This is a genomic window from Sulfurimonas sp. (genome assembly GCF_026991475.1).
Lineage (GTDB): Bacteria > Campylobacterota > Campylobacteria > Campylobacterales > Sulfurimonadaceae > Sulfurimonas.
In genome coordinates, this window is record NZ_JALXBK010000090.1 from 1 (window position 1) to 44,305 (window position 44,305).

General features: G+C 32.4%; 35 protein-coding genes. 29 read left to right on the forward strand and 6 right to left on the reverse strand.

What is annotated here, in order from left to right; all coding sequences use genetic code 11:
* The first annotated feature begins 582 nt into the window (after positions 1-582).
* From MV589_RS07400 to MV589_RS07505, 22 genes are all read left to right on the forward strand, one after another.
* The gene (locus tag MV589_RS07400) at positions 583-2,265 is read left to right on the forward strand and encodes a two-component system response regulator (RefSeq protein WP_297433448.1); all 1,683 of its coding nucleotides are present in this window, start codon (positions 583-585) and stop codon (positions 2,263-2,265) included.
* A 1-nt stretch (position 2,266) separates the two neighbouring features.
* A complete protein-coding gene (locus MV589_RS07405) occupies positions 2,267-4,570 on the forward strand; it encodes an FIST N-terminal domain-containing protein (protein ID WP_297433449.1) in 2,304 nt (767 codons plus the stop codon).
* Position 4,571: 1 nt separating this feature from the next.
* A complete protein-coding gene (locus tag MV589_RS07410; protein WP_297433450.1) occupies positions 4,572-5,735 on the forward strand; it encodes a response regulator in 1,164 nt (387 codons plus the stop codon).
* Position 5,736: 1 nt separating this feature from the next.
* Complete coding sequence (locus MV589_RS07415) at positions 5,737-6,633, forward strand: diguanylate cyclase (RefSeq protein WP_297433451.1); 897 nt, start codon at positions 5,737-5,739, stop codon at positions 6,631-6,633.
* Positions 6,621-8,525 (forward strand): TonB-dependent receptor, encoded by a 1,905-nt coding sequence (locus tag MV589_RS07420; protein ID WP_297433453.1) that lies wholly within the window; start codon positions 6,621-6,623, stop codon positions 8,523-8,525. Before MV589_RS07415 ends, MV589_RS07420 begins: the two co-directional genes overlap by 13 nt.
* The gene (locus tag MV589_RS07425) at positions 8,525-8,932 is read left to right on the forward strand and encodes a hypothetical protein (RefSeq protein ID WP_297433456.1); all 408 of its coding nucleotides are present in this window, start codon (positions 8,525-8,527) and stop codon (positions 8,930-8,932) included. The genes MV589_RS07420 and MV589_RS07425 overlap by 1 nt, the downstream gene beginning before the upstream one ends.
* A complete protein-coding gene (locus MV589_RS07430; protein ID WP_297433458.1) occupies positions 8,925-10,373 on the forward strand; it encodes a sensor histidine kinase in 1,449 nt (482 codons plus the stop codon). Before MV589_RS07425 ends, MV589_RS07430 begins: the two co-directional genes overlap by 8 nt.
* An 88-nt stretch (positions 10,374-10,461) precedes the next feature.
* Positions 10,462-10,749 (forward strand): DUF2018 family protein, encoded by a 288-nt coding sequence (locus tag MV589_RS07435; RefSeq protein WP_297433460.1) that lies wholly within the window; start codon positions 10,462-10,464, stop codon positions 10,747-10,749.
* 27 nt (positions 10,750-10,776) lie between these two features.
* Positions 10,777-11,169 carry a hypothetical protein gene (locus tag MV589_RS07440; protein ID WP_297433461.1) on the forward strand — a complete coding sequence of 131 codons (393 nt, stop codon included), beginning with the start codon at positions 10,777-10,779 and terminating at the stop codon, positions 11,167-11,169.
* 12 nt (positions 11,170-11,181) lie between these two features.
* On the forward strand, positions 11,182-12,069 hold the full coding sequence (locus MV589_RS07445) for a polyprenyl synthetase family protein (protein ID WP_297433463.1): 888 nt from the start codon (positions 11,182-11,184) through the stop codon (positions 12,067-12,069).
* The gene (hemA, locus tag MV589_RS07450; RefSeq protein WP_297433466.1) at positions 12,069-13,346 is read left to right on the forward strand and encodes a glutamyl-tRNA reductase; all 1,278 of its coding nucleotides are present in this window, start codon (positions 12,069-12,071) and stop codon (positions 13,344-13,346) included. The genes MV589_RS07445 and hemA overlap by 1 nt, the downstream gene beginning before the upstream one ends.
* Positions 13,347-13,349: 3 nt before the next feature.
* Positions 13,350-15,053, forward strand: a complete 1,704-nt coding sequence (locus MV589_RS07455; protein WP_297433468.1) for a proline--tRNA ligase — start codon at positions 13,350-13,352, stop codon at positions 15,051-15,053.
* Positions 15,054-15,488 (forward strand): FxsA family protein, encoded by a 435-nt coding sequence (locus tag MV589_RS07460; protein ID WP_297433470.1) that lies wholly within the window; start codon positions 15,054-15,056, stop codon positions 15,486-15,488. It begins immediately after the preceding gene.
* Positions 15,442-16,275, forward strand: coding sequence for a DsbA family protein (locus tag MV589_RS07465; RefSeq protein ID WP_297433472.1), 834 nt, complete (start codon positions 15,442-15,444; stop codon positions 16,273-16,275). Before MV589_RS07460 ends, MV589_RS07465 begins: the two co-directional genes overlap by 47 nt.
* Positions 16,275-17,234, forward strand: a complete 960-nt coding sequence (hemC, locus tag MV589_RS07470) for a hydroxymethylbilane synthase (protein WP_297433474.1) — start codon at positions 16,275-16,277, stop codon at positions 17,232-17,234. Before MV589_RS07465 ends, hemC begins: the two co-directional genes overlap by 1 nt.
* Positions 17,234-18,445, forward strand: a complete 1,212-nt coding sequence (locus tag MV589_RS07475; protein WP_297433476.1) for an EAL and HDOD domain-containing protein — start codon at positions 17,234-17,236, stop codon at positions 18,443-18,445. The genes hemC and MV589_RS07475 overlap by 1 nt, the downstream gene beginning before the upstream one ends.
* Before the next feature lie 44 nt (positions 18,446-18,489).
* Positions 18,490-20,304 carry a menaquinone biosynthesis decarboxylase gene (locus MV589_RS07480; protein WP_297433478.1) on the forward strand — a complete coding sequence of 605 codons (1,815 nt, stop codon included), beginning with the start codon at positions 18,490-18,492 and terminating at the stop codon, positions 20,302-20,304.
* 88 nt (positions 20,305-20,392) lie between these two features.
* Positions 20,393-20,728 (forward strand): cytochrome C, encoded by a 336-nt coding sequence (locus tag MV589_RS07485; protein ID WP_297433480.1) that lies wholly within the window; start codon positions 20,393-20,395, stop codon positions 20,726-20,728.
* Between the two features lie 110 nt (positions 20,729-20,838).
* Positions 20,839-22,224 (forward strand): argininosuccinate lyase, encoded by a 1,386-nt coding sequence (gene argH / locus MV589_RS07490; RefSeq protein ID WP_297433482.1) that lies wholly within the window; start codon positions 20,839-20,841, stop codon positions 22,222-22,224.
* Between the two features lies 1 nt (position 22,225).
* A complete protein-coding gene (locus MV589_RS07495; protein ID WP_297433484.1) occupies positions 22,226-22,690 on the forward strand; it encodes an OsmC family protein in 465 nt (154 codons plus the stop codon).
* A 3-nt stretch (positions 22,691-22,693) separates the two neighbouring features.
* Positions 22,694-26,557 carry an FIST N-terminal domain-containing protein gene (locus tag MV589_RS07500; RefSeq protein ID WP_297433486.1) on the forward strand — a complete coding sequence of 1,288 codons (3,864 nt, stop codon included), beginning with the start codon at positions 22,694-22,696 and terminating at the stop codon, positions 26,555-26,557.
* Complete coding sequence (locus MV589_RS07505) at positions 26,547-27,590, forward strand: HD domain-containing phosphohydrolase (RefSeq protein ID WP_297433487.1); 1,044 nt, start codon at positions 26,547-26,549, stop codon at positions 27,588-27,590. The genes MV589_RS07500 and MV589_RS07505 overlap by 11 nt, the downstream gene beginning before the upstream one ends.
* A 12-nt stretch (positions 27,591-27,602) precedes the next feature.
* Here MV589_RS07505 and MV589_RS07510 read toward each other — a convergent pair whose 3' ends face one another.
* Positions 27,603-28,715 carry a response regulator gene (locus MV589_RS07510; RefSeq protein ID WP_297433489.1) on the reverse strand — a complete coding sequence of 371 codons (1,113 nt, stop codon included), beginning with the start codon at positions 28,713-28,715 and terminating at the stop codon, positions 27,603-27,605.
* 9 nt (positions 28,716-28,724) lie between these two features.
* Positions 28,725-29,081, reverse strand: a complete 357-nt coding sequence (locus tag MV589_RS07515; protein ID WP_297433492.1) for a histidine triad nucleotide-binding protein — start codon at positions 29,079-29,081, stop codon at positions 28,725-28,727.
* Positions 29,082-29,192: 111 nt separating this feature from the next.
* Between MV589_RS07515 and pheS the strand changes: the two genes are divergently transcribed.
* The 7 genes from pheS to serA all read left to right on the forward strand — a co-directional run bounded on the left by pheS (position 29,193) and on the right by serA (position 38,628).
* Positions 29,193-30,185, forward strand: coding sequence for a phenylalanine--tRNA ligase subunit alpha (gene pheS, locus MV589_RS07520; RefSeq protein WP_297433494.1), 993 nt, complete (start codon positions 29,193-29,195; stop codon positions 30,183-30,185).
* Positions 30,182-32,518 carry a phenylalanine--tRNA ligase subunit beta gene (gene pheT, locus MV589_RS07525; protein ID WP_297433496.1) on the forward strand — a complete coding sequence of 779 codons (2,337 nt, stop codon included), beginning with the start codon at positions 30,182-30,184 and terminating at the stop codon, positions 32,516-32,518. Before pheS ends, pheT begins: the two co-directional genes overlap by 4 nt.
* The gene (gene aroA / locus MV589_RS07530) at positions 32,518-33,801 is read left to right on the forward strand and encodes a 3-phosphoshikimate 1-carboxyvinyltransferase (RefSeq protein ID WP_297433498.1); all 1,284 of its coding nucleotides are present in this window, start codon (positions 32,518-32,520) and stop codon (positions 33,799-33,801) included. Before pheT ends, aroA begins: the two co-directional genes overlap by 1 nt.
* 131 nt (positions 33,802-33,932) lie before the next feature.
* Entirely contained in the window at positions 33,933-34,763 is an 831-nt protein-coding gene (locus tag MV589_RS07535; RefSeq protein WP_297433500.1) for a 4-hydroxy-3-methylbut-2-enyl diphosphate reductase, read from the forward strand.
* Between the two features lie 123 nt (positions 34,764-34,886).
* Entirely contained in the window at positions 34,887-36,548 is a 1,662-nt protein-coding gene (locus tag MV589_RS07540; RefSeq protein ID WP_297433503.1) for a 30S ribosomal protein S1, read from the forward strand.
* Between the two features lie 13 nt (positions 36,549-36,561).
* Positions 36,562-37,041, forward strand: a complete 480-nt coding sequence (locus MV589_RS07545) for a hypothetical protein (RefSeq protein WP_297433505.1) — start codon at positions 36,562-36,564, stop codon at positions 37,039-37,041.
* Positions 37,042-38,628 carry a phosphoglycerate dehydrogenase gene (serA, locus tag MV589_RS07550; RefSeq protein ID WP_297433507.1) on the forward strand — a complete coding sequence of 529 codons (1,587 nt, stop codon included), beginning with the start codon at positions 37,042-37,044 and terminating at the stop codon, positions 38,626-38,628. It begins immediately after the preceding gene.
* A gap of 243 nt (positions 38,629-38,871) precedes the next feature.
* On the opposite strand, the gene MV589_RS07555 is transcribed toward serA, so the two are convergent.
* The 4 genes from MV589_RS07555 to MV589_RS07570 form a co-directional block, all read right to left on the reverse strand.
* The gene (locus MV589_RS07555) at positions 38,872-40,587 is read right to left on the reverse strand and encodes an efflux RND transporter permease subunit (RefSeq protein ID WP_297433509.1); all 1,716 of its coding nucleotides are present in this window, start codon (positions 40,585-40,587) and stop codon (positions 38,872-38,874) included.
* Complete coding sequence (locus tag MV589_RS07560) at positions 40,587-42,173, reverse strand: efflux RND transporter permease subunit (protein ID WP_297433512.1); 1,587 nt, start codon at positions 42,171-42,173, stop codon at positions 40,587-40,589. The genes MV589_RS07555 and MV589_RS07560 overlap by 1 nt, the downstream gene beginning before the upstream one ends.
* 11 nt (positions 42,174-42,184) lie before the next feature.
* Positions 42,185-42,973 carry an efflux RND transporter periplasmic adaptor subunit gene (locus MV589_RS07565; RefSeq protein ID WP_297433514.1) on the reverse strand — a complete coding sequence of 263 codons (789 nt, stop codon included), beginning with the start codon at positions 42,971-42,973 and terminating at the stop codon, positions 42,185-42,187.
* Position 42,974: 1 nt separating this feature from the next.
* On the reverse strand, positions 42,975-44,305 hold a 1,331-nt coding region (locus tag MV589_RS07570), incomplete at its 5' end, for a TolC family protein (protein WP_297433516.1).

Consider the following 44,305-nt stretch of genomic DNA (forward strand, 5'->3'; position numbering starts at 1 on the left):
TGCTTCAAAAATCAAACAATCTCAAGAGTTAAAAGCTCTTGAAAGTGTTCTTTGAGGTTTTACTGTTACTAGGCTATTGTCTTTTTTATTTTTTCGCTCCGTTTAAGTTATTCTTTATAGGATTGCTTTAAAATAATTTGGGAACATTGTAACATAATGATAGTCTCCAAAGTGTAACTTATGTAACATTTCTTTTTCATTGATTTGGCTTTTGTACTTAAATCTAGCCAGATGTTGCATTCTAGTCCGTAATATAGAGATTATAAGGAGTTAATTAATTATTATTAATATTATTATTTAAGGTTTTTAAATGTAAAATGATTTGAAAATTAGATGGTTTTGGTGATAAATTTATAAATATAGATAGAGTTGTACTAATTAATAAGAGATGCTTTGACTGATATATATTAGTTTAATGAGTTTCTTATTTTATTGGAAAAAAGATAGATGCTAAAGTGACTGTAAAATTAATTTTAGATAAAATGATATAAAGAGTAAAAATGAAAGATAGTTATGCTAATTTTATAACAAAAGAACAGGGTAATGGGACAGGATTGGACCAACCCGTGATGGGGATGCTAAATGATTATTAACATTAAAGAGTTAGCACAACAAACAAAAGATATAAGAGTTCTCTATGTAGAAGATGAAGAGAGTGTAAGAGAGCAGACTTTAATGATTTTGGAGATGCTATTTAGTTCTATTGACTCTGCGTTTGATGGTGAAGATGGATGGCAGAAATATCAAAAAAGTAGTTACGATATTGTTTTTACCGATATAAGTATGCCTCGTATGGATGGGCTTGAGCTTATTCGCCATATAAAAGAGCAAGACCCTATGCAAAAAGTTGCGATTATTTCAGCATATAATACTGCTGATTATCTCTTGCAAGCTATAGAACTAGGTGCAGATGCGTTTATTTTAAAGCCTATAAATATGGATAAAATGATGTTAAGCATTAAAAAATTATCAGATGGTATTGTGGCTGCAAAATTTATGGAAAATTACAATCAACAACTGCAAGATGAGGTAGAAGAAAAAACGAAAATTATTAGAAAACAAGCTATTATAGATAAGCTTACTGGTTTACAAAATCGTTTTGCACTTAATACTATGCTTGATAATTTAGAAAAAGAGATGAGTCTTATTTTAGTGAATATTGATAACTTTGATAGTATTAATACAATTTATGGTTATGATAATGGAAATAAAGTTATACAATCTTTAGCAAAACTCATTGCCAAAAATATGCCAAAAAATTCGGAACTCTACTATATAGGTAGTGATGAATTTTGTATTGTAGCGCAAGAGATAGATGGTAAAAAAATTAAACGTTATGCACAAGATTTACAAGCAGTTGTTGCAAATTCTTTTGTTGAACTTGATGGCAATAACTTAAAAGGTACTGTTACTATATCTATATCGCAAGGAAGAGAAAATCTTTTAAAATATGCACATATCGCACTAAAAGAAGCAAAAAATAAAGGAAAAAATCGTATTGAGTTTTATGTAAAAGAGTTAAATGTTGAAAAATTACAGCGTCAGATTCAGGAGTATAGTCCTATTATTCGCCAAGCGATTGAATCTGGAAATATTCTGCCTTACTTTCAACCCATTGTTGATAATTTTACTCATAAAATTACAAAGTATGAGTGCCTAGCAAGAATAGAAGATGGTGATCAGGTTTATTCTCCTTACTATTTTATAGATATTGCAAAGATGATAGGACTTGTTTCTGAGATTACAAAAATAATGATAGATAAATCTTTTAAAATGTTTAGTGGTAATGATTATGAGTTTTCTATTAACATAACAGAAGTTGATTTGAATGACGAATATCTTTATGACTATTTTAAAGAGAAATTACAAGAGTATAACATTGATGTTTCTCGTGTTATATTAGAGGTTTTAGAGGGAGTGAGTGCGCATGGTCTTAGCAATTCATTAGAACAGCTTAAAAGATTAAAGTCATTTGGATTTACTCTTGCCATAGATGATTTTGGAACGCAAAATTCAAATTTTGAAAGAGTTAACAATATGAATGTTGATTTTATTAAAATTGATGGTGGATTTGTAAAAAATATGGCAATAGATGAAAAAAGTTACTCTATAGTGAAGACGATAAGTGAGTTTTCAAAGAGTATAGGTGCCAAGGTGATTGCAGAGTATGTGCATGATGAAGAGACACAAAAAAAAGTAGAAGAACTTGGTATAGAGTATTCACAGGGTTACTACTTTTCTGAACCTAAAAGAGACTTAGATTAAGATGAAAAATTATATTTATGAAGTCGATATTGAAGGGCTGTTCTCTCTTTTTGAAGATAGAGCTACTGAAATAGAGTCTGCAAACTCTGTTTTGATTCAAATTTTTTCAGGTCAAGTGCAAGAGGAATTTGCAAAAGTTGTTACTTTTGTTCAGGAAAGATTTGTTAATGCTGTGGTAGTTTCAGCCTCAACAGATGGTGAGATTTATAATGAAAAGGTACTTACAAATAGTACGGTTATATCAGTCTCTTTATTTAATGAAACGGAGTTAAAAAGTAAATATATTGATACCAATTCAAGTTTTGAAAATGGTGCTGTGTTTGCAAAAGAGTTAGTGACATCAAGAACAAAACTACTACTTGCTTTTACAAATGGATTAAAATGTAATGGCGAAGAGTTCTTACGAGGAATTTACTCTGTAGCTCCTCATATTATTGTTGTAGGTGGGCTCTCTGGTGATAATAGTAAATTTGAAAACTGTTTAATTGGTAAAGGTTCTGAACTTTATAATAGTGGTGCAGTAGCTGTTGCATTCGATTCTGATATTTTACAGGTAGATACCTTTTATAATTTTGGATGGAAAGGAATTGGTATTTCTCAAGAGGTTACGAAGTCTGAAAAAAATAGAGTATATACTATTGGCAATTTAACAGCAGTTGCTTTTTATGAAAAATATTTGGGCGTAGAGATTGCAGAAAAACTACCAAAAATAGGCGTAGAATTTCCTCTAATTATAGAAAAAGATCATTTAAAGATAGCAAGAGCGGTCTTAGCAAAACATGAGGATGGAAGTTTGAGTTTTGCTGGTAATATTGAACAAGGAGAGAGAGTTCGTATAGGTATTGGGGATGCCCAAGAGATAATTAATAATCCAATTACAAGTGATAAGATTAATGTAGAGGTATTTTATATCTATTCATGTATGGCTCGTCGTCGTTTTATTCCAGATCTTATAGAAAAAGAGATAGCCCCTTTTGCTGAGCTTGCACCTACGAGTGGATTTTTTACTTATGGAGAGTTTTTTACAAATGATAAACCAGAACTTTTAAATCAAACACTTACTGCAGTGGCTCTCTCTGAATCAGAAGCTATTTATACTATCAAGCATACAAATATAACAGAACCACAGAATAATATCACTCATAAAGCATTGAAAAATATACTCCATGCAACAACAGAAGAGTTATATAAAGAGACCTCTCGTATTGATGGGATCGAAAAAGAGTTACTTGTTCAAAGGGAAATAGTATCTCTTATTCAAAAAATGGCAAAGATGGCTAGTTGGGAGTTGATACTTGACAAAGAGGAAATTATTTGGTCGGTAGAGTCATATGTTATATACCAAAGAGATCCAAAGCTTGGTCCACCAACGAAAGAGGAATTTATTTACAAAATGGTACTTCCTGAATATAGAGAGAAAGTTCTTGAATTGACTCAAAATGCAAAGAATGGAGATAATTTTACACTAGAGATGAAAGTAAAAAGAGGTGATTCAAAAGTAATTACTGTTATTGATAGTGCAAAAATGATTTTTAAAGATGAAAAACCTTATAAGCTTGTAGGTATTACTATAGACTTAACAGAAATGAGAATGAAGGATGATATTATTTCACAACAATCAAAGTTAGCACAAATGGGTGAAATGGTAAATATGATAGCGCATCAATGGAGGCAACCACTTAATGCCGTGAGTGCAGCATCTATTAAATTGAGTATGCAAGATGAGATGGATTTATTAACGAGTGCAAAAGTTCAGGAGACGACGGCTTTTATTGGTGAGATGGTTCAGGAGATGTCCAAGACCATTGATGATTTTATGAACTTTACAAAACCAACAGATACTAAAGAGTCTGTATTCTTTCAAGATATTGTTGATGATATTATGCGTCTTATGCAAGCACAGTTAAAAAATCATAATATTGATTTTATAGAGGAGATAGATAAAAATTTATCTATATTGACCTATAAAAAAGATTTGGAGCATGTTTTAATCAATCTTTTTTCAAATGCTAGAGATGCTTTTGAAGGAAAAGAGATTAAAAATAAATTTATAAAACTAAAAGTTTTCTATGAAGAAAAAAATTGTATTGTTCAAGTAAGTGATAATGCAGGAGGTATATCTGCTGATGTTATTAATAGAATTTTTGATCCTTATTTTACAACAAAGGTACAGGGTAAGGGAACGGGTTTAGGTCTTTATATGAGTAAAAAGCTACTTGAGACAACGATTGATGGGGTAATAAGTGTGAATAATATTAATGATGGTGCGGAATTTAGCATTGTTATGAAGGATTGTGTGGTTTAAAATGGCGTATAATTTAAAAATATATGAAAGTTTAAATATTTTATGTGTAGAAGATGATGAAAGTATTCGTAACATTTATGATGCTATGTTTTCTCTTGTATTTAAAAATGTCTATTTGGCTGAAAATGGAAAAGAGGGATTGGAAATTTTTCAAAAAGAGAAGATAGATATAGTACTTACAGACCACTCAATGCCTGTTATGGATGGGCTTGAGATGAGTAGGAAAATACGAGAAGTTGATGCTACTATTCCTATTGTTATGATTACTGCTATTGAAAATATAAATATGTTACGAGATGCTATAGATATTCGCATAACAAGTTTTATAAAAAAGCCAATTTCTTCACAAAGTATCTTTTCTACTTTAGAGTTTGTGGCAAAATCAGTTTTGGCAGAGCGGCTTTTGGTGCAATTTCAAAAAGAAAAATTGCTTTATAGTGAGTACCAAGAGAATTTAACTTATGAAAAAGAGAGAACAATCATAAAAAATGATGTTGTGGAAAATAGATTTTTAAATTTTGAATGTGAAGTTTTTTTTCAACCACGAGATACTTTGAGTGGTGATAGTTATAGCATACGCAAAGTTGATGAAAAGAGGTATTTCGCTTTTATTGTGGATGGTATGGGCAAGGGAATCTCTGCTTCGGTAACTGCTATGATGTGTTGTGCTTATGCAAATCATATTGTAAATGAAATCATAGTTACAAAAGATGACTTTTCTCTTTCTTCATTAATTACAAGAGTTATGAAATTTTTAGCACCAAATTTGTTGGAGGATGAGGTTATCTCTGCTTCTTTCTTATTTTTTGATGGGAAAGAAGAGATAATGGAGTATGCAATGTTTTCTATGCCTGCTATGCTGTATGTAAGTAAAGAAGATAAAAATGTACATAAAATCAAATCAAATAATCCTCCTCTATCTGCATATACAAGTAGTGTAAATAGCACTCGTATAGGAGTGAATGATATAGATAAATTTTTATTTTTTAGTGATGGTGTGAATGAAAATAGCCTCAAAAAATCTCAAGATTCTTATGCAAAATTTTTACATAATGATTTTTTAGAGAGTGCCAATTTAGAAGAGTTTGAATTAAAAAGAGTAGAAAAAATTGAAGAGCAAGAGGATGATGTTACTTATATTTTTTTAAAAAATAGGAATAATTAATATGAATTTAACAGTTTTATATGCAGAAGATGATGAACGAACAAGAAAAGAGATAGGAGAAATTTTATGCCTAAAGATTCAAAAAGTGCTTACTGCAAAGGATGGGGCAGAAGCTTTAGAACTTTTCAAGAAAAATAGTGTTGATTTTGTGATTAGTGATTACAGAATGCCAAAGAGGAGTGGAAATGAGCTTTGTAGAGCAATAAAAGAGATACAACCTCAGGTGCCATTCGTTCTTTTGACTGCATTTAATGATACTGAGTTACTTACCGGTGCTATAGATGTAGGAGTAGATAAATTTTTGCAAAAACCACTTGAAATAAACCAATTTACAAATCTTTTAAAAGATGTTGAAAATAAAATAGCACTACGTCTTTCACTTGAAAAGAGTTGTGAAAAAGAGAAATCCAAACTTATTAAAAAAGCAAATTCTGATCCTATGCGGGGAATATCAAATAAAATGTTTTTATTGCAAAGGTTGGAGACTCTTTTACAATATTCACAAAGAGAAGAAGATATTATAAGTGTTATCTTTTTTGATATAGATAATTTCAAACATATTAATGGCGAATATGGTCATATGTATGCCGATAGACTCTTAGTAAAATTAACTGAGTTAGTAAAAAAACATATACGAAAAGATGATCTTTTTGGACGATGGGGTGGGGATGAGTTTGTTATTGTTGTGAAAGAGCATTCAAAAGAGGCAGTTCTAAAATTTGTAGATAAACTTTATAGAGTAATAAATGGACATAACTGGAGTGATGATATGGGGATTACTGTTACTTTAGGTGTTGCATTTAATGATGGAAAAATAGATGCAAAAGAGCTTGTGTCTCAAGCAGATTTCAAAATGTTAGAGGCAAAAAAAATGGGGAAAAATAGATGGCAAGATTAGTATTTATTTTTGCTCTTTTAGTGATTACTCTTTATGCAGATAGTATAGATAATTTACTTGGGATGATACAAAAAAAGAGTGACCTTTCGCAGAAGACAAAGCTTGCAAATAGTGGTGTCTCGTTCGTATGGACACGTGATGATTTAGATAGAATGCAAATTACAAATCTTAAACAGATTTTAAATACAGTCTATCCTTTTGGATATAATGAAAACAGATATGGTTTAGTTGATCCACTTACATATAATGCTGGTCAACCTTTTTTAAGTTCTACTGTCCGTCTTTACATTGACAATCAAGAGATAACAACGGGACTCTATGGAAGTGGTGTTTTTCTTATGGGTGATACTAACATTGACTGGGTTGATCATATAGAAATATATACAGAAAATCCAACATATGAATATGCAACAGAATCAACGGTAACACTCATAAAACTCTACACTAAAAGTGTAGCTAAAGATGAGGGAAGTATGTTAAAAGTTGCAGGGGGAAGTTATGGTGCATCAACTTTAGACGGCTATAATGCTGGTTATGTTAATGATTGGTCATATTTTGTATTTGGACTTGCTTCAAATGATAAAAGAGAAAAACACTATAGTTACACAACAGAGCTGTCACGAAATAAAAAGTTGACTAGCGTGGTAGGAACTCTTCATAAGGGTACTACAAATATACTCTTAACTGCATTCACTCAAGATAGAGATGGTTTTATGAATGCAAGTTTAGATGCTACACCAGAAAAATCAAAACTTTATTCAGAGTATATACATCTTGGAATTGATTCTAAGATAAATAATTTCTCTTATCTTTTAACTACGAGTTATACAAAAACAAAAGCTGAGATGTTAGATAATGTAACGCCTATATCTTCAGCACCATATTATGGCATGTTTCCCATAAAATCTACACAAACAGATACACGTTCCTATGTATTGACAGGGGAAGTAAAATACAAATACCATAAAGAGAACAATACCCTTTTGACTGGTCTTAAATATAGAACCAAAAGAGCAAAATGGGATAAAGCTCTCCTTAATGGTATTAATATGGCAGAAAATGATAATACACGAGTACAAAATATAGCAACTGCATATGTCGAAAATCAATATGCACTCCATAAAAACTCTATTTTTACTTTGGGTGCAGAGTATCAAAGGATAGAAAATAGAGATACCGTACAAAATGACAATTTACTTATGTATAGAGTAGGGCATACATATACAACAGATAATTGGACAATGAAAACTTTTTATTCACATACACTCTCTACTTTAGAACCATATCTTGTAAAATCATTTGCATTTACAGCACATCCTCTCTCTTACTATAAACCTTCACAAAATGATACACTTGTAGAAGATATATTATATGAGAAAAAAAATAATAAGTATGAGTTGATTGTTGATTATACACAAGGAAAAGATTACTACATTCCTTTAGATGCTGGAAAAATAGTTAACTATGACAAAATACTAAAAATGGGTGGAGTTGAAGCACGATGGACGCACTTTTATCATGGTTGTGATAAGTTTTTTGTACAAGGAGGATATAGAGTTATATATAATACTCCTAAAGAATATTTTACTACTCTTAAACAATATAGAGCAGTTGTTAGAAATATTAATACTTTTGATAAATTTGATATTTTTAATGAATTGATATACGATAGAAATAATGTCTCAAATAAAGATTTTTATAATTATAGTGCAGGGGTGCAGTATAACTATAGCAATAGTTTTACTTTTGCTATAAAAGGGGTAAATCTTTTTGATGATGCAAGAACAACTAACTATGCACGAACAAATCCTATAACATTTCAATCAGAAAAAGAGCTGAATATATCACCAATTGATAGAGAGATACAAATAAGTGTGAAGTGGATTTTTTAATGAAATTTTTATTTTTATTACTAACGCTTTTTGTCTCTTTATATGCGGATGTCTATACACAAAAGTTATATGAGACTGTTTTAGGTTCAATTTTTAAAGAGAGACCAATTGTTGTTTTTGCTACGGGTGATGTAAAGGCTACACTGCAAAATAGTAAAATGTTTGATGTAGTTGGCAATTGCAAAAATGCTGTTGTAGCAGTTATTGGAAATGACACAAGTTTAGAACAGAGATGTAAAAATATACCAATATTTGCGACGACACATAGAAATTATATGCGCATTTTAAATGCTTTTGGAGCGTTTTATTGGAGAAAAGGGCGTCCACAAATTCATTTTAGAGAGGGAGAATTAAAGATGTTTCATCTTCATTTGTCTCATGATTTACAAAGGTTTATAGATGAATAATAATGTTTTTTTTAAGAAGAGTTTTTATATAACTTATGTGACAGTAATTGTACTTATTGTAGGTGCTTTTTATATCTTTAAAATATTTGATAAGACAAGTAGTGATATAGAGAGATTAACACTCCAATCTAATATTGAATATATTAATAATATCACAAATAATCTTGCTAATTTGATAAACAAAAAAACAGATATGCAACTTGTAAATAGTTTAAAAATAAGTAAGGTATTAAGAAGAAGTTTGGAAGAAAACTTAGGGATGTTTAGAACGAAGCGATATAAATATATTTATGTTGTGCAAAAGTTACCAAACACAGAGAAATTTTGCTTTTTACTCGATGGAGCAAAAAAAGATAAAAGTGGTTTTTTAGAAATTTTTCAACCTTTTAATATTCAAGAGTGGTTAGAGGTGTACAAGACAAAAAAACCACGTTACTTTAAACATCGAAATATTAAAAGTTTATGGCTGACTTACCTCAAACCTATTGTGCAACACAATAAAGTTGTTGGAATTATTGCCATAGATTTTTCGTTGAATGAGTATAATTATATGCACAATACACTAGATGATCTCTCGTTTAGTATAAAGATTTTTATGAGTTTGTTGTTATTTGTTTTTATTGTTGTTTTAATTTTTGTATTTATAGATAAAAAACGGGTTTATTTACTTAAAAAACAGGCAAAAGAGATTCAAAACTTTAATATTACGCTACAAAAAAAGATAGATGAAGAGGTAATAAAAAATAGAGAAAAAGATAAACAGATCTTAGAACAGTCGCGTTTAGCACAGATGGGAGAGATGATAGGAATGATTGCACATCAATGGCGACAGCCCATTAATGCTATTAGTGCAGCAAGTATTACTATAAATATGCGAGCACAGATGGATACACTAGATCCAAAAAGTACGATAGAACTTGCAGATAAAATAGGGGAGCTGACGCAACATCTTAGTAAAACTATTGATGATTTTAGAAATTTTTTCAAAGATACAAAAGAGAAACAAGATATGACTTATGATGAGTTGGTTATTTCTACACTTGATATTGTTGGCGTATCGGTTCAAAATAAAAATATTACTATCATAACAGATATACAAAGCGATATAGTTTTTTGTACTTATGTTAATGAGTTAAAGCAGGTGTTATTAAATCTTATAAAAAATGCAGAAGATGTACTAGAGGAGAAGAAGATAAAAAATGCTTTTATTAAAATCGAAGCTGTAGAAAATCGTTTAATTGTTCGAGATAATGGTGGAGGAATACCTGAAGATATTATTCAGAAAATATTTAATCCATACTTTTCAACAAAAACACTGAATGGAACAGGTCTTGGACTTTACATGAGTAAGACAATCGTTGAAAATCATTGTGGAGGTACAATTAGTGTAACAAACGATGCTGAGGGTGCAGTTTTTTGTGTTGTGTTGCCTAGTACATAGTTTTTTATTTAATTAAAATGCAAAAGTTAGTCATTAAGTAAAAGTTGATATAATCCTAAAAATTAAAATTGAAAAAAAGAGGTTTAATATGAGCTATGCAGCTTTATTTGAAGATGAAGAAGATATTTTTGGTGGTTCACCAAGATCAAAATTTATGGATGTAGTTTTTAATGCAAACAATGATATTGTACGTCAAGAACTAGAGAATTTTATAGAAAAAGTTGCGGTGATGGAACTGATGCTAGAAGAGCATGTTGGTGAAGATATTGATAAAGCAGTAGATACTTATAGAGCTACACATCTTGATGATGCAAGTACAAAAACAAAAAGTCTTTATGTTGAGCTAATGGGGACTGTTCTTTCTCAAAGTGAATAGTCATTGCGTACGCTAAGTAGAATTTTATTGGTACTGCTATTTTTTAGCAGTGCTATTTTTGCAAATAATTATGTTTATACGAAAGAAATTTCGCTAAAAAAGGATGAGCAAAAGAAAATTCTTGTAAAATACGATTCCAGAGAGAAACTTTTTAAATTTAGTTGGACTTTATATATAAATGGTGGCTTAGTTATGCATCGTTCATACGATAAAATTGTGGCACAAAATATTTTATATTTGAATGGTAAAAATCAGAGTTTCAAGCTAGAACTTGTGACGCGTGGTGCAAATTACTATGAACCACCTTATGTGCTAGTTAAATTTAAAGAGTTTAATGCTCAAAAAAACGAAGCGGTGTTTCAACTGTTCTTACATGATAAAAACAGCGAAATTAAGTGGAAGTTTTTGAAAAATAGATAAAAGATGAGATGAATGCAACGAGTAGAAAAAGAGATACAAAGACTAATAACAGAGTGTGACTATGATGAAGTGACACGGCTTTTTAATATGCTGAGCGGTGGTAAAAGACTCCGTGCTAAGCTAATCTTAAAGATTGCAGCAGAACATAAAGATGCTCCTCTTCTGGCTGCGATTGTTGAACTCATTCACGCAGCTTCACTACTGCACGATGATGTAATAGATGAAGCTGATACACGTAGAGGCATGGCATCTGTAAACGCAACTGATGGCAGTAAAACTGCTGTTATGCTTGGAGATATTTTATACTCAAAAGCCTTTACCGAACTTGTTGCATTTGACAAAGATGTCGCACAAACCATAGCAGCGTCTGTTACGGCACTCTCCAAGGGTGAAATGATGGATGTTAAGATGGCTGAAGAGTTTAATGTTGATGAAGAGAAGTATCTTAATATGCTCTATCTTAAAACAGCAACACTCATCGAAGCGGCTGCGAAGGCTGCTGCCCTTTTAGTTGCAAAAGATGCCGAAGCTCACGCGCTGTATGGTAGAAATCTTGGACTCTCTTTTCAGATCATAGATGATATTTTAGACATTACTGCTGATGAAGAGAGTCTTGGTAAACCTGCTATGAATGATTTTGTAGAGGGAAAATGTACGCTACCATATATATATCTTCATCAACTACTTGATGAGAATGAAAAAGCAAGATTGCTTTCATCGCATGCAAAGAAAATAGATAAGAATGAAACGCAATGGATACAAGATAAAATGAGTGAATATAAAACGATTGAAAAATCTTTTGTTTTAGCACAGAAGCTCTCTGATGAAGCAAAAGAGGCCTTGTCAAATGATGAAGCCTTGGTCAATATACTTGATACTATGATAAAAAGAAGTTATTAATGCACTATTTAATAGTTAGTTTTTCACATAAAAACAGTGATATAGAACTTAGAGAAAAATTTACGTATACAAATGAAGAGAAAGAGGGATGTCTTAAAAGACTTATACAAGCACCTTCAATAAGTGAAGCGATACTTTTGGCAACATGTAATCGTATGGAAATATATGTATGCTGTAGCGATGTTGATGATGCTCTGCAACATATGATGACACTTCTAACATATAAAGGTGGTATCTCTCCGGAGTACATCAAAAAAACAGCAGAAATAGTTGATGATAGTAGTGCTATTCACCATCTTTTTGCGGTGGCGAGTTCTATTGACTCTATGGTTGTTGGTGAAACACAAATTGCTGGTCAGTTAAAGGATGCTTATAAATTTGCACACGATAGAAAATATTGTGATAAAAAGATGTCTAGAGCACTCTCCCATGCTTTTAAATGTGCAGCAAAAGTAAGAAATCATACAGATATATCTTCTAAACCAGTTTCCGTTGCTTCTGTCGCAATTAGTCAAATAAAAGCAAAAGTGGGTGATCTGAAAAATAAAAAGGCACTTGTTATTGGTGTTGGTGAAATGAGTGAAATCTGTGCAAAACATCTTGTCTCTGACGGAGTTGAGACTTATATAACAAATAGAACCAGAAAAAAAGCAGAAACTTTAGCAAGTGAGTGTCAGGCAAAAGTATATGAATTTGGTAATTTAGATAAAGCTATAAATGAATTTGACATAATTTTTACAGCTACAAGTGCTCCATACCCAATTATTACGAGTGACCTAGTAGAAAGGACTGCGTTTAAGCGTTTTTGGTTTGATATGGCAATTCCTCGTGATATTGATATTAAAAAACAGGATGATATTGAACTTTTTGTTGTTGATGATATTAAAAATATTGTTGATGCAAACAGAGCTGATCGAGAACAGTATGTCAGACAAGCACATGGAATTGTAGGCCGAGGTGTTGTAGAATTTTTTGAATGGCTTGATGCACTTAATGTTGAACCTTTAATAAAAGAGATATATCAAAAAGCAGATGATGCTGTAGATGTTGAAACGCAGCGGGCACTGAAAAAAGGTTTTATACCAAAAGAGTGTGAGTATGAGGCAAAAAAAATGGCACAACAGGCCATTAAAAGATTTTTGCATGATATGACAAAAAAAATGAGAGAGGCTTCTCATGAAGCTAAAAGTGATACAGTTACGGGTGCTATGCAGTATATGCTTAATGATGCACACGATAATATTCCAGATCAATATAAACATCACATAAAGGATTAGAGTTTGAGAAGAAGTAGAGCATTTATTCCAACATCAAAAGAGGCACCATCTGATGCAACACTGCCAAGCCATATATTTTTAGCTCGTGCAGGTTTTATCACACAAGTTGCAGCAGGACTTTATAACTATCTTCCTTTAGCAAAGCGTGTTATTAGAAAAATAGAAAACATTGTAAATGAAGAGATGGTAAAAGTAGGAGCGCAAGAGGTTGAACTCTCATTTGTGACACCTGCTGATTTATGGGCAGAGAGTGGAAGAATAGAGAAGTTTGGAAAAGAGCTGCTGCGTTTCAAAGACAGAAAAAACAATCTTTTTGTTCTTGGACCAACACATGAAGAGATGATGGTCGATTTGGTTCGCAATCGTGTTACTTCATATAAAAATCTGCCACTAAATCTCTACCAAATAAAGACTAAATTTCGTGATGAAGCGCGTCCTCGTTTTGGGTTAATGCGTGGTCGTGAATTTATTATGAAAGATGCTTACTCTTTTCATGCTTCTACTGAAGATTTAGATCGTGAATTTGAAGCTATGGAAGCAGCTTATAAAAAAATACTCACTCGTTTAGGTCTTGATTTTAGAGTTGTTGAAGCAGATAGTGGGGCTATTGGTGGGAGTGGTTCTAAAGAACTTATGGTTATTGCAGACAGTGGAGAAGATACCATTGCAATCTGTTCAAAATGTGAATATGGTGCAAATATTGAAGCTGCTTCAAGAAGTGCGAGAGCCTTAGTTCCTGAAGCTCCAGTTGCTGATTTTAATAAATTTTTAACACCAGATACAAAGACAATAGATGAACTAGCTGAGTTTTTTAAAGTTGATCCATATTATACTGTTAAATGTGTCGCTAAAAGGGTAGTGTATGAAGATGAAAGTGAAATCGTGCTTTTCTTTGTACGGGGATGTGATAACCTGCAAGAGGTAAAAGCTCTAAACGCAACAGAAGCTCTTGATATTGTAGATGTTACAGAGGAAGAACTTAAAGAGCTAGGTTTAGAACCTGGATTTATTGGTCCACTTGATCAAGTAAAAGCAAAACATGTCATAGACAGTGACTTAAAAGGTGCTACAAATATGATTTGTGGTGCGAATGAAGATGGTTACCATTTTATAGGTGTTGATATGTCTATTTTAGATGATGTTGTTTACTTTGCTGATATCGCAGAAGTAAATGAAGGAGATATTTGTCCATATTGTGATGGAAAACTCTCATTTACAAAAGGTATAGAAGTTGGGCATATATTTAAACTAGGAACAACGTACTCAAAACCACTTAAAGCAGAATTTTTAGATGAGAATGGAAAAAGTCAGCCTTTTATTATGGGAACATATGGTATGGGTATTTCTCGTTTAGTGGCTTCTGTAATTGAGCAACATCATGATGAGAGTGGCTGTATTTGGACAAAAGAGACAGCACCTTATATGGTAAATATTATGATAAGTAACATTAAAGATGAAGCACAAGTAGAAGCTGGTGAAGCACTTTATGAACAACTGCAAAACGCAAATATTGAAGTAATGCTTGATGATAGAAAAGAGCGTTTTGGATTTAAAATGAAAGATGCAGAACTTATTGGTTTTCCATATACTGTGATTGTTGGAAAAGAGCTTGTTGATGGTAATGTACAACTCTTTGATAGAGCTACAAAGACAAAAGAGAGTATGAGCGTTGCAGATATTTTTGATAAATTGATGGAATTTATTTAGATGCTCTATTTTTTACTTTATCTCTTTTTAGAAGTCCTTGTCTCTGTCAATATCTCTTCAGAGATTGGTGGACTTGCTACATTTTTAGAGATACTCTTCACTGCGTTTATAGGAATGTCAATTTTAGTAAATTTTAGAACAACTCTTATGGAAAATATGAGAGCTGTTTCGTTTAGTTGTATTGATCTTGAAGAGTTTCAAAGATTAAATCTTTTTACACTGATTGGTGCTATTTTACTTATTATTCCTGGATTTTTGACCGATATTATAGGTGCTTTAATGCAGTTTAGTGTCATTACGAGTATGATTGTTAACCGTTATAATGTAAAATCCAATAATAATTGTAAGGCTTCTTATAATGAAAAAATTAATAAACAAAAGGATTCAGATGTCATTGATGTGGAAATTATTGGCGACGACTCTACTACTAAGTAGTTTAGCGTACGCACAGAGTGCTAGCGATAATGTATCAGATTTTTTAGAAGATCAATTTAGCTCAAATGAAAGACTTAAAAGTGTTGATGTAAAAATAGATAGTGTTGTACCTGTAAAAGAGGTAAAAGGCTGGAATGCCTATATTGTCGATGTGAAAGCTGTGCTTAAACAGAGACCTAAGAAAACCATTAATCAAAAAATGATTTGGTTCTCTAATGGTGATGTTATCACAAAAGATTTAGTAGATTTAAAATCAGGACAAAATTTACTAGAAGTAGTTAAACCACAATTTAAAGATGCATACTATAGACCTGAAAACCTTATTTATGGAAATAAAGATGCCGAACATAAGATAGTCATCTTTTCAGACCCGTTATGTCCATTTTGTAAAGGTTTTGTTCCAGGAGCATTACAAAACTTGAAAAAAGAGCCAAATAAATTTGCAGTTTATTACTATCACTTCCCACTATTGCGTTTACATCCTGCTTCTGGAACCTTGGTAAAAGCTGCTGTTGCAGCTGAATTACAAGGTGTGAAAAATGTTATTTTAAGACTTTATACAGTGAAAGTTAATCCACGAGAAAAAGATGTAAATAAAATTCTTGCTGCGTTTAATAAAGTTGAGGGAACAAATATTACTGTTGCAGATATTAATTCAGAGGCTGTTAAAAAGCAGACGAAAAATGATGTTGATGTCGCACGTGACTTGATGGTTGCTGGGACTCCTACTGTTTATCTTGATGGCAAAATAGACAATACTAAGAAAAAATATTTGAAAGTAAAATAATGCAAAAACTTACAATAGCAACCCGTGTATCAGATTTGGCTCTTTGGCAAGCATATCATGTCAAAGATAGAATTGAAAAAAGTTATCCTGATATAGAAGTGGTACTTAATAAAATTGTTAGTAATGGTGATAAAGTTTTGGATAAGCCACTTGCACTTATAGGCGGTAAAGGACACTTTACAAAAGAACTTGAGGATGAGATGCTTGCAGGAAATGCTGAACTTGCAGTGCATAGTCTTAAAGATGTGCCTACATATATGCCAGAGGGTTTAGAGCTTATTGCTGTGACACAAAGACAGGATCAGAGTGATGTCTTTTTATCACACACTTATGCTAGCTTAGAAGATTTACCGCAGGGTGCTGTTGTTGGAACAACAAGTCTGAGAAGACGTATGCAACTCTTACAAAAGCGTCCAGATTTGAAAGTGGAAGATTTACGAGGTAATGTAAATACAAGACTTAGAAAACTAAAAGAGGGACAGTATGATGCCATTATCCTTGCATGGATAGGTCTTCATAGACTTGATTTGTTAAAAGATATTCCATTTACACAAAAACTTTCACTAGATATGATGATACCTCCAATGGGTCAAGCTGCTCTTGGTATTGAAATAGTTAGCAATAATGAAAAAGTAAGAGAGATCGCACTTACTCTTAAAGATGAAGATACTTTTATCTGTACAAAGCTTGAGCGTGAATTTATTTCTGCTATTGGTGCAGGTTGTTCTGCGCCTGTAGCGTGTAATGCCGTTATAAATGCAGGAGAGATTACATTTAGAGTGATGCTTGGGTTTGCTGATGGAACACATATTATGCAAGAGAGAGTTGTTGTAAATGTGAGTCAAGCAGAGGGGCTAGGTACAAAAATTGCAAAAGAGATGATAGAGAATGGTGCTTTAAAACTGCTTGAAGATGCTCAAAATGCTGCGTTTAAAGATGCAATGCCACAACGTCTGTAATGAATACTCTTACACTTACTAAACAGAAAATTTTTGATAATAAAAAAAGAGTTTTTGCTTATGAACTTATATTTAAAGAAGATTCGGATAGCTTAAGTGGGCTTACCTCTCATCTTAAAGAGGCGTCTCAGCTTATTGTCCACGCTATCTCTAATGAGGAACTTAATAAATTAATAGGACATGAAAGCAAGGTTTTTATTAATGTTGATGATGCGACTTTGACAAAGGGCATTTTAGATGTATTGGACAATAAGAGATTTATTTTAAATATATTAGAAGATATTGAGTTAAATGATCATGTTGTTAGTAAGATAATACAGTATAAAAAGCGTGGATTTAGCATATCTTTAGAACATTTTGATTCTAGTGCAGATATGATTAAAAAATTTGCCAGACTATTTAATTTTATTGATATTATTAAAATGGATATTATTCTCTCACAACCACAAAATTTAGAAAACTTGGTAAAAAAATTTCGAAATACAAGAATAAAACTTGTAGCTCAAAATATTGAAACGCAAGAAGATTATGACTACTGTTTGAATATGGGAATGGATTATTTTCAGGGATATTATCTTGATAAACCTCAAACGATTGAACTAGCAGAACAAAAAGAACCGTTGCAATTTATAATTTTACAGCTTATAAAAATCATTAAAGATGATAACTCAACAGAATCTCTTGAGAGTTTTATTCGACAACAGCCGGATTTATCCTATAAATTGGTTGCTTTTTTTAATAATATGAAAAAATTTGATGTAAAAATTGAATCATTAACACAAGTAATTACGTTAATGGGAAGAGCAAAACTTTTACGATGGTTATTGGTTTATCTTTATTCCGAAGCTTCTTCAAATCCTGCATCAAAAAGTATACTTGAACTCGCTCTTAAAAGAGCGCAGCGTATGGAAGATGAAGCAGCCCCAGAGTATAAAAACAAAGCTTATTTAGCTGGTATGTTTTCAATGTTAGATTCGATATTTGAAACAGATATGCGAGAGTTGATGAATCATCTTGATATGGACAGAGATATACGCTCTTTGGTACTAGAACGCAAGGGTATTTTTGCCGGAAGTTTAATGCGGGCAGAAGAGGCAGAAAAAGAGTATTTAAAAAAAATAATGCTTGCAAATTTTGATAAACTTAACGCAAATGACTTAATCATTACACTTGAAGAGAATGGTATAGAAATAGACAAGAACCGGTTTTAGATTTTTTACAAAACAACTTACAATAATGGAGTTTAAATACTATTATGAAAAATACAATAGCACTTTTAAAAAAATATGATGAAATAAAGATAATTGATGCGGCTTTAGATATATATTTGGAAATCCCTCATTTAGCATATGCTGAAGTGAAAAAAGAGGATGGTGGTAAAGCACTTCTATTTACAAATGTAATTGATGCAAAAAATGATATAAAATTTGAAGAGCCTGTACTTATGAATGTTTTTGGTTCATATAAACGTTGTGAACTGCTTTTTGGCAGAACTATTGAGAGTGTTGCTGATGAGATAACAAACTTACTACATATGAAACCACCTTCTGGATTTATGCAAAAAATTGATATGGCAAAAGAGCTTTTTTCACTTAAAAATATTTTTCCAAAACGCCTTAAAGGGGAGGGAGAGTGTCAAGCTATTAAATACCTTAAAGAGGAAGTTGATTTGCACAAACTTCCTGTTCTTACAACGTGGGAACAAGATGGTGGACCTTTTATAACTATGGGGCAGGTCTATACGCAAAGTCTTGATGGAGAGATGACAAATCTTGGAATGTATAGATTGCAAGTGTATGATAAAAACCATTTGGGAATGCATTGGCAGATTCATAAAGACTCTTCACACTTTTTTGATCAGTATCAAAAAGCAGGCAAAAAGATGCCTGTAAGCATTGCAATAGGTGGTAATCCTCTCTACACTTGGTGTGCAACGGCACCTCTTCCTTATGGTGTAAATGAACTTTTGATGTATGGGCTTATTACAAAAACTCCGGCACAACTTGTAAAATCTTTGACAACACCTCTTTATATTCCTAAAGATGTTGATTATGTCATTGAAGGATGGGTTAATCCTAGTGAGATGAAAATTGAGGGTCCTTTTGGTGACCATACCGGTTATTATACACTTGAAGAGCCATATCCTGTGCTTGAAGTAAGTGCAATTACTATGAAGAAAAATAGAACATTTTTAGCAACTGTTGTAGGCAAACCTCCTTTAGAAGATAAATATATGGGTTGGGCAACAGGTAAAATATTTTTTCCACTTCTTAAAACAACTGTGCCTGACTTACTTGATTATCATATGCCTGAAAATGCAGGTTTTCATAATCTAATACTAGCAAAAATGCAGCCACTTTATAAAGGGCATGCTAAACAGTTTATGCACGCTTTTTGGGGTGCAGGACAGATGAGTTTTGTTAAACATGCTATTTTTGTTGATGAAAATGCTCCAAAATTAGAAAATTATGAAGCATTTGCAACATATATTTTAAATAGATTTACACCAAAGTCTATGTTTATTACAGAGGGGATTTTAGATGCACTTGATCACTCCTCTGCCGAAACGCTTGTTGGTGGGAAATTAGGCATAGATGCAACTTTGGCAAATAAGGTAGAACCACCACAACTTTTAGGTGATGCTGAGCTTTTGACAAAAGTAAAAGAGGTAGTACCTCAAGCAGTTGATTTACACCAATTTATGAGACGTACAAACAATCCTATAACTGTGATAAGTGTTCAAAAAAGTAAAAATGTAAAAGAGTATTTTGATGCTTTAGTAGAGCTTAGCCCACATTTAAGAGTGGTAGTATTTGTAGATGAGAATAAAAATGATATACGTAATTCCTATATGCTTATTTGGCGTGTAACAAATAATATGGATGCACTTAGAGATGTCTATAGTGCAGGCTTAATGGTTGGCGTTGATGGAACAAATAAAACGCAACTTGATGGTTTTACTAGAGAGTGGCCAGACGATGTGAATTGTACGCCAAGTGTAGTTGAAAGTTTAAAAATAAAGGGTATTTGGGATTTTGATGATAAATTGTTTAAAAAGTTTCAATTATAAGTAAATTTTATCAAAAGCTTGTGATATAAGCCAAGTGTAATTATTTCTAGTGTAAGATGGATTTTACTTTTTATTAAGGTTGTTCTATATGAATAAATTTGTGTTACTATTTCTTTCTTTTATGATTCTTTCTCTAACATCTGCAAATGCAGCCATATATAAAGGGCAAAGAGTTTTTATTAAAAGATGTCTACCTTGCCATAAAGATGGACAAAACTTTGTTTCTAAATATAAGATGAAGCATTGGAAAAAATTGATGAAGAAAAAAGGAAAGCCACTCGCACAACTTCACTTAAAAAGCGAAAAAGCAAAAAAATCATGGAAATATTTTAAAAGTAAAAGGTATGCAAAAAAATCAAAACATCTCAAACAATTTCTTGTTGAATATGCCAAAGACAGCGGAAATGTTCCAGCTTGTAACTAACTTTTTAAAGTAAAGCGTGAGCTTTGCTCTCTCTTCTCTTTGTAAAATGCCTCTTTTTAGATAAAATATCAAACTTTTTAAATACTATATTTATAACCTAAGGAACTGTAATGGAAAAAATGTGGTCAGGCCGCTTCTCGGCATCTGCTTCAAATCTTTTAGACCAATTTAATGCATCAATTATGTACGATAGAAAATTATATCGTGAAGATATTGAGGGCTCACAAGCTCATGCAAAAATGCTTGCAAAACAGGGCATACTCACGCAAGATGAGTTAGAGCAGATTCTTGAGGGGTTAAATCAAGTAAAGCAGGAGATAGAATCAGGCAGTTTTGAGTGGAAAATCTCCGATGAAGATTTACATATGGGTATAGAAAAACGCCTTACTCAGCTTATAGGTGATGCTGGAAAAAAACTCCATACTGCAAGAAGTAGAAATGATCAGGTAGCTGTAGATTTTCGCCGTTATGTTCTACGCAAAAATTTAGAGATTAGCCAAGCAATAAAAGCACTTATGGAAGTTGTTTTAGAAGTTGCTAACAAACATACACAGACACTTATTCCAGGAATGACACATTTGCAACATGCACAGCCTATTAACTTTGGGTTTCATTTGGGTGCATATCTTTCAATGTTCAAGCGGGATATTGAACGTTTTGAAAGTTCATATAAACGCAACAATATCTCTCCTCTTGGTTGTGCAGCACTTGCTGGTACACCTCATAATGTAGACAGAGAGTATTCTGCACAACTTTTAGGTTTTGATAGTGTAAGCGTAAATTGTCTTGACACTGTAAGTGACAGAGATTTTGCTTTAGAAATTTTGTTTAATATCTCAACAATGATGATGCACATTTCACGCCTTTCTGAAGAGCTTGTAATGTGGTCATCTTATGAATTTGGATTTGTTGAACTCTCAGATGAGTATTCGACAGGAAGTTCAATTATGCCTCAAAAGAAAAATCCTGATGTACCAGAGCTTTTACGCGGAAAAACTGGTCGTGTTTATGGATCGTTAATGGGACTTTTAACTGTAATGAAAGGTTTGCCTCTTGCATACAATAAAGATACACAAGAGGATAAAGAGGGCGTTTTTGATGCTGTAGAGACTGCTGAAATTTCACTTGAAATTTTAAAAGAGGCCATAAAAACTATGCAGGTAAAAGCACAAAATATGGAAAAAGCTTGTGCTATTGGACATTTGAGTGCTACAGATTTAGCTGATTATTTAGTTGAAAAATGCAATATACCATTTCGAGAAGCACACTTCATTACAGGTCATGCTGTAGCAAAAGGTGAAGAGCTTGGTGTTGACTTGTCTAAAATGGATTTTAAATATCTTAAAGAGATAGATGAACGTATAGATGAAGATGTAATGGAGTTTTTACAACTGCGTCACTCTATGAATGCTCGAACGTCTGAGGGTGGAACTGCAACGACTAGAACGAAAGAACAGTTAGAGTATATTCAAAACTATTTACAAGAGAACAAATAAAATGAAAATGACAGTAACACACAAAGAGGCAATGAAATTTGAAGTAAAAAGTGCAAAAAGCAGTTTTATTATTGATTGTCCTACTATCTCACCTGTAGAGTATTTCCTCTCAGGCATCATCACTTGTAGTGCAACAGATATTGTACTTTTACCGAAAAATCAAGGTTTTACTGTAACAGATTTGCAAGTAGAAGGTGATGCAACCCGAGCGGAAGATCATCCGAGAAAATTTACAAAGCTCTTTTTGGATTACAAATTTAACTCTGATGGAGAGGATGTTCAAGCAGCTCGTTGGGTTGCAGCTTCTATTGAGACATACTGTTCAACTATTAATACTATTCGTGATACAACAGAGATCTCTTACTCTGTGACACATAATGGAAAACTGGTTCGTGAAAATGAACAAGTTATCAGCGGTGGTGGCTCTAACATTGATTTGGGTGAAATTGACGCTTGTTGTAGTTAAAATATGAAACAGTTTAATATTAATTACTCCTCAAAAGAATCTTTTAAAAACTATCTTCATGAGAATGATATTGTATTTGCAAATGACAAAATTTTGGTACAAATTTTTACGTCGTTTCGTGAAAAACATAAGGTACAAAAAATAGCATCTGAGATATGTGAAGTTTTGCCAAATGCTGTTTTGATAGGATCCTCGTCTGCAGGTGAAATTATTGATGGTTTAATGCAAGAAGAGAGCTGTGTTGTTGCTATATCTGTGTTTGAAAAAACAAAGATTGTTGCAAGTTATGTTGAAGGCGAAGATGCATACTCTATGGGTGTCTTAATGGCATCAAAACTTTTAAATGAGAAGAGCAGATGTTGTATTAACTTTGTAGATGGCTTAACCATCAATGGAGATGAATATCTTAGAGGTTTTTCTACTTTAAATACAAATAGTGTTATTGTATCTGGTGGTATGAGTGGGGATCTTTTCACATTTGACTCTGTATTTTGTATTTATCAAACAAAAGTTCTTAGTTCTGCTGCTGTTGGTATTTCATTAGAAGGTGATGAGTTATATGCTTTTAATGCTTATAATTTAGGATGGCGGGCTGTTGGCCCAAAATTTACAATTACAAAAGCCGTAGGTAATCGTGTTTATGAAATAGATAATAAACCTATCAAGGAGCTATATCGAGAAGTTCTTGGGAGTAAAATTGTAAGGAATATGCCGGCTTCAACAATAGAATTTCCTTTTATAAAAGAAGTTGATAGCATTCCAATTGCCAGAAGTATGATAAATATAATGGAAGATGGAAGTGTTATATATGCAGGAGAACTTAATGAAGGCGATGTAGTTCGTTTTGGTGTAGGTAGTAAAGAACTTATTTATGACCATAATATGAGTCAACTAATAGCCTCTAAAGAACATGATATACAGGCCGGATTTATCTACTCTTGTTCTGGAAGAAAACAGTTTTTGGGAAAAGAGCTTGAATCTAATTTTCAATATTATGAAAAGATTGCCCCTGTAAGTGGTTTTTTTACTTTTGGAGAATTTTTTTCAGGTTTGAAAGAGCCTTCTTTGCTCAATATTACAACAACACTTCTTTTTTTATATGAAAAAGATACAGAGAACATATCTAAAAACAGATATACAAATAAATCACTAAAAGATGATAAGCAAAAAACTTTAACAAACAAAGGTTTATTCAATCTCGTTGACTATGTGACAAAAAATTTAGATTTTGAAAAACAAAATATGGAAAAATCTAAAAAGAGGCTCGATGAACTTTTAGAAGCTATTGATAGTGTTTCTATTATTTCTAAAACAGATAGTAAAGGTATTATTACCTATGTCAATGATGCCTTTGTAAAAATAAGTGGCTATTCGCGTGAAGAATTATTAGGACGTAATCATAATCTTGTTCGGAGTCCAAATAGCGATGCCGCTCTTTTTAAAGAGATGTGGCAAACGATACAAAAAGGAGAGATCTGGCAAGGAGAGTTAGAAAATAGAACTAAAGATGGGCATTTATATTATGTGAAAAGTTCTATTATTCCTTTGCATGATATAAATGGAAAAATTGTAGAATATTTGGCAATAAGGGAAGATGTTAGCTCTTTGGTTGGGAGTAAAAAAGAGATTGAAAAACAAAATGCATTAACAAATATTATTCTTGATAATGAAGAGAGTATTATTATACTTACAAAAAATGATGAAATTGACAAAATAAATGAAGCATTTTTTAGAACATTTCCTTATGAAAACTTGGAGACATTTAAGAGTTGGCATAGGTGTATTTGTGAACTATTTATTGAGAAGGAGAATTATCTTCAAAAGAAATTAGATGCATCTCAAAGATGGTATGATCCAATTTTACATGAACCTTTTATAACACATTTAGCTGCTATGATTGATAAAAATGGAAATGAAAGAATTTATCATGTAAAATCAAAGGAAATTATGTATGATGAAGATACCGCATATGTTGTAAGTACTTTTCATGATATTACAGAGATAGAGCAAGCAAAACAAAAAGCACAAAAAGCTGAAGCAGCACAAGCAATGTTCTTGGCAAATATGTCTCATGAAATAAGAACACCAATGAATGGCATAATAGGTTTTACAGAGCTTCTTGAAAAAACGCCTATGAATGAATCTCAAGAAAAATATGTAGATATTATAAAAGGCTCCACGCAAACTCTTTTGGGTATTATAAATGATATATTAGATTTTTCAAAAATTTCTGGACAAAAAATAGAACTTGAAAATTTAGAGATTAATCCCTATCATGAATTAGATGCAACTTTTGAACTTTTACGTGCTGTTGCCGAGAAAAAAAATCTTGATTATGTAAAAAAACTAGATACGAATATGTTTGAATGTATCTATACAGATCCTACTCGCTTAAGACAAGTTTTAACAAATTTACTTTCTAATGCAATTAAATTTACCCCTGAAGATGGTAGTGTGAGTCTGGAGACACATGTTTTAAATACGAATGAAGAATCACAATTTATACGATTTGAAGTTAAAGATACTGGTATTGGGATTCCTCAATCAAAACAGAAGACAATATTTGAACCTTTTTCACAAGCTGACTCTTCTACGACAAGAGAGTTTGGTGGAACGGGATTAGGATTAAGTATTAGTAATAGTTTTGTAAAAGCTATGGGAGCTGAACTTTGTGTAAAATCGAAGGAGAAAGAGGGATCTGTTTTTTATTTTGATTTGGAATTTAAGAGATGTAATTCATTAATTGAATTAAAAGAACTTATGCAACAATGGAAAGTTGTTATACTAGAGGATGATGATGAAATATTATTACAAAGGGTTGGTGATATTTTATCTTCATTTGGAGTTGTATATGAAATAGTTCCAAAAGAGCTAGCCGACACTTTTGTCTTAGGAACTAAAAGTATTGTAATAGCTTTTGAAAATATTAAAGAGTTCTTATTTTTAAAAGAATTTCCAAAAGATCAAATTATTTGTTTATCTGAGAAAAAACTATTTGATTATTCTATAGAATGTGTTGATTTAATTATAGATGAGTCGTTAGCATCAAACTTATATAATTTTTTATTTAGAAAATTAAAAAATAAAAATATTGAGAAAAAACAAATTGAACATAATAGTATTGCTTTAAATATATTAATTGCTGAAGATTATGAGATGAATCGAATTCTGATGGAAACTATTTTTGAACAATATAAAAATATTCGTATTACCTTTGCAAAAAATGGAGACGAAGCGGTTGCAAAAGTTTTTCATAATGATTTCGATATGGTTCTTATGGATGTTAATATGCCTATTCTCAATGGATTGGAAGCAACAAAAATAATAAGAAAAAAACTCTCTAAACATATTCCTATTATTGCTTTGACTGCAAATGCCCTTGAAGGAGATCGCGAACGATTTTTAGCAGCTGGAATGGATGATTATCTTTCTAAACCAATTGAAATCGGTAAACTCGAAGAGATATTACAAAAATTTGCACAAAACAGAATAGTTGAAAATTTTAAACCAAATGAAGAGATAGAAAAAAATATTTGTTTGGATGATATGGTTGAAAATATTACACAAAATTTAGGTGTTGCACCTGAGATGGCGATTACATTACTACATAGTTTCTACTCTAGTCTTGATCTATCTTTTATAGATTTACAAAAGGCTGTCCAAAGTAGAGACAATCAGATGATTTTAAATCTTGTACATAAAATAAAAGGTTCATCTTCTACAATGAGAATTGACACTATTGCATCTTTGATGCAAGAAATAGAAGAAAAAGTTAAAAAGGGTGAAACGATTAATTATGATAAAATTTTTGATATAATGCAGAAATATTTAAAATCATTACAAAGAGAATTAAAAAATGTTTCATAATGTAAGTATAGTAATTGTTGATGATGAGACGTTAAATCTGATTTTATTAGAAGAACTGATAAAACAAGAGGGGTATATTAATTATAAAACTTTTTTGGAACCTTCTAAAGCACTAGAATATGCAAAAGAGAATAATGTAGATGCTTTAATTACTGATTATAATATGCCAAAAATGGATGGAATTGAGCTCCTTCAAAAAATGAAAGCTCTTCATCCAGACATGGTAAGTATTATGATAACGGCAAATAATGATACTGAAATGATGGAATATGCTTTGCAAAGTGGTGTGACCGAGTTTTTGCTAAAACCGATATTTCCTATTACATTTAAATTACGTTTGAAAAATATATTAGAGCTGGCATTTTCTTTGGTAATAAATAAAGATTTTAATAAAATTTTACAGCAAAAAGTTGAAGAGACAACTGATGCATTAAAAGAGAGTGAAGAAGAAATTTTAGAAGTTCTTTCTAATGCAGCAGAGTATAAAGATCCTGAAACCGCAAGCCATATTGCAAGGGTGGCATACTACTCTAAACTTATAGCTAAAAAATATGGACTTGATGAAGAGGAGCAAAACATTTTGTTTTATGCTGCTCCTTTACATGATATTGGTAAAATAGGAATTCCTGATAGTATTTTACTGAAACCTGGAAAATTAACAAAAGATGAATTTGAGAAGATGAAAGAGCATTCTAAAATAGGGGCAGGTATCTTATCTTCAAAAAACAATGAGTATATAAAAGCAGGTAGAGTTATTGCACTAACGCATCATGAAAAGTATAATGGGCAAGGCTATCCTGAGGGATTGCAAGCTGAGAATATTCCATTATTTGGTAGGATTGTTGCTATTGCAGATGTCTTTGATGCATTGACTTCTCAAAGACCTTATAAAAAAGCTTGGACCTTTGAAAATGCATTGAATCTACTTATTGAAGAAAAAAATGAATATTTCGATCCACAGCTTGTGGATATTTTTGTCGATGCACAAGAAGAGGTAAAAAAAATTTATATGGAGTTCCAAGAAGAAGTATAAGTACTTTTCTTATTAATTTTTCAAATTTTCTAGTGAAATAAGGAATTCATTTTCTTTTAATGGAAAAAGTTTGAGTAAATATTTTTTATTATTATATAAGATGCTATTTTTATAGGCTTTATGTTCCTTCATTGCTATAATTATATCTGTTATAATCTCCTTGTCTACTTTATCAAATGTTTGAATAAGATTATTGGAACTTTCACCAAAAATTTCTATGAATTTAGAATCACTCCATTTTTTTCTTGAGTTTGCATAAAAAATAGCGTTCGCATAAAATTTATTGAGAAATTGTTTACAGCTGTTTGATGCTTCAATTGTGCATTGAAGATCTCGCTTATTTTGATTTTGTTGCATAACCTGTTCAATTTTAAGTTTGAGTTCTTCAGGTGAAAATGGTTTTTTAAAGTAATCAAGAGCGCCTTGTTTATATGCATTTCGCATTATCTCTATATCTAGGTTACTAGATATAATAAAGATAGGAAGATGAAAATTATTTTCATCTTGTTTTATGTTTTTTAAAATTTCAAGACCATTCATTTCGGGCATTTCCATATCGAGTAGTATCAAGTCTATTTTTTGTGATTGAATTATTTCGAATGTTTCTTCTCCATTTTTTGCTTCAAGTAGTCTGTATCCTGAAGGAGAGAGAATTTTTTTAATCATTCTTCTTATGACTACTGAATCATCTACAATTAAAATTGTATAGTTTGGATTAATCTTTATGTTATAGATAATATTTAAAATATCTTTGAGAATGATTTTTGCATTTTTACCTTTTATAACATAATCTAAAATTCCAAGTCTAAAGAGTTCATCTCTTCTGGAGAGATCATTATCTGATGTGAAAATAACAATTTTTGTCTCTTTTTCAGATTTTTGAAGTTCAAAAATAAGCTCCTCTCCATCTCCATCTGGAAGATGTAAATCCAAAATGATTAAAGTCATGTCATGTTTATTTAAAATCTCTTTTGCATCTGCCAAATTATAACTCTGAAAACATTCATACCCTTCTTCTTGAAGATGTTTTGCTACAGTATTATTTATAACACGAGAATCTTCAACAATGAGAATTTTAAAATTGTTTTTTCCTGTATCAGTTGTAGTTTCTAGACATTGAAACATGAAAAATCCTTATAAGAAGTCCTTAGGATCTGCATCACTAAAGTGTCCCCATGTTAATTTTGCTCCACCTAAAACGTGAAAATGCAAATGTTTTACCTCTTGTCCACCGTTATCTCCTACATTTGTTATCACTCTGTATCCACTTTTATCAATGCCAACTTGCTTAACAAGTTCCTGAATAAATTCAGTCATTCCTGCCATTGTCTCTGGACTTACTTCATTAAAGCTATCTACATGAATTTTTGGAATTGCCAAAAGGTGTGTAGGCGCTTTTGGATTTATATCGTGAAAAGCTAAAAAGTTTTCATTTTCTAGTTCAATATTGGCATTTATCTCTTTGTTTACTATTTTACAAAATAGACACATTCTCTTTCCTTCTTTTTATTTTATTATATCATACCAAAACCTTAATGAAGCTACATATAAATTAATTTCGCTATAATCCAATTAAAATTTTACACTTATGGAGACTCTCAATTGAAAGAGTGGTACGATAAAATAAATGAAACAGATTCTGTTGATGCTTTAGAAGAGATACGCATTGCTTTGTTTGGAAAGAAAGGTGTTTTAGCAGCACAGTTCGCAAAAATGAAAGATGTTCCAAATGAACAAAAAGGAGCATTCGCCAAAGAGTTGAATGCACACAAGCAAAACTTGATGAATGAGTTTTCTGCAAAGAAAATTGTACTGCAAACGCAGGCACTTCAAGAGGCAATGAAAGCAGAGGCAATAGATGTTTCTATGTTTTCAACGAAGAGTGCAGCAGGTGCCTTACATCCTGTAATGGAGACTATGGATAGAATTGTTGAGTATTTTTCATCTATGAATTTTAGTGTCAAAACTGGAAATATTGTAGAAGATGATTTTCATAACTTTGAAGCACTTAATCTTCCAAAATACCATCCAGCGCGTGATATGCAAGATACATTTTACTTTAAAGATGAGATGCTTTTACGTACACACACTTCTCCTGTTCAAATTAGAACGATGCTTGAGAACAAACCGCCTATTCGTATGATAGCACCTGGTGCAGTCTTTCGTCGTGATTATGATTTGACACATACTCCGATGTTTCATCAAGTTGAAGGTCTTTTGGTTGATAAAGAGGGAACAGTCTCTTTTGCAAACTTGAAATTTATTTTAGAAGATTTTTTGAAGTATATGTTCGGTGATGTAGATGTACGCTTTCGTCCATCATTCTTCCCATTTACAGAGCCTTCTGCTGAAGTTGACATCTCTTGTGTATTTTGTAAAGGTGAGGGGTGTAGAGTGTGCTCTCACACTGGTTGGCTTGAAGTTTTGGGATGCGGTATAGTTGATCCTAACGTTTTTGAAGCGGTAAAATACAAAAATGTAAGCGGATACGCATTTGGTTTGGGTGTTGAGCGTTTTGCTATGCTTATTCATCAAATTGGAGATCTTCGTTCACTCTTTGAGGGCGATATTAAATTACTGGAGCAGTTTCAATGATAGTTACAAGAAGTTGGTTAAATGAGTGGATTGATTTAAGTGGTATCTCAACTGAAGATATTGCAAAGACATTTAATTCCATCGGCTTGGAAGTTGATAGAGTGCATGAGTATAGAGTACCAAAAAAGATTGTTTTTGGTAGAGTTTTAGAGTGTGAAAAACATCCTGATGCCGATAAACTGAATGTTTGTAAAGTAGATGTTGGCTCAGGTGTTCGACAAATTGTTTGTGGTGCTGCAAATGTAAGAGCTGGTTTAGATGTAGTAGTAGCAACTGTTGGTGCAGTTATGCCTTCGGGTCTTGCTATTAAGCCGGTAAAACTTCGTGGCATTGCATCTGATGGTATGATATGTTCTGCAGGTGAGATAGGACTTCCTGATCTTGGCAAAGGTATTATGGAACTTGATTCAAGTATTGGTAAGTACGAGCTAGGTCAAGAAGTAAGTGAAAACACTATTTTAAATGATGATTTAATAGAGATTGAATTGACCGCAAATAGAGGAGACTGTCTTAGTATTCGTGGTGTTGCGCGTGATTTGAGCGCTGCGTTTGACAGACCTATAAAAGAGTATGTAGTAACAGACAATGATGAAAAAAGAGGGGTAGGTAGGATTTTAGCGCTTACTCATGAAAACTCTTTATGTGTAAATTTAAGATACAAAGCACTTGATTTAAAAGAGCTTACTCTTCCTATGGTCATAGCCTTAAGATTAGCGCAGATTGAGGAGAAAAGAGATACAGATGTAGAGTCTCTTCTTTATTATGTTACGCAAAGTACAGGTGTGATTTTAAGAGCCTATGCACGAGACTTCTTTACATCCGATAAAGAGAGCGTGGCAAAACTTACTGTAGGTGAAGATGCAAAAGCATTTGCTTGTATTAAATCATCTGCAAATAAAATTGCTTCCATAATCGGTGTGAATCAAAGTGATGATTCTAAAGTAAAAAATGAAAATAGTACACTTTTCTTAGAAGCGAGTTATATTCCACCAGATGTTATCTCTAAAAAAATGGCAGATAATAAAGTAGAAGCTGATGCAATGTTTTACAGAACATCAAGAGGAAGCGAACCTGAATTAGAAGGTGGTCTCTCTTATTGTGTTGATCTAATTGAGAGTTGTTCATCTTCTACTACTTATGGTGGGAGCATTGAACATCTTTACTCTTTTAAAGAAAAAATTGTAAAAGTGACAAAACAAGAGATTGATGCAATAATTGGTGCAAATATTGATAAATCTGTTGTAACAAAAATTATGAAAAATCTTGGTTTTGATACATCAAAATCTTCTACAGATGTTTTTGTTATTCATGTACCGCAATTTAGACATGACATTGTAAATAAACAGGATATTGTTGAAGAGATTGTTCGTATGGTTGGTATTGATAATATTCCCTCTAAACCATTTTTACTTGAAGAAGAAAATAGACTTGAAGATAACTACTTTGAGTATAAAAAGCGTTCTATTTATAGACATCGTGGAGCACAAAGTGGCTTTTTTGAATCCGTACACTTTATTTTTGATGAGAAAAAGGTTTTACAAAAGTATGGTTTTGCAACTACAAAAGAGGAGTTAGAACTTCTTAATCCTATTGTTCAAACACTTGATACCTTGCGTCCAACATTACTAACTGGTCTGCTTAAAGCAGCATCACAAAATGTAAAAAATGGATATGCTGCTGTCTCTCTTTTTGAAATAGGTTCTGTGTTTACTCCTTTACGAGAAGAGTCTTTAAACGCAGCCTTTTTAATGAGTGGTAATAAAGAGCATGAAAGTCTAACAAATGGTGGTAAACCTGCAGAAGTTGATTTTGCATACTTTACGCAAAAAATAGCAGATGTTGTTGGTGATGTAGAATTAAAAGAGTATAAAACTATGCATAACCTCTCACACACATATCAAACAGCACAAGTGTTGCAAAATGGTGTGGTACTTGGAGAGTTGTTCCGTGTGCATCCTGAAGTAGAAAAAGAGTATGGCTTACAAAGTACATTTTTATGTGAATTAGATTTTTCTAAACTATCTTATGGCTTGAAAATTGCGAAAAAAACATCAAAATATCAAGCATCTTTTAGAGATTTGAGCCTTTTGATGCCAAAAGATATGTCGTACGAAAAAGTAAAAAATTTAATTCAAGCAAGTGAAATCCCAAATCTTATCCGTTTTTATCCTGTAGATAGATATACAGATGAGACACTTGGAGATACTATGAGTCTTAGTCTGCGTTTTGTGCTACAATCGTATGAAAAAACACTTGAAGAAGAAGATATTACAGCCGTAATGGATAAAATTTTAGAAGAGTTAAATAAAGAACTTGGAATTGGTTTAAGATAATGAAAAGTGTAGTTGTATCACCTGCAAAGAAATTTTCTGTAAAAATTGCTAATATAGCATCAGATAAATCTATATCACATAGAAGTGTAATGTTTGCAATGCTTGCAGATGGTGTGAGCGAAATAGAGAATTTTTTACGCGCAGAAGATACGCTTAACTCTTTAGAAATTGTAAAAAATCTTGGTACAAAAGTTGAAGATGATGGCAAAATCATTAAAATTACATCAGATGGAATAAAAGAACCTTTTGAAATTTTAGATTGTGGTAATTCAGGAACAGGTATTCGTCTCTTTTGTGGTCTCTTAAGTTCGGCAGATGGACACTTTGTGCTTACTGGTGATAAATATCTTCGTCGTCGTCCTATGAGGCGAGTTACTGAACCTCTTAGAAGTATTGGTGCAAAAATTGATGGACGAGAAGATGGAAATCTTGCACCAATTTCTATTCGTGGTGCATCGTTAAAAGCATTTAAGTATGAGAGTAAAATAGCTTCTGCACAAGTAAAATCTTGTATGATTCTTGCTGCCTTAAACGCAGATGGTGTCTGTCAATACCATGAGCCTGAACTCTCTCGTGACCATACTGAGAGAATGCTTCAAGGTATGGGTGCTACACTTGAAGTTGAAGGTCTTACAACTACCATAGAACCTCTTAAAAAGTTACTTTCCCCTTTGAAAATTAGAGTTCCAGCTGATCCTTCATCTGCATTCTTCTTTGCTGTTGCTGCTGCTATTACTCCTGATTCTGATGTTGTTTTAGAGGGTGTTACACTCAATCCTACTCGTATTGAAGCCTTTAAAGCATTAGAGAGAATGGGTGCAAATATTAGCTATGAGCTTAGTGACAATAAATATGAACCAGTTGGTAACATTTATGTAAAATATGCACCTCTGCATGCAATTGTAGTAGAAAATAATATTTCATGGCTTATTGATGAACTTCCTGCACTAAGTATTGCCATGGCTTGTGCAGATGGTGAAAGTATAGTAAAAAATGCAAAAGAGTTACGAGTAAAAGAGAGTGATAGAATCTCAACTGTAGTTATGGGTTTACGTGCTTGTTCTATTGAGGTAGATGAGTATGAAGATGGATATAAAATTAGTGGTGGTACTTTAAGTAAAGCGACTGTAGATAGTGATGGTGACCATCGAATAGCTATGAGTTTTATTATTGCAGGCTTGCGATGTGGTATGGAAGTGAGTGATTTAGAGTGTATAAATACCTCTTTTCCAAACTTTTTTGAGTTGTTACAACAACTCACCTATGTAAAATTTAAAAATTAAGTGAAAAATTTCTCTCACCGTTAGGTGTAGCTTTACAGAAAATAATTTAGTTATTTTCTGCATCGTCCTTTAGGCCAGAAGTGAGAGGAATTTACAAAGGAATTACTTCCTTTGTGAAGGAGACAGATATCGTGAAAATTGAACTTGCAGAAAATTATGGATTTTGTTTTGGTGTGAAGCGTGCTATTAAAATAGCAGAAGAGAATACAAACGCAGCGACTTATGGACCACTTATTCATAACTCTAAAGAGATACAGAGACTTGATAAAGATTTTAAAGTTGGACTTGTAGAAGATTTCACTACCTTTAAGTCTGGTGATAAAGCCATTGTTCGTACACATGGAATAGTTAAAGAGGAGTTGGCAGCTCTTAAAAGCAGCGGCGTAGATGTAGTTGATGCAACTTGTCCTTTTGTGACAAAACCACAAGAGATTGCTCAGGAGATGAGTGAAAAAGGCTACAGTGTAGTAATTTTTGGAGATGAAAAACATCCAGAGATTAAGGGAGTAAAATCTTATGCAACGCACGGTGCAATTGTTGTTAGTTCTGTTGATGATGTAAAAGATATTAAACTTCATGAACGTGTGGCGCTCATCGCACAAACAACACGAAAAGTAGAAGATTATATGTCTATAGCAAATTATCTTATTCCTAGACATAAAGAGGTGAGAATATTTAATACTATATGTAATGCAACTTTTGAAAATCAAGAAGCCATTCGTAAGCTTGCCAAAAAAGCAGACGTTATGATTGTTATTGGTGGAAAAAATTCATCAAATACCAAACAGCTTTTTAGCATTTCAAAAGAGAACTGTAGTGAGAGTTATCATATTGAAGATGAGACGGAGATAGAGAGTGAATGGTTCAAAAATAAAGCACTTTGTGGTATAAGTGCCGGTGCTTCTACTCCTGATTGGATTATTCAAAACGTTATAAATAGTATAAAAAATAGTATTGTGTAGTTCTCTCACACAATACTATTCCCCCTTTTTCAGCTTTTTTTCATATTTCTCTTTCAATTTAATACCAATATAATTAAATATTAGATATAATCACGACAATTTTTATGTAACAGAGGATAGGTAATGGCGTTCGATAACGAATCATTTGAAGAAGAAGAAAATTTTGCAGAGATGTTTGCTGCAAGTGAAAAACAACAGGAAAAAAGTCGCACAGTAGAAGGTGAGATAGTAGAGATACAAGCTGATGACAATAGAGCATTGGTAGGTGTAGGTGATAAACTTGAAGGTATTTTAAGCCTTGATGAAATCCGTGATGAAAATGGTGAACTTAAGTTTACTACTGGTGATAAAATCAAAGTGCTAGTTATGGGATACTACAATGAGCGTCCTAAAATTTCACACAAAAAAGTTTTAGAGCAAGAAAAAACTATTGAGTTTATTGATGCAAACAAAGATGATTTTGAAGATTTAGTGGTTGAAGGTATTATTACTAAGAAAAATCGTGGTGGTTATGTAGTAGAAGCTGATACAGTTTCATTTTTCATGCCTCGTTCATTAGCTGCGTTTAAAGATACAGACGATGTAGTTGGTCGTAAAATCAAAGCACAAGTTATTAAAATTGATCCAGAAGAAAACTCAATTATTCTTTCTCGTCGTAAACTTTTTAACGAAGAACGTAAAAAGAAAAAAGAGATCATCGATCAACTTATGGCAGAAGATGTTATTGTTGAAGGTGTTATCAAAAAAATCACTAGCTACGGAATGTTTGTAGATGTTGGTGGTGTTGATGGTCTTGTTCACTATAATGAAATCTCTTATAAAGGGCCGGTTAATCCGTCTAAACTTTATAATGAAGGTGATGTAGTAACTGTAAAAGCTATCTCTTATGATAAAGATAAACGTCACTTATCTCTTTCTATTAAAGCTGTACAACCAGACCCATGGGCTGAAGTTGAATCAGAACTTGATGAAGGAGATACAATTACTGTAACTGTCTCTAATGTAGAAGCGTATGGTGCATTTGTTGATCTTGGAAATGATATTGAAGGTTTCTTACATATTTCTGAAATTACTTGGAATAAAAATGTAAAAAATCCAGGAGATTACTTAGAAGTAGGTCAAGAGATTGATGTTGAAGTTATTGAAATTAATTCAAAAACTCATAAACTTCGCGTATCTTTAAAAAGATTACTTCCAAAACCATTTGATGAGTTCTTGAAAAACTATAGAGAAGGTGATGTTGTAACTGGTACTGTTACTTCTTTAACTGATTTTGGTGCTTTTGTTCGTATTGATGGTGTTGAAGGTCTTTTACATAATCAAGACATCTCTTGGGATAAAAATACAAAGGCAAGAGAAGTATTAAAATCTGGAGAGGAAGTTGAAGTTAAAATTGCTAAAATCAATGCAGAAGATCAAAAAATCTCATTGAACCGCAAAACTTTACTTGAATCACCAATAGATAAATTTGCTACTACTCATAAAGTAAATGATGTAGTAACTGGAACTATTCGTGATATTAAAGATTTTGGTGTATTTGTTTCACTTGAAGATGGTGTTGATGCACTGATCCGTGATGAAGATTTAACTCCATTAAATAAAGAAGAATTAGAAATAGGTCAAGAGATAGAAGCTGCAATTGCAAACATTGACACTCGCCGTGACCGTATCCGTTTATCTGTTAAAAAATTGGACTACATTAAAAATCAAGCGATGCTTGAAGAAATAAATGATAACGAATCACACTCTTTAGGTGATTTAATTAAAGATAAATTGAATAAATAAGTAATTTATTTTAATGCAAAAGTTGATAAAATGGCTTGCTCCTATTGTTGCAATAGGTGTCGCCATTTTTCTAACTTACTTTTTGATTTCAATCAACTCACAAACGGTTCTTTCAGATAATGAGCCTCTTGGATTTCAAGACAAAGTAAAACAAGAAAAAATAGAAAAAAGTTGGCTAAACCATTTTTCTAAAACTAAAAAATTGGGTTATTCTTATCCTGTAAACGAAATCTATCTTAAAATGGATTTAGATGAAAAAATAACTAAAACTATTACCTATAAACTATCTGCAAATATTCAAGATCCGTACCAACTGTTTTGTTTAAAAGAAGAACTGGCACGATATAAGTTGAAATATTTTTTAAAAAAAGATAAACTAGGTGTATATTTACTTATTTATTCGCAAAATGTTAATAAATTAAATGATTTAGTAAAAGTACTAAAAGATTACAAAATAAATGCTCGAATTGAGCACTATAAAGAGGATTATTAAATGCAAAAATATACTGTAGTAGTTTGTGACCATATACATCAAGCAGGTTTAGATATGCTTGAAAATGATGAAAACATTAACTTTGTTATGGCAGCAGATGTAGATAAAAAAGAGTTAGTTGAAAAAATTATTCCAACTGCTGATGTGGCAATTACAAGAAGTTCAACAGATGTTGATGACTTTTTTATAGAACATGCAACAAATATGAAAGCTATTGTTCGTGCAGGTGTTGGTGTAGATAATGTAAATATTCCTGAGTGTTCTAAAAAAGGTATTATTGTTATGAATGTACCTACGGCAAACACAATTGCTGCAGTTGAGCTTACTATGACACATATGCTTTCATGTATGCGTATGTTTCCATACTCTCATGATCATTTAAAAAATCAAAGAATTTGGAAGCGTGAGAAGTGGTATGGTTATGAGCTCAAGGGCAAAAAACTTGGTATTATTGGATTTGGTAATATCGGTTCTCGTGTTGCAAAACGTGCAAAAGCATTTGAAATGGATATTGTTGCGTTTGACCCATATATTAATCCTTCAAAAGTTACTGATCTTGATATGACATATACAAAAAATTTCGATGATATTTTAGCATGTGATGTAATTACAATTCATACTCCTAAAAATAAAGAGACAATTGGAATTATAGATAAAGAAGAGATTGCTAAAATGAAAGATGGTGTTGTTTTAGTAAACTGTGCAAGAGGTGATTTGTATAATGAAGACGCACTTTATGATGGTCTAAAATCTGGAAAAATTCGTTTTGCTGGAATTGATGTTTTTGGAAAAGAGCCTGCTATTAATAACAAACTTCTTGATTTAGATAACATTGTTGTCTCTCCTCACCTTGGAGCGAATACTTATGAATCTCAATACAACATTGGTACACAAGCAGCAGGAAATGCAATTGCTGCTGCAAAAGGAATTGCATATCCAAACGCAATGAATTTACCAATTGATGAGTCTAAAATACCTGCATTTGTAAAACCATTTTTAGAAATGGGACAAAAAATAGGATTTTTAGAATCTCAAATAAACAAGTCTAAAATTGTTTCTATTAAAGTGAAAGGGCAGGGAGAAATAGGAAAGTATGTTGATTCTCTTGCAACATTTGTAACTGTTGGTGCTATGAGTCACTCTAATGAATCAATTAACTATGTAAATGCGGACTTTATTGCAAAAGAGAGCGGTATTGAAGTAGAGAGCGTAAATCTTGGAGATTCTGAGGTTTATAAAAATCTTATTACTATAAAACTTACTACAAATGAGGGTACAACATCTATTTCTGCTACAATTTTAGAAGATGGCTTGCAACGTGTTGTTTCTATTGATGGCTTTGATAATGAAGTAGCACTTAAAGGTGATATGATTCTCTTTAAAAATAGTGATGTTCCCGGTGTAATTGGGAGTGTAGGAACTATTCTTGCAAACCATAATGTAAATATTGCAGATTTTTCATTAGCTAGAAATGAGAGCAAAGAAGCTCTTGCTGTCATTCTTGTTGATAATGCAGTAAATGATACTGCTCTTAGTGAATTAGCAGCACTAGAGGCTTGTAACAGCGTTAATTACGCACGTTTCTAGAATCTTTCCAAACTTTTTTACACAGACCTTTTTTTAAGGTCTGTATTTTCCTCTTTTTACCTCTTTTTTCCTTATCCATTTATCTTAAACGCAGTGTTATATCATCTATCTAAACGTAGTGAGTTCTTGTGGATGTAATATTAGTTTTTTGTAAAAAGAGTAGATGAAAAAAGTAGGAGAGGGAAAAAGTATTAGGAGTTAGATTTACAGAATATACTATCTGTAAATCTAGATAGAAGAGACCTAAACAGGCTCTTCTACCGATACAGCTTTTTTCTCATGAAAGTGAAAGTGAGTTTCTAAATCTATCATATATAATAGTACAGGAACAACAACTAGTGAAGATATAACAGCTACAATGGTTCCAAAAATTAAGGCAACGCCTAGCCCACCAAATACAGCATCACTAGCAAGTAGTGTTGAAGCTAGCATAATTGCAACTGCAGTTAAGAAAATAGGTTTTGCGCGTGTTGCACTTGCGTAAGCGATAGCTTCTGCTTTATGCATACCTTTTTCATCCATAAGAGATTTTGTAAAGTCAATAAGTAGTAATGAGTTACGAGAACTAATACCAATAAGGGCAATAAAACCAATTAGTGATGTGGCTGTTAGAAAAAATGTATCTGTTGTAAAGAGATTCATTATCCAGTGACCAAAAATTACACCAATTATAGATAAAAATGAACCAAGCAGGATGATACCGCTTAAAGTATAGCTTTTATAGTAGATAACCATAAGTAAGAATATAAGTATTAACGCAGCAATAAATGCAGCACCTAGATCTCTAAATGTATCAAGAGTTACTTTCATCTCTCCATCCCATTTTAGTTTATATGCATCACCTGTTTTTTTATCTTTTAATGATAAATCAAAAAGACCTGTTTTAGTAATATCATATTCACTAGTAAAAGTTTTTAAGATTTTATCTCTTGCTTGAATGAGTGGATAGACTTGCGAAACCATATCAGTTTCTGCCATAACATTAGTCATTTGATGTAAATCTTTACTCATTATTTTAGGATGAGATTTTGTTGGAATGATTGTTACAAGTTCTGTAACAGGAATCATCATACCTCTTTTATTCATAAGTTTGAGAGATGTTAATTTTGCTCTTACTGAGTTTAAATCTTTTCTAGTAAATCTTTTTGACGTCGGTGAGAGTGTTAAAAATAGAGGAATCTGCTCATTGTATTTTGCTGAATTTTTTACAGCTACATCCATACCTTCAAAGGCAAGATAAATAATATTGTTGAGCTGTTTTACAGAAATTCCAGATTTTGATGCTTTTGTTGTATTAATTTTTAAATCAAAAGTAGAGTATATCTCATCTTCCATAGTATCAATATCTACGAGACCTTTTGTAGATTTAAAAACTTTTTCAACTTTTCCTGCTAATTTTCTTATGCCTTGTGCATTGTCACCATAAATTTCTGCAACGATAGCTGAAAGAGTTGGAGGACCTGCTGGTGGTTCTACAAATGAAATATGTGTATTTGGATAGAGCTTTTCACATGCATTTTGAATGACAGGACGCATTCTTTGAACCATCATATATGAAGGTTCTTCTCTTTCATGTTTTTTCGTAAGATTTAAAACAATCTCCGCTACATTTTCAGAATTCTTAAATTGGCTTCCCTTAATAAGACCAGCAAAATCAAGTGGTGAGCCCATCCCTAAAAACACTTCTGTATTAAGAACTTCTTTTTCTTGCACTACATAACGGCTAACACACTCAGTAACTTTTTTTGTCTGCTCAACAGAGTCTCCATTAGCAAGTGTTACATAAATGTTGAATGTATCGTTGTTTTTACCAGGGAGCATTTTTACTTTTACTATTTCTGTTGGAGCAATCATAAGGATAGATACTATAAAGGCAACAAGCGTACCAAAAAGAATAAGTCTTCTTTTTGCCTTGCTCTGTATGCCCTCACGCACAAGGTTTTCAAATTTTTTAAACATTAATGTTCTCCTTTAGTAAGGTCGGGACGTTTGAGTATTCTTACTGCTAGGTAAGGGGTAAAAATATAGGCGATAAAAAGTGAAGCAATAAGTGCTACAGGTACATTCTCCGGAATTGGTTTCATAAATTGACCCATCATTCCTCCAACAAATGCCATAGGAACCATTGTCATAATGATTGCTAAAGTAGCAATATTTGTTGGTGCACCAATTTCATCTGTTGCCTTAATCATAAGCTCATCATCACTAAGATGTGCTGATTCAACAGAATGGTAATGTCTATGAATGTTTTCGATAACAATAATAGCTGCATCTACTAGTAGTCCAAGTGCAAGTAAAAATGCAAAGAGCGTAATTCTATTGATTGTCTGCCCACTTAAATATGCTATAAAAAGAGTGACTGCTAAAATAGCCGGAACAGTAAAAGTAACAATAATTGATTCTCTCCATCCAAGTACAAAAATAAGTAAAATAGCGATAATTACAATTGAGAGAACAAGATGCATAACAAGTTCATTTACGGCATCATCAGCTCTTACTCCATCATTTCTAGTAATGACATAGTTAATGCCATTTTTCTTTAAAAGATCTTTATATTGTTCAAGATTTTTTTCGACTTCATTAGCAATATTTACTGCATTTGTACCTTGCAGTTTTGATACTGTTAATGTAACTTGCTTGTCAAATTTTGAAAATTTATTTTTGCCCTCTCTTTTTGCAATGAGTGCTGATTTGAAGTTTTGAATATCATAAGAGTCTTTAATTTTTGCCACTTGTTTGAGATATATTGGAGAACCCATATACTGTGCTACTATAATGTTTCCAACGTCTTTTGCACTTTCAATAGCATTTTCAACCCCAACCATAACTATCTTATTATCTTTTGTTCTATTCTTTACTGCTGGTACATTATATGCCAGTGCTTGAACAGCTTGCATAATTTGTCCCATAGAAAGGTTGTATCCAGAGAGTTTATTGAGGTCAACTTCTATGTTAAATTGATGTTTATGTCCACCTTTTATGGCTGTTACGGCAACATTGTCAAGAGCATTTATTTTTTGTTGAATCTTTTTTACTTTGTCATAAAGTTCTGTTTGATTTAGCATTCCATTAGAATAAAATGCAACACTCAAGATAGGAATATCAATATCAATATCTAGTGGTTTGATAATAGGATTTCTAGCTCCCTTAGGAAACATATCTGAATTTTGCATAATTTTGTCATAAACTTTTAGGTTAGAAGCTTCTTTCTTTTGACCAATAAAAAATGCTGCGTTTACTACACCAACATTATCCATAGCAGTACCATAAATATGTTCAACCCCTTTAATCTCTTTAAGTTTTCTCTCCAAAGGTTGTACAATGATTTTTTCTACCTCTTTTGCACTTGCACCAGGAAGGGCAACAATAACAGTTGATCCACTGACAACCATTTGAGGATTCTCTTCTCGAGGCATAATTTCAAGAGAGAGGTATCCAAGTACCAATAAAAATATTCCTAAAACGATTGTTAAAGGATTTCGGAGAAAGGTCTTGGCTAGTTTTCCTGCCGAGTCACCAGGTTCATAAATTTTATGATGTTTCATATTTACTTTCCTTAGTTTATAGATACTGTTGCATACATACCTGGATACACAGAATGATGGTGTGATTTAAAAGATATTTTTACTTTAAATGTATGTGTCATTGGATTTGAATTTGGAATAATTGCAGTGACTTTTCCAATCTCTTTGATATGTTGCGATGGAATATTTATAATAACTTTTTTACCAGGTTTAATTGTATTCAAATCACTTTCTGCAACTTCAACTAATACCTTTAAATCACTTAGATCAGAAAGAATAACAGCTGGCATACCTGGCATTGCCATCTCACCTACGCGAACATTAACTTTGATTACAACACCCTTATTTGGAGCAGTAACATTTAGGTATTTATATTGATTTTTTACCTCTTTTAATCTCTCTTTTGCTTGTTGAACTTGTTTCTGAGAAATTGCAACTAAATCACGAAGGTTCTTAGCCGCAAGTGCAAGATTCTCTACTTCATATCTAGAAACCATATCTTTAGCAAGTAGTCTTTTATTTCGCTCAAGATTCAATTTTACATTTGTAAATTGGTTTTGATACATTTGCAGAGAGAGTTGCGCTTGAGAAATTGCAAGTTCTACTTGTGATTTTGCTGCATCTATCTCTTTTGAATCAATACTGTAAAGAAGTTGCCCTCTTTTAACAGAATCACCTTCTGAAACGTTTACTCGTGTTACAAAGCCCATAAAGCGACTCGTAATCATCTTTTTGTTATCAGAAATAACTGTTCCAGAAAGAGTTAGTGTCTCTGCGATAAGTGAAGCACTCAGTGCCAGTAGTATTAGTAGTTTTTTCATTCTAGTTTTCTCCGTTTGCTAATTTTTCTAAAGCAAAAACTGCTTCTGTGCGTTTGTTTTTTGCTTGTTGTAGTTGTAAAATTTTCTCTATTTGAAGAGATTGTTTGATAATGACATCACTCATAGAGACAAGTTTTTCTTTATATCTGTATTCGTAGTTTTCATAAATTGCGTTTGCCAGTGCAAGCTCTTTTTCAAGTGAAGCTATTTCAACATTTATACTTTTTATTTTTGTTCTTATTTTTGCAAGTTTAAGTGCTATACCTTCTTTTGCTAGCTCTACTTGAGAACTCATTTTGAGGCGATCTAGTTTTGCTTTTTCTAGTTTAGAGTTATCAGTTCCACCATTAAAAAGGTTCCATGTAAGTCTTGCACCTATTGTATAGGCTTTATGATCACTTGCATTACCTAAGAAAGTATTGTCTGCAGTTGAAACTTCTCCAAATGCACCAACAGTGGGATAAAATGCACCCTCTGCTGCGCCTTGCATTGATTTTCTTATTGCAAGACCTGTTGTCGCTTTTTTAATGTCTAAGTTAGTTTTTAAAATTTGGGCATCTGTATAAACAGGCATTGGAACATCTGTTTTAGGTGTCTTAATTTCAGTTACTTTTTTATTGAGTAAAAAGCTGATGTATTGTAAAAGTAGTTCTTTATTTGCCTTCATTTGTACTAAAAGTCTTGTAACATTTCCTTTTTTTGCTTGTACTTCTAAAAGGTCAACTTTTTTTGCATACCCGACTTCTATCATTGTTTTTGTAGTGTTCTCTAAAATATTAATATTATTCATTACTATATTTAAGTGGGCTATAGATGTGTCGAGTAGTGCTACATCGTAGTAGCTTTTTCTTAGTTGGTATATCTTTTCATTGACGATTTTATCTTTTTCAAGCTTTTTCATTTTAGACATCTCTTTCATAATGTCTTTATAGCTTGAAATTGCAAAGCCTGTAAAGAGAGGCAGTTCGTATTTTAGTTTACTTTGAAAGAGGTTTCTATATCCTGGATAGTTTAAATCTTTTGGAGCTACAGATAAAATATTTGGGTTAGTACCATCAAATTCACTAAATCCAAAGTCCCCAAATGTTGCCTCTCGTGAAGTAAGCTTAAATCCAAAAACATTGAGGGCATCGTTTGAACGAGCTACATCTTGTTGAAATGTAAGTTTCCCCCAGTTCATTCCCGCCGCTGTACCTTCATTTGCCTTTGCAGCTTCTACGTCTATTTTTGCCGCTTTTATTTCCAAGTTCTGTGACTTGAGTATCTCTAAGGCTTCATCAAGAGAAAGGCCATTTTCTGTACTTGTTAAATCATCATTGGTGAGCCTGTATT

Excerpts from the sequence above, each read along its gene's own strand:
- MV589_RS07400 (WP_297433448.1), top strand. The coding sequence starts at position 583 with ATGATTATTAACATTAAAGAGTTAGCACAACAAACAAAAGATATAAGA.
- MV589_RS07405 (WP_297433449.1), top strand. The coding sequence starts at position 2,267 with ATGAAAAATTATATTTATGAAGTCGATATTGAAGGGCTGTTCTCTCTT.
- MV589_RS07410 (WP_297433450.1), top strand. The coding sequence starts at position 4,572 with ATGGCGTATAATTTAAAAATATATGAAAGTTTAAATATTTTATGTGTA.
- MV589_RS07415 (WP_297433451.1), top strand. The coding sequence starts at position 5,737 with ATGAATTTAACAGTTTTATATGCAGAAGATGATGAACGAACAAGAAAA.
- MV589_RS07420 (WP_297433453.1), top strand. The coding sequence starts at position 6,621 with ATGGCAAGATTAGTATTTATTTTTGCTCTTTTAGTGATTACTCTTTAT.
- MV589_RS07425 (WP_297433456.1), top strand. The coding sequence starts at position 8,525 with ATGAAATTTTTATTTTTATTACTAACGCTTTTTGTCTCTTTATATGCG.
- MV589_RS07430 (WP_297433458.1), top strand. The coding sequence starts at position 8,925 with ATGAATAATAATGTTTTTTTTAAGAAGAGTTTTTATATAACTTATGTG.
- MV589_RS07435 (WP_297433460.1), top strand. The coding sequence starts at position 10,462 with ATGAGCTATGCAGCTTTATTTGAAGATGAAGAAGATATTTTTGGTGGT.
- MV589_RS07445 (WP_297433463.1), top strand. The coding sequence starts at position 11,182 with ATGCAACGAGTAGAAAAAGAGATACAAAGACTAATAACAGAGTGTGAC.
- hemA (WP_297433466.1), top strand. The coding sequence starts at position 12,069 with ATGCACTATTTAATAGTTAGTTTTTCACATAAAAACAGTGATATAGAA.
- MV589_RS07460 (WP_297433470.1), top strand. The coding sequence starts at position 15,054 with ATGCTCTATTTTTTACTTTATCTCTTTTTAGAAGTCCTTGTCTCTGTC.
- MV589_RS07465 (WP_297433472.1), top strand. The coding sequence starts at position 15,442 with ATGTCATTGATGTGGAAATTATTGGCGACGACTCTACTACTAAGTAGT.
- hemC (WP_297433474.1), top strand. The coding sequence starts at position 16,275 with ATGCAAAAACTTACAATAGCAACCCGTGTATCAGATTTGGCTCTTTGG.
- MV589_RS07475 (WP_297433476.1), top strand. The coding sequence starts at position 17,234 with ATGAATACTCTTACACTTACTAAACAGAAAATTTTTGATAATAAAAAA.
- MV589_RS07480 (WP_297433478.1), top strand. The coding sequence starts at position 18,490 with ATGAAAAATACAATAGCACTTTTAAAAAAATATGATGAAATAAAGATA.
- MV589_RS07485 (WP_297433480.1), top strand. The coding sequence starts at position 20,393 with ATGAATAAATTTGTGTTACTATTTCTTTCTTTTATGATTCTTTCTCTA.
- argH (WP_297433482.1), top strand. The coding sequence starts at position 20,839 with ATGGAAAAAATGTGGTCAGGCCGCTTCTCGGCATCTGCTTCAAATCTT.
- MV589_RS07495 (WP_297433484.1), top strand. The coding sequence starts at position 22,226 with ATGAAAATGACAGTAACACACAAAGAGGCAATGAAATTTGAAGTAAAA.
- MV589_RS07500 (WP_297433486.1), top strand. The coding sequence starts at position 22,694 with ATGAAACAGTTTAATATTAATTACTCCTCAAAAGAATCTTTTAAAAAC.
- MV589_RS07505 (WP_297433487.1), top strand. The coding sequence starts at position 26,547 with ATGTTTCATAATGTAAGTATAGTAATTGTTGATGATGAGACGTTAAAT.
- MV589_RS07510 (WP_297433489.1), bottom strand. The coding sequence starts at position 28,715 with ATGTTTCAATGTCTAGAAACTACAACTGATACAGGAAAAAACAATTTT.
- MV589_RS07515 (WP_297433492.1), bottom strand. The coding sequence starts at position 29,081 with ATGTGTCTATTTTGTAAAATAGTAAACAAAGAGATAAATGCCAATATT.
- pheT (WP_297433496.1), top strand. The coding sequence starts at position 30,182 with ATGATAGTTACAAGAAGTTGGTTAAATGAGTGGATTGATTTAAGTGGT.
- aroA (WP_297433498.1), top strand. The coding sequence starts at position 32,518 with ATGAAAAGTGTAGTTGTATCACCTGCAAAGAAATTTTCTGTAAAAATT.
- MV589_RS07540 (WP_297433503.1), top strand. The coding sequence starts at position 34,887 with ATGGCGTTCGATAACGAATCATTTGAAGAAGAAGAAAATTTTGCAGAG.
- MV589_RS07545 (WP_297433505.1), top strand. The coding sequence starts at position 36,562 with ATGCAAAAGTTGATAAAATGGCTTGCTCCTATTGTTGCAATAGGTGTC.
- serA (WP_297433507.1), top strand. The coding sequence starts at position 37,042 with ATGCAAAAATATACTGTAGTAGTTTGTGACCATATACATCAAGCAGGT.
- MV589_RS07555 (WP_297433509.1), bottom strand. The coding sequence starts at position 40,587 with ATGTTTAAAAAATTTGAAAACCTTGTGCGTGAGGGCATACAGAGCAAG.
- MV589_RS07560 (WP_297433512.1), bottom strand. The coding sequence starts at position 42,173 with ATGAAACATCATAAAATTTATGAACCTGGTGACTCGGCAGGAAAACTA.
- MV589_RS07565 (WP_297433514.1), bottom strand. The coding sequence starts at position 42,973 with ATGAAAAAACTACTAATACTACTGGCACTGAGTGCTTCACTTATCGCA.